General features: G+C 57.9%; 49 protein-coding genes and 6 pseudogenes (1 of these 55 running past the window's edge). 26 read left to right on the top strand and 29 right to left on the bottom strand.

The features are described 5' to 3' along the window. The 3 genes from PMI36_RS03425 to PMI36_RS03435 all read right to left on the bottom strand — a co-directional run. Window positions 1-188 carry the 5' end (the start) of an MFS transporter gene (locus PMI36_RS03425; protein WP_008075538.1) on the bottom strand. The gene continues 1216 nt to the left of window position 1, outside the view, so the window shows 188 of its 1404 coding nt (coding positions 1-188); the start codon lies at window positions 186-188; the stop codon falls past the left edge of the window. A 586-nt stretch (window positions 189-774) separates the two neighbouring features. Then, window positions 775-1959, bottom strand: a complete 1185-nt coding sequence (locus PMI36_RS03430) for an MFS transporter (RefSeq protein WP_008075537.1) — start codon at window positions 1957-1959, stop codon at window positions 775-777. Further along, a complete protein-coding gene (locus PMI36_RS03435; RefSeq protein ID WP_008075535.1) occupies window positions 1956-3170 on the bottom strand; it encodes a serine hydrolase domain-containing protein in 1215 nt (404 codons plus the stop codon). The genes PMI36_RS03430 and PMI36_RS03435 overlap by 4 nt, the downstream gene beginning before the upstream one ends. Before the next feature lie 117 nt (window positions 3171-3287). On the opposite strand from PMI36_RS03435, the gene PMI36_RS03440 reads away from it, so the two are divergent. Further along, complete coding sequence (locus tag PMI36_RS03440; protein WP_008075533.1) at window positions 3288-4202, top strand: LysR family transcriptional regulator; 915 nt, start codon at window positions 3288-3290, stop codon at window positions 4200-4202. Between the two features lie 4 nt (window positions 4203-4206). Here the strand turns inward: PMI36_RS03440 and PMI36_RS03445 are convergent, their stop codons facing one another. The 3 genes from PMI36_RS03445 to PMI36_RS03455 all read right to left on the bottom strand — a co-directional run bounded on the left by PMI36_RS03445 (window position 4207) and on the right by PMI36_RS03455 (window position 7633). Beyond that, window positions 4207-5262, bottom strand: a complete 1056-nt coding sequence (locus PMI36_RS03445; RefSeq protein ID WP_008075532.1) for an alpha/beta hydrolase — start codon at window positions 5260-5262, stop codon at window positions 4207-4209. A gap of 55 nt (window positions 5263-5317) precedes the next feature. Next, entirely contained in the window at window positions 5318-6391 is a 1074-nt protein-coding gene (locus tag PMI36_RS03450) for an alpha/beta hydrolase (RefSeq protein ID WP_008075530.1), read from the bottom strand. Window positions 6392-6616: 225 nt separating this feature from the next. Next, a complete protein-coding gene (locus tag PMI36_RS03455) occupies window positions 6617-7633 on the bottom strand; it encodes an AraC family transcriptional regulator (protein WP_008075521.1) in 1017 nt (338 codons plus the stop codon). 131 nt (window positions 7634-7764) lie between these two features. Between PMI36_RS03455 and PMI36_RS03460 the strand changes: the two genes are divergently transcribed. From PMI36_RS03460 to PMI36_RS03470, 3 genes are read left to right on the top strand one after another with little or no spacing between them, the layout of a single operon-like run. Next, window positions 7765-8949 carry an acetyl-CoA C-acyltransferase family protein gene (locus PMI36_RS03460; RefSeq protein WP_007906981.1) on the top strand — a complete coding sequence of 395 codons (1185 nt, stop codon included), beginning with the start codon at window positions 7765-7767 and terminating at the stop codon, window positions 8947-8949. 13 nt (window positions 8950-8962) lie between these two features. Then, window positions 8963-9814: a 3-hydroxybutyryl-CoA dehydrogenase gene (locus PMI36_RS03465; protein ID WP_008075514.1), complete on the top strand. Its 852-nt coding sequence runs from the start codon at window positions 8963-8965 to the stop codon at window positions 9812-9814. Further along, the gene (locus PMI36_RS03470) at window positions 9801-10454 is read left to right on the top strand and encodes a TetR/AcrR family transcriptional regulator (RefSeq protein ID WP_008075513.1); all 654 of its coding nucleotides are present in this window, start codon (window positions 9801-9803) and stop codon (window positions 10452-10454) included. The genes PMI36_RS03465 and PMI36_RS03470 overlap by 14 nt, the downstream gene beginning before the upstream one ends. Before the next feature lie 124 nt (window positions 10455-10578). Here the strand turns inward: PMI36_RS03470 and PMI36_RS03475 are convergent, their stop codons facing one another. The 4 genes from PMI36_RS03475 to gabP all read right to left on the bottom strand — a co-directional run bounded on the left by PMI36_RS03475 (window position 10579) and on the right by gabP (window position 15788). Next, the gene (locus PMI36_RS03475; RefSeq protein ID WP_032830698.1) at window positions 10579-11814 is read right to left on the bottom strand and encodes a saccharopine dehydrogenase family protein; all 1236 of its coding nucleotides are present in this window, start codon (window positions 11812-11814) and stop codon (window positions 10579-10581) included. A 27-nt stretch (window positions 11815-11841) separates the two neighbouring features. Then, window positions 11842-12939 carry a carboxynorspermidine decarboxylase gene (locus PMI36_RS03480; protein WP_008075509.1) on the bottom strand — a complete coding sequence of 366 codons (1098 nt, stop codon included), beginning with the start codon at window positions 12937-12939 and terminating at the stop codon, window positions 11842-11844. A 237-nt stretch (window positions 12940-13176) separates the two neighbouring features. Next, window positions 13177-14268 carry a GlxA family transcriptional regulator gene (locus tag PMI36_RS03485; RefSeq protein ID WP_008075507.1) on the bottom strand — a complete coding sequence of 364 codons (1092 nt, stop codon included), beginning with the start codon at window positions 14266-14268 and terminating at the stop codon, window positions 13177-13179. Window positions 14269-14381: 113 nt separating this feature from the next. Then, entirely contained in the window at window positions 14382-15788 is a 1407-nt protein-coding gene (gene gabP, locus PMI36_RS03490) for a GABA permease (RefSeq protein ID WP_008075506.1), read from the bottom strand. Window positions 15789-16234: 446 nt separating this feature from the next. On the opposite strand from gabP, the pseudogene PMI36_RS03495 reads away from it, so the two are divergent. Further along, window positions 16235-16507, top strand: a pseudogene (locus PMI36_RS03495) (SOS response-associated peptidase family protein); the annotation flags it as partial. Between the two features lie 110 nt (window positions 16508-16617). Here PMI36_RS03495 and PMI36_RS03500 read toward each other — a convergent pair. Next, window positions 16618-17115: pseudogene (locus PMI36_RS03500) on the bottom strand (Sbal_3080 family lipoprotein); the annotation flags it as partial. A 191-nt stretch (window positions 17116-17306) separates the two neighbouring features. On the opposite strand from PMI36_RS03500, the gene PMI36_RS31065 reads away from it, so the two are divergent. Continuing rightward, entirely contained in the window at window positions 17307-17699 is a 393-nt protein-coding gene (locus PMI36_RS31065) for a GFA family protein (protein ID WP_081499317.1), read from the top strand. A 181-nt stretch (window positions 17700-17880) separates the two neighbouring features. On the opposite strand, the gene PMI36_RS03505 is transcribed toward PMI36_RS31065, so the two are convergent. Further along, complete coding sequence (locus PMI36_RS03505) at window positions 17881-18645, bottom strand: tetratricopeptide repeat protein (protein WP_008075502.1); 765 nt, start codon at window positions 18643-18645, stop codon at window positions 17881-17883. 409 nt (window positions 18646-19054) lie between these two features. On the opposite strand from PMI36_RS03505, the gene PMI36_RS32175 reads away from it, so the two are divergent. Next, window positions 19055-19453 carry a hypothetical protein gene (locus PMI36_RS32175; RefSeq protein WP_081499318.1) on the top strand — a complete coding sequence of 133 codons (399 nt, stop codon included), beginning with the start codon at window positions 19055-19057 and terminating at the stop codon, window positions 19451-19453. A gap of 469 nt (window positions 19454-19922) precedes the next feature. On the opposite strand, the gene PMI36_RS03510 is transcribed toward PMI36_RS32175, so the two are convergent. Next, the gene (locus PMI36_RS03510) at window positions 19923-21449 is read right to left on the bottom strand and encodes an MFS transporter (protein ID WP_008075501.1); all 1527 of its coding nucleotides are present in this window, start codon (window positions 21447-21449) and stop codon (window positions 19923-19925) included. Between the two features lie 192 nt (window positions 21450-21641). On the opposite strand from PMI36_RS03510, the gene PMI36_RS03515 reads away from it, so the two are divergent. Together PMI36_RS03515 and PMI36_RS03520 are read left to right on the top strand one after the other, a co-directional pair. Next, on the top strand, window positions 21642-22502 hold the full coding sequence (locus PMI36_RS03515; RefSeq protein ID WP_008075500.1) for a LysR family transcriptional regulator: 861 nt from the start codon (window positions 21642-21644) through the stop codon (window positions 22500-22502). A 171-nt stretch (window positions 22503-22673) separates the two neighbouring features. Then, a complete protein-coding gene (locus PMI36_RS03520) occupies window positions 22674-23807 on the top strand; it encodes an aminotransferase class V-fold PLP-dependent enzyme (RefSeq protein WP_008075499.1) in 1134 nt (377 codons plus the stop codon). 206 nt (window positions 23808-24013) lie between these two features. On the opposite strand, the gene PMI36_RS03525 is transcribed toward PMI36_RS03520, so the two are convergent. Then, window positions 24014-24589, bottom strand: a complete 576-nt coding sequence (locus PMI36_RS03525) for a carboxymuconolactone decarboxylase family protein (RefSeq protein ID WP_008075498.1) — start codon at window positions 24587-24589, stop codon at window positions 24014-24016. Between the two features lie 73 nt (window positions 24590-24662). On the opposite strand from PMI36_RS03525, the gene PMI36_RS03530 reads away from it, so the two are divergent. Next, window positions 24663-24998, top strand: a complete 336-nt coding sequence (locus tag PMI36_RS03530; protein ID WP_008075497.1) for a winged helix-turn-helix transcriptional regulator — start codon at window positions 24663-24665, stop codon at window positions 24996-24998. A 229-nt stretch (window positions 24999-25227) separates the two neighbouring features. On the opposite strand, the gene PMI36_RS03535 is transcribed toward PMI36_RS03530, so the two are convergent. Next, entirely contained in the window at window positions 25228-25833 is a 606-nt protein-coding gene (locus tag PMI36_RS03535; protein ID WP_008075492.1) for a hypothetical protein, read from the bottom strand. Window positions 25834-26420: 587 nt separating this feature from the next. On the opposite strand from PMI36_RS03535, the gene PMI36_RS03540 reads away from it, so the two are divergent. Together PMI36_RS03540 and PMI36_RS03545 are read left to right on the top strand one after the other, a co-directional pair. After that, complete coding sequence (locus tag PMI36_RS03540) at window positions 26421-27164, top strand: protein-L-isoaspartate(D-aspartate) O-methyltransferase (protein WP_008075489.1); 744 nt, start codon at window positions 26421-26423, stop codon at window positions 27162-27164. 2 nt (window positions 27165-27166) lie between these two features. Further along, window positions 27167-29590: a hypothetical protein gene (locus tag PMI36_RS03545; RefSeq protein WP_008075486.1), complete on the top strand. Its 2424-nt coding sequence runs from the start codon at window positions 27167-27169 to the stop codon at window positions 29588-29590. A gap of 251 nt (window positions 29591-29841) precedes the next feature. On the opposite strand, the gene PMI36_RS03550 is transcribed toward PMI36_RS03545, so the two are convergent. Together PMI36_RS03550 and PMI36_RS03555 are read right to left on the bottom strand one after the other, a co-directional pair. Continuing rightward, window positions 29842-30741 carry a DMT family transporter gene (locus tag PMI36_RS03550; RefSeq protein ID WP_008075485.1) on the bottom strand — a complete coding sequence of 300 codons (900 nt, stop codon included), beginning with the start codon at window positions 30739-30741 and terminating at the stop codon, window positions 29842-29844. Between the two features lie 167 nt (window positions 30742-30908). After that, the gene (locus PMI36_RS03555) at window positions 30909-31988 is read right to left on the bottom strand and encodes an SDR family oxidoreductase (protein ID WP_008075484.1); all 1080 of its coding nucleotides are present in this window, start codon (window positions 31986-31988) and stop codon (window positions 30909-30911) included. 74 nt (window positions 31989-32062) lie between these two features. On the opposite strand from PMI36_RS03555, the gene PMI36_RS03560 reads away from it, so the two are divergent. Beyond that, window positions 32063-32452 (top strand): MerR family transcriptional regulator, encoded by a 390-nt coding sequence (locus tag PMI36_RS03560; protein WP_008075482.1) that lies wholly within the window; start codon window positions 32063-32065, stop codon window positions 32450-32452. A 346-nt stretch (window positions 32453-32798) separates the two neighbouring features. Further along, on the top strand, window positions 32799-33281 hold the full coding sequence (locus PMI36_RS03565; protein WP_032830703.1) for a GNAT family N-acetyltransferase: 483 nt from the start codon (window positions 32799-32801) through the stop codon (window positions 33279-33281). Window positions 33282-33319: 38 nt separating this feature from the next. Here PMI36_RS03565 and PMI36_RS0129950 read toward each other — a convergent pair. Continuing rightward, window positions 33320-33529: pseudogene (locus PMI36_RS0129950) on the bottom strand (IS66 family transposase); the annotation flags it as partial. Between the two features lie 366 nt (window positions 33530-33895). Here PMI36_RS0129950 and PMI36_RS03570 point away from each other — a divergent pair. Then, window positions 33896-34276 carry a hypothetical protein gene (locus PMI36_RS03570; protein WP_008075478.1) on the top strand — a complete coding sequence of 127 codons (381 nt, stop codon included), beginning with the start codon at window positions 33896-33898 and terminating at the stop codon, window positions 34274-34276. A 172-nt stretch (window positions 34277-34448) separates the two neighbouring features. Here PMI36_RS03570 and PMI36_RS03575 read toward each other — a convergent pair. Further along, window positions 34449-35058, bottom strand: a pseudogene (locus PMI36_RS03575) (tyrosine-type recombinase/integrase). 245 nt (window positions 35059-35303) lie between these two features. Here PMI36_RS03575 and PMI36_RS30115 point away from each other — a divergent pair. After that, the gene (locus PMI36_RS30115) at window positions 35304-36353 is read left to right on the top strand and encodes a DUF3592 domain-containing protein (RefSeq protein WP_008075475.1); all 1050 of its coding nucleotides are present in this window, start codon (window positions 35304-35306) and stop codon (window positions 36351-36353) included. A gap of 995 nt (window positions 36354-37348) precedes the next feature. On the opposite strand, the gene PMI36_RS03585 is transcribed toward PMI36_RS30115, so the two are convergent. The 3 genes from PMI36_RS03585 to PMI36_RS03595 all read right to left on the bottom strand — a co-directional run bounded on the left by PMI36_RS03585 (window position 37349) and on the right by PMI36_RS03595 (window position 40388). Then, entirely contained in the window at window positions 37349-37735 is a 387-nt protein-coding gene (locus PMI36_RS03585; RefSeq protein ID WP_008075471.1) for a hypothetical protein, read from the bottom strand. Window positions 37736-38559: 824 nt separating this feature from the next. After that, a complete protein-coding gene (locus PMI36_RS03590) occupies window positions 38560-39339 on the bottom strand; it encodes an SDR family NAD(P)-dependent oxidoreductase (RefSeq protein WP_008075469.1) in 780 nt (259 codons plus the stop codon). 350 nt (window positions 39340-39689) lie between these two features. Continuing rightward, window positions 39690-40388: a hypothetical protein gene (locus PMI36_RS03595; protein ID WP_008075467.1), complete on the bottom strand. Its 699-nt coding sequence runs from the start codon at window positions 40386-40388 to the stop codon at window positions 39690-39692. Between the two features lie 82 nt (window positions 40389-40470). On the opposite strand from PMI36_RS03595, the gene PMI36_RS32170 reads away from it, so the two are divergent. The 5 genes from PMI36_RS32170 to PMI36_RS03605 all read left to right on the top strand — a co-directional run bounded on the left by PMI36_RS32170 (window position 40471) and on the right by PMI36_RS03605 (window position 43167). Next, complete coding sequence (locus PMI36_RS32170) at window positions 40471-40782, top strand: response regulator transcription factor (RefSeq protein WP_008075466.1); 312 nt, start codon at window positions 40471-40473, stop codon at window positions 40780-40782. Next, window positions 40779-40967 carry a LuxR C-terminal-related transcriptional regulator gene (locus PMI36_RS32165; RefSeq protein ID WP_008075465.1) on the top strand — a complete coding sequence of 63 codons (189 nt, stop codon included), beginning with the start codon at window positions 40779-40781 and terminating at the stop codon, window positions 40965-40967. Before PMI36_RS32170 ends, PMI36_RS32165 begins: the two co-directional genes overlap by 4 nt. Beyond that, window positions 40948-41079: a hypothetical protein gene (locus tag PMI36_RS32280; RefSeq protein WP_274517749.1), complete on the top strand. Its 132-nt coding sequence runs from the start codon at window positions 40948-40950 to the stop codon at window positions 41077-41079. Before PMI36_RS32165 ends, PMI36_RS32280 begins: the two co-directional genes overlap by 20 nt. A gap of 358 nt (window positions 41080-41437) precedes the next feature. Continuing rightward, entirely contained in the window at window positions 41438-42091 is a 654-nt protein-coding gene (locus PMI36_RS03600) for a hydrolase (RefSeq protein WP_008075462.1), read from the top strand. Window positions 42092-42162: 71 nt separating this feature from the next. Continuing rightward, on the top strand, window positions 42163-43167 hold the full coding sequence (locus tag PMI36_RS03605) for an MBL fold metallo-hydrolase (protein ID WP_008075452.1): 1005 nt from the start codon (window positions 42163-42165) through the stop codon (window positions 43165-43167). A gap of 115 nt (window positions 43168-43282) precedes the next feature. Here the strand turns inward: PMI36_RS03605 and PMI36_RS31580 are convergent. After that, a pseudogene (locus PMI36_RS31580) lies at window positions 43283-43354 on the bottom strand (serine dehydratase beta chain); the annotation flags it as partial. 335 nt (window positions 43355-43689) lie between these two features. Between PMI36_RS31580 and PMI36_RS03610 the strand changes: the two are divergent. Beyond that, the gene (locus PMI36_RS03610; protein ID WP_008075451.1) at window positions 43690-45066 is read left to right on the top strand and encodes an NfeD family protein; all 1377 of its coding nucleotides are present in this window, start codon (window positions 43690-43692) and stop codon (window positions 45064-45066) included. A gap of 290 nt (window positions 45067-45356) precedes the next feature. Further along, window positions 45357-45650 (top strand): annotated as a pseudogene (locus PMI36_RS03615) (helix-turn-helix domain-containing protein); the annotation flags it as partial. A 127-nt stretch (window positions 45651-45777) separates the two neighbouring features. On the opposite strand, the gene PMI36_RS03620 reads toward PMI36_RS03615, so the two are convergent. Genes PMI36_RS03620 through PMI36_RS03630 form a run of 3 tightly spaced genes read right to left on the bottom strand, consistent with a single transcriptional unit; the run spans window position 45778 to window position 51517 of the window. Further along, window positions 45778-47175 carry an efflux transporter outer membrane subunit gene (locus tag PMI36_RS03620; RefSeq protein ID WP_008075449.1) on the bottom strand — a complete coding sequence of 466 codons (1398 nt, stop codon included), beginning with the start codon at window positions 47173-47175 and terminating at the stop codon, window positions 45778-45780. Beyond that, window positions 47172-50318, bottom strand: coding sequence for an efflux RND transporter permease subunit (locus PMI36_RS03625; protein ID WP_008075448.1), 3147 nt, complete (start codon window positions 50316-50318; stop codon window positions 47172-47174). The genes PMI36_RS03620 and PMI36_RS03625 overlap by 4 nt, the downstream gene beginning before the upstream one ends. Window positions 50319-50320: 2 nt before the next feature. Next, window positions 50321-51517 carry an efflux RND transporter periplasmic adaptor subunit gene (locus PMI36_RS03630; protein ID WP_008075447.1) on the bottom strand — a complete coding sequence of 399 codons (1197 nt, stop codon included), beginning with the start codon at window positions 51515-51517 and terminating at the stop codon, window positions 50321-50323. Between the two features lie 113 nt (window positions 51518-51630). Here PMI36_RS03630 and baeS point away from each other — a divergent pair, with 113 nt between their 5' ends. Beyond that, window positions 51631-53049, top strand: coding sequence for a sensor histidine kinase efflux regulator BaeS (gene baeS / locus PMI36_RS03635; RefSeq protein WP_008075446.1), 1419 nt, complete (start codon window positions 51631-51633; stop codon window positions 53047-53049). A 3-nt stretch (window positions 53050-53052) separates the two neighbouring features. Beyond that, window positions 53053-53736: a response regulator gene (locus tag PMI36_RS03640; protein ID WP_008075445.1), complete on the top strand. Its 684-nt coding sequence runs from the start codon at window positions 53053-53055 to the stop codon at window positions 53734-53736. Between the two features lie 18 nt (window positions 53737-53754). On the opposite strand, the gene PMI36_RS03645 is transcribed toward PMI36_RS03640, so the two are convergent. From PMI36_RS03645 to PMI36_RS03655, 3 genes are all read right to left on the bottom strand, one after another. After that, on the bottom strand, window positions 53755-54204 hold the full coding sequence (locus PMI36_RS03645) for a hypothetical protein (RefSeq protein ID WP_008075444.1): 450 nt from the start codon (window positions 54202-54204) through the stop codon (window positions 53755-53757). Between the two features lie 107 nt (window positions 54205-54311). Beyond that, window positions 54312-55574 (bottom strand): HAMP domain-containing sensor histidine kinase, encoded by a 1263-nt coding sequence (locus PMI36_RS03650; protein WP_008075443.1) that lies wholly within the window; start codon window positions 55572-55574, stop codon window positions 54312-54314. Then, complete coding sequence (locus PMI36_RS03655; RefSeq protein ID WP_008075442.1) at window positions 55571-56254, bottom strand: response regulator transcription factor; 684 nt, start codon at window positions 56252-56254, stop codon at window positions 55571-55573. Before PMI36_RS03655 ends, PMI36_RS03650 begins: the two co-directional genes overlap by 4 nt. A 222-nt stretch (window positions 56255-56476) precedes the next feature. Here PMI36_RS03655 and PMI36_RS03660 point away from each other — a divergent pair. Beyond that, window positions 56477-57143, top strand: a 667-nt coding sequence (locus PMI36_RS03660; protein ID WP_008075441.1) for a POTRA domain-containing protein, incomplete at its 3' end; no start/stop codon positions are given.

Genomic DNA, 57143 nt, shown 5'->3' with positions numbered 1-57143 from the left:
GCGATGTTGGCGTAATCGCTATTGCTCCAGCCAAATTGCGTCGATAGATCCGGCGCCAACAGGCTCAATACCTGGCGGTCGAGGTAATTGACGGTAGTGGCAAAAAACAACAGCGCGCAGATAGTCCAGCGATAGTTGCCGACAGCCTGGCCGATTCGCTGAGCATTGATGGGCTCGTTCAGATTCATGGCATCACTTTATTGTTGGATTAGGGTGATGAAGTCTCGGTTTTAAGCGAGATCAATTGTCGTAGAGCATCGCCACAACGCGATGGGTCCGCGCCAAGGCCATTCAGACTCCTGGGTGTTTGCGATTAACTTGAGTAATCATCAGGTGCAACGACGGGCATGCAATCGGAGTGCTGCGCGCAAATGCCAGCGGCCAGGATTGCATCTTTAGAAGAGGCGTTTAGGGAGGTGAGAAAACAGGCTGAGTTCATGATGGGGGCCGACACTTTTTTTATTGTTAAGGGTTGAGCAGCCGATAAATCGTCTGTCGTCGTACAACTGTGCTTTTTATATCGACACCCCTACCCCGCTGTCAATCTGAAAAATGGCCGTCTGTCTCAAAGGTCACCCGCAAATATTCCGACTTAATCCATACAACTAGGGCTATGTGGGTCAGCAGGCTTCTATCCTCTCGGTATGACGCCAGACATCTGGCTCAACCATAGTCATACGATCACTGATCTCAAGAACCCAAAAATGTAGGGGGGTCTCTACTCGCAGTCCACGCCACAAGCCGGGCAACGAACGGGGGCACGACGAGTTCAACTCAATCCGCGGCGATCTGCGCGCCTCCCTTGCGCGGCTCGGCACTGAAAAACAGGACTTTAACCACGATGACCAACACAGCCAGCGCGGCAAATAACAAACCGCTGTAAAGGGTGCCCTGCAAGCCCATGCGTGCCAGGAACCACCCACCCGTAGTTGACCCCATGGTCACGCCCAGGTTGATGAACGAGATATAAATGCCGGTGGCGAATTCGGGCGCTTCCGGCGCCTCGGAGGTCAGCCATATCTGCGTGACGATCAGCCCGCTGGTATGGGTCGCGCCCCAGATCACTACGATAACCAGCATGGTCATCAGGGACGGGCCGGCGAACAGGTACAACAGCCCATAGGCACTGGCCAGCAGGATCGGGTGCAAGAGGGTTGTCCGAACCATGTTCCGCCCAATCAGCTTGCCGGCATACAAATTGCCCGCGACGCCGCCAATACCGAAAACCACCAGCAGGATGCTGATCATCTGCGCACTCATGCCCGCTTCCTTGGCCAGATACTCGGCTGAGTAGCTGTAGACGGAAAACATCGCGGCAAAAATCAGCGTCGAAGCGGTGATGTTCAGCCAGAGCGGGAACTTGCGCAGAATGGCCAGTTGCTCTTTATAGGAAACCCGCTGTTTGTCGGGCGCGTCCGGCAGCTTGGCAATGATCCCCAGACCGGCAATGCAGTTGACCACGGCGCAGAACAGAAACGCCGCTTCATAGGAAAACTGCGCCGCGATCAGCGTCGTCAACGGCACGCCCAACACCATGCCCATGCTGGTGCCGACAAAGGCCTTGGCGGCGGCGCGGGTCGACTCCTGCGGTGGGTACAGCGAAACGGCCGCGACAAAGGCCAGGGAAAAGTACACGGGGTGAAACAACGCAGGGATGATCCGCAGCACCATCAGCGATTCAAAGTTGGGTGCGTAGGCCGATAGCACGCTGGTGCCGGCAAAAATGAACAATGCAATCGTCAGGATCTTCTTGCGATTGAAGCGCGACAGCAGCAAGACCATAACCGGGCCGAAGACCGCAATGATCAGCGCAAACAGCCCCACCAACAGGCCGGCCTGGGACGCACTGATGGCGAAGCGCTCGATGATCACCGGAAGAATTCCGACCACGCCAAACTCAATGGTGTAAACGCCAAACAGACCTAGAGCGAGAAAGTAGATCGGATGGAGCATTTTCATGAGTCTGACTCCAGCGTGACCACGACTTTGTTGCGGTCACTGTTATTCGCCCCATAAACGGCGTTGCACAGGTCGACGGTAAATTGTCCGAACATGCCTTCGAAGGCGGTATTGGTGAAGGCAACGACCGTCAATTGCGCGGCCGGGTCGACAAACCAGGAGTGTCCATAGGCACCGCCCAATCGCCAGCTACCCACCGACTCGGCCGTCTGGGCGGCGGCCGGGTCCTTGAGCACGGTAAAGCCCAGGCCGAAGCCGCGACCGGGCCAGTTTTCCAGTTCGAGCTCGCCGGTCTGGTTGGTGGCCATTTCTTCCACCAGCGCTTCAGGCAACAACGGCGCCCCGCCTTTGCGCAGGGTTTCGAGCAACTGGAGGAACTCACCGGCACTGCCGATCAATCCCGAACCACCGGAGTTGAAAGCCTGTGGGTCGAGGGCCCGGCTCGGCTCCAGCTTGATGCCGGCGGTGCCTTCGAAAACCGGCACCACTTCCAGCTCTTTCATGCGCCGCGGCTGTGGTTGATCGTTCAGGTACGCCGGGCTCAGGCGGCTGGCGTCGGACACGCTGAAACCGATATCGCGCAAACCCAGTGGCTTGGCGATCAGCGCGTCGATTGCGGCGGCCAGCGAGGTGCCGGTGACCGCTGCAATCACGCCGCCCAAGACATCGGTCGCAATCGAATAGCCCCAGGAACTGCCCGGTTTGTACAACAAGGGCACGTGGCTCAGGCGACGCAGATTTTCTTCTAGCGTCAGGTTGCTGCGCTCCATGCCATCGGACACACCGGCGTCACGATAAGGACCACCCTGATCGCTTTCCAGAAAACCATACGTGAAGCCGGCGGTATGGCTCAGCAATTGACGCACCGTGATCGTCGCTGGCTGGCCGTCGCTCAGGGTCGGCTTGAAGTAAGGCAGCCAGCGGCTGATGTCGTCATCCAGGTTGAGTTTGCCCTGGCCGATCAGCGCCAGTGCCGCCACCGAAACGATTGGCTTGGATACCGAAGACAGCCGAAACAAGGCATCCTCGCGCATCGGTAACTGCGTCTCGCGGTCGGCCAACCCGGTCGCCCGCTTGTAAATGAGCTTGCCGCGGTGAGCCACCAGCACCACTGCGCCTACCAGGCGCTGATCGTGCAAGGTCTGCTCCAGCACCGCGTCGATGCGCGAGCGTAGAGACTGTAATGGGCGCAGCGGTTCGTTGACTGACATTGGCGGGCCTGAATAGTTGAATGAATGACTCGATGGTAGAGAGGGCCGCTTTCAGGAAACAGAGGCTACAATTCCGAGGTCCACGGACCTTTTTGTCCGCAATCAAAGGAGTGAGTGTTGGATAAGCTCAATGGCATCACGGTGTTTGTGCAGGTTGCCGAAAGCCGCAGTTTTGTTGGAGCCGGCCGTTCGTTGGGGATCTCCGCCTCGGCGGTGGGCAAGAGCATCGCGCGTATGGAAGAGAAACTCGGCGCACGCCTGTTCCATCGCAATACCCGCAGCATCAACCTGACCAGCGAAGGCTCGTTGTTTCTGGAGCGCTGCCGCCGGGTGCTCAACGAACTGGAAGCCGCCGAGCAGGAACTCTCCAGCTTCAGCGAGACACCGCGAGGTAAACTGCGCATCAGCCTGCCGCTGCTGGGCAACGTTCTGTTCATGCAGCTCTCACGATTCATGCAGCACTATCCAGAAATCCAGCTGGAACTGGACTTCACCGATCGGCTGGTGGATGTCGTCGAGGAAGGTTTCGACGCCGTGGTGCGCACTGGCCAGTTGCACGACTCCCGGTTAATGGCCAGGAAACTCGACAGCTTCAGCTTCTACCTCGTCGGCGCCCCCAGTTACTTTGCGAGCCACGGCTACCCGCAGAATGTCGAGCAACTGCAGGAGCACCACTGTCTGCATTACAAACTGCCCTCCACGGGCAAACTGGAAAAATGGCCACTGCCGGGGCTTGCCGAAGGTGAGTTGAAAGTACCGGCCACGATGGTCTGCAATAATCTTGAAATGCTGATCCACATGGCCCGCCAAGGCCTGGGCATCGCCTGCGTCCCTGAGTTTGCGGTGCGCGAGGCACTGGCGGGCGCAGAGCTGGTGTCAATACTGGACGACAAAGTGCTGCGCACTCTGAACATCCAGGTGGTATGGCCGTCGAGCCGCTACCTGACGCCAAAGTTACGAGCGTTTATTGACTTTGTTTGTGATGGCGCAACGGCGGGCCTCAGAAGTGGCAACGCAGCGGTAAGCGGTTGAGGAGTTACAGGGTCCGCGCATAAAACGCTGTCAGCTGTGCGATTGCAGCATCCACATACTCAGGAACCCAGTAGGTTTCGATATGCGTTGCCCCATCGATCTTGAACAATTGCTTGTCCTTCGTACCCGTGGCCTTGGCGAACGCATCCTCGGTCATGTACAGGCTGTCGGCCTTGCTCCCCGCGATCATCAGCAACGGCTGTCCGATCAGTTCGATCTGGTCAGTGGCGTCGAAGCGCATAAGGTCCAGTAAGCTGCTCATGGTGTACTTGAAGGTCGAATTGGGGTGCGCGTGCGTCTTCCAGTAGTACTCGTAACCCTGTCGATACAGAGCAAACGGCAGTTTGGCGATCTGCTCATCCGTCAGATTGGCATCCCCTGCATAGAGAATCTCCCCGCCAGCTGCCTCTTGAGCCCGAGCGTCAGATGCCTGCTGCAGGCGTTGCTGGACGGTACCCAACTGCGAGTCGACGTAGCCATTACGACGAACCCGCCCGGAGTTGAACATGCTCACCGTCGCAATCGACATGAATCGCTTGTCGGTTTGGGCAGCGGCCAACGAGTAGCCACCGCCGCCGCAGATGCCGAGCAAGCCCAGGCGTTTTACATCGACTCCCGCATATTGGGTGATGAAGTCCGCCATGCCGTGGATATCCTCAATACGGTACGCAGGCTTGTCCACGCTGCGCGGCTGTCCACCGCTTGCACCCTGATACGCCGCGTCCGCGGTAATCGTGATGTAGCCTTGTTCGGCCAATCGCTGGGCATATAGGCCAGCCACCTGCTCTTTCACACCGCCGTTGGGGTGTGCCACCACTACCGTCGGATAAGCCTTCTTCGCATCGTAGTTGGCAGGGGTGTAGACGTTGGCAGAAATATCCAGGCCGTTGAGCTTGTATGTCACGGGACGGATATTGACCTTGCCTGGCTCATTTTTCGTAAGCGCGCCATCGTAGACCAAGGTAAACGGGTTCTTTTTGTAATCCCCCGCACCGGCCTCGCTTGCAGACATACCGACGAGTGCCGCCATAAAGGCAGCTTTCAAAATGGTGTTTTTCATATGAGCCCTTTCAAGTAAAAAACGACAGGTCCTGCATGACCCCGTTGGCGGTTTTTCAGTCGAGGTTTTTCTCGGTGAGAAACTTCGATACCAGGTCTGCGATCTGGACGTTGTTCAGATCCGACATGGGGAAATGCGTATTGCCCTTGATGCCAATCTGCGGCAAATGCGCCAGCGTCACGTCACCCCCATGCTTGTTGACCGTGTCGCGCCAAAGCCTGGCCATATCAAGGCGGGCACGCCAACTATCCTGGGCGGGCAGATCGATGGCATGGTCGGGAATGTTGTCGCCATAGAGCACCAGGATCGGCAGTTTCGTCAGGGCGGCGAATTGCGACGCAGGCACGGCAGACGCTGTCACGGTGTCAAAGGCGCTCGGGATCGGCGCCGGGACTTCGCCCTCCGGGAAGATAAAACCACTGCCCGGTTCGAAGGCCACAATGGCTTTCACGTTGCCGTTCTTGATCGCCGTCAGCCAGCCCGGCCCACCACCCTGCGAATGCGTAAAGAGGATGCCAGGCCCGATTTTTTCGAACACAGCCGATACGCCATCCGACACCACGTTCATATCGAAGGGGCCGGTGTTCGGCGTCATGGCGCGGAAGAACTGGTCGCGGGTCTGCGCATCGCGAGCAACCTGTACACCCTCGAAGTAGTTGGGCCACAGGCCGATGCGGAACTGATTGAACCAAAGCTGCTCGTCCGGCGTCGGCTTGAGCGTTGCCTCGACCATGCTGCGCCCGGCGTTGCCACGACGCGGCTGATCAATCAGGTACACCCCGAATCCACGGCGCAGGAATAGCGTCTGAAAACCTTCTCGACCATCAGCCGTGGTCTCCCAGGTCTTGGAGAACTGGCCAGCGCCGTGCCACATGACAATCGGAAGTTTTCGGGCATTCACGGGGATCTGATAGAAGGCGTAGGCGTGGTCGCCATGATAGGTCTGCCCCGCAGGCTCCATCGGTTTGCGCGGATCAAAGGTGCCCGGCGCCGTGGCGACCTGGCCGCCAGCGGCGAAGCTGCCCTGCTCCTGGATGACCAATGGAGCCGCCACCGTACAAGCGCCGGTCGCGAGTGCGGCGGCGCCAATCACAACGTCCAGAAATCGCTTCAGTGTTCTTGATTGCATGTTGAAATTCTTATCCCTGGTTTCATTGACATAACGCAGCCCAGACTGCGTGCAGGCGCGATCCTCACGGCCAGTGAATCAATGACAGCAACGGGGTCTGAGCGCCTGATAGACATGCTACAAGCCGCGGGCACATCGATTAAGATCAAAAATCCGCATGGACTGCTGAGCACAATTCATAAATCAAATGGCTGGGTGTTGACCCGTGCGATCCCTGTCAGGAGCTCATTCAGAACCATCCTGAAACCGCGCCCGATACCGCCCCGGGCTCTCCCCCGTCCACTTCTTGAACGCGCGATGAAACGCACTCGGCTCCTGAAACCCCAACTGCTCAGCAATATCGCTGATGCTCGCCTTGCTCTGGCGCAACCGTTCAAACGCCACCGCGCGCCGCACTTCATCCTTGATCTCCTGATACGAACAGCCTTCACGTCCCAGTTTGCGGCGAAAGGTGCTGGGGCTCAGGTGCTGTTCCAGGGCGAAGGCCTGCAAAGTCGGCCATTCGCTGTAATGGCTGTGGCGCAGGCGCTGATGAACCTGCGACGTCAGCCCATGCTGGTTGCGGAAGCGGATCACCAGCCATTGCGGTGCGGTGCGTAAAAACACTTTCAGCGAAGCAAGGTCTTGAATCACCGGCAGGCGCAGGTAGTGACTGGCGAACTCGATTTCGGTGCGTTCAGTGCCAAAGGTCAGGTTGGGCCCCCAGAGCATGGCATCATCACGCAGCGACAAACGCTGATGACGAAAGTCCGCCCGATCGATCGGAATGCGCCGCCCGCCCAGCCAGCACAGCAGGCTGATCATCAACACCAGAAACGTTTCTTCGCCCAACCGGCTGACCTCGTTGTCCTGCGCACGGGTCTGCAAGCTGATGACCGCGCGCTTGCCCCGCACGCTCAACGTGCCGCGAAAATCACTCAGGAACAGGGCGAAATTGGCCAGGCACTGGCGCATGGCTTTTTCCAGCGTCGGCTCCTGAATCAACGCCCGACAGATCAAGGCAAAACTGCCCGGTGGCATACCGTGGGAGTCCAACCGGAAAAATTCGTCGTTCAACTCACGTATCTGCACCAGCCACAACGCGGCGAAAGCCGTGGCCGGTACTCGTGCCGTCGGCTGATCCATCAATGCCGGATCAATTCCCACTTGTTCAAGCACTGACCGCAAACGCTGCGGTTCCTCACGTAACGCATGGATCATGGGGTACATGAAGTAAACCGCCACCGAATCCGTTTCCCGCATTTGAATGCCTCTCTCGTCACATCTGAATATGGCAAAAAACGCCATCACCCTTGAACAGTTTTGGCATAGGCCAGTGGCGCTGCTGATTCTAGACTCGTGCCCAACAAAAAAGACCTATTCAGAGAGCCAACATGAACCATTCCGATATTTTTGTAGTGAGCGCCGTCCGTTCTGCCATCGGCAGCTTTGGCGGTTCACTCAAGGATGTGCCGCCTATTCAGTTGGCAACCGACGTTTGCCGCGCCGCCATCGAACGTTCAGGCCTGGCGCCCGAGCACATCGGTCATGCAGTGATGGGACATGTGATCCCGACCGAGGCACGCGATGCCTACATCTCCCGAGCCGTAGCGATCAATGCCGGCCTGACGAAAGAGACGCCCGCTTTCAACGTCAACCGCCTGTGCGGTTCGGGTTTGCAGGCGATTGTCAGCGCCGCGCAAAGTTTGATGCTGGGGGATGCGGGCGCTGCGCTGGCAGGTGGCGTCGAGTCCATGAGCCGAGGCGCGTACTTGTTGCCGCAGGCGCGCTGGGGCGCACGCATGGGCGACATGCAGGCCATCGACTACATGCTTGGGGTGCTGCAAGACCCGTTTGCCGGTTTCCACATGGGTATCACCGCTGAAAATATCGCCGAGCACTATGGCATCACGCGTCAGGCCCAGGATGAACTGGCGCTGCTCAGCCAGCAGCGTGCTGCCCGGGCGATTGCCGAAGGGCGTTTTGCCGGGCAGATCGTGCCGATCGAAATTGAAACCCGCAAAGGGACGGTTACGTTTGCGACGGATGAGCATGTTCGGGCTGAGGTCAACGCCGAGCAATTGAGCCGTATGAAACCCGCCTTCAAAAAGGACGGTAGCGTCACCGCTGGCAACGCGTCCGGCCTCAATGATGGTGCCGGCGCACTGATCATGGCCACCGGGCAAGTCGTCCAGGAACAAGGCCTCAAACCTATGGCCCGACTGGTGGGTTATGCCCACGCAGGCGTTGAACCGTCGATGATGGGACTGGGACCGATTCCCGCCACCCGCCTTGTGCTCAAGCGCGCCGGTCTGACCGTGGCCGACCTTGATGTGATCGAGTCCAACGAAGCCTTTGCCGCCCAGGCCTGTGCCGTAGCGCAAGAGCTGGGCTTCGATCCGCAGAAGGTCAACCCCAACGGTTCGGGCATCTCGCTGGGCCATCCGGTGGGCGCCACTGGCGCGATCATCGCCACCAAAGCGATTCACGAACTGCATCGCTGTCAGGGTCGTTATGCCCTGGCGACCATGTGCATCGGCGGCGGCCAAGGCATCGCCGTGTTGTTCGAGCGGGTTTGATAAGGACATGCGCATGAATCTTCAGAACATTGGCGTCATCGGCGCCGGCACCATGGGCAATGGCATCGCTCAAGTCTGCGCCCTGGCCGGCTTCCATGTGACCTTGATCGACATTTCCGAAAGTGCCTTGCAAAAGGCAATCGCGACCGTCGATAAAAACCTCGATCGACAAGTCGCCAAAAACACGCTGACGCACGAGCAAAAGCTCGCTGCCCTCGACAAGATTCGTACCAGTACCGATTACAACAGCCTGCAAAACGTGCAAATGGTGATCGAAGCCGCCACCGAAAACCTCGACCTGAAACTGCGCGTGCTGCAACAAATCGCCGCGCAGGTCAGCGCCGACTGTGTGATCGCCTCGAACACGTCATCGCTGTCCATTACCCAACTGGCTGCCAGCGTCAGTGAGCCTGAGCGCTTCATCGGTCTGCACTTTTTCAACCCGGTGCCAGTCATGGGCCTGATCGAAGTGATTCGTGGCCTGCAAACCAGCGATGCCACCCTTGCCCTGGCGCTGGACATGGCGACCACACTCGGTAAAACCGCGATCACCGCCGGCAACCGTCCGGGATTCGTGGTCAACCGGATTCTGGTGCCGATGATCAATGAAGCGATCCTGGTGTTTCAGGAAGGCCTGGCCAGCGTCGACGACATCGACGCCGGCATGCGCCTGGGCTGCAACCAGCCGATCGGCCCGCTGGCATTGGCGGACCTGATCGGCCTGGACACCGTGCTGGCAATTCTTGAAGCCTTCTACGACGGCTTCAACGACAGCAAATACCGCCCCGCTCCACTGCTCAAGGAAATGGTCGCCGCCGGTTACCTGGGACGCAAAACGGGGCGTGGCTTCCATGTCTATGCCTGAGCGTTGCTCACGCTTCGCCGAACACCGGGAGAAGGTGCTGTTGCTCTTTGCCAGCAAGGGTTTCGGTCAGGTCGGCATGCGTGAGCTCGCGACCTCCCTGGGGCTCGCCCCGGGCTCGCTGTATCACCATTACCCCAGCAAGCAGCACATGCTGCTCGACCTGATCGAGGAGTTCTACGAAGAGCTGCTGGCCACCCTGGGGCGCATCGAACACGCTGCCCCGGCAAAACGCGACAGACTCAACCAATTGATCCGCGCGCACCTGAATCTGCATCAGGAAATGCCCTGGCATTTTCGTCTCGTGGAGCGCGACAGCGGCTGCCTGAATGAAGAGCAGCAGCAACGGGTCCGGCAGCTGCGCGAACAGTACGAACGCAAGTTGCTGCTGATACTACGCATCCGCCCCCGGTTCAGTGAACAGGGCGTGTTGGCCGCCGGTCATGCCATTGCCGCCCTGCTCAACAGCGCGCCCAGTTGGCTGACACACTATTCGCTGGATGAACAAGAGCGCGATAATCTGCTGGAAAACATGGTGAGTGGCGCCATCGAGCGGTTACTGGCGCCAGGTGATAAGCCGCGCCTGGCCAGTGTGATCAAAAAACAGGACGTGTATCCACGGTCGCAAGACCCCATGCAATAAAATCCCGCACCGGGATTGGCACAACAAATGACGCACAAACAAAAACGCCGCTCAATGAGCGGCGTTTTTGTGTTTGGAGCGCAATACAAGATTCACCTGTATTTCGCACGCCTCAGCAGGCGTTTCAGCTCCAGGGACGGTCTCCGTTCTCGTCCTTGATGCGGGTCGGCAGACCCATCACATCCAGCGCCTTGAGGAACGGCTCGGCCGGCAGCTCCTCGACGTTGGCCATGCGCTGCACATCCCATTCGCCACGAGCGACCAACAGGGCGGCCGCCACAGGTGGCACGCCAGCGGTATAGGAAATGCCCTGGCTGTCGGTTTCGGCAAAGGCTTCTTCGTGGTCGGCCACGTTGTAGATGAACACTTCGCGCGGCTGGCCATCCTTGGTGCCTTTTACCAGGTCGCCGATGCAGGTCTTGCCGGTGTAGCCAGGCGCCAGCGAGCTCGGATCAGGGAGCACGGCCTTGACCACTTTGAGCGGCACGACTTCCAGGCCTTCAGCGGTTTTGACCGGTTGCTCGGAGAGCAGGCCGAGGTTCTTGAGTACGGTGAACACATTGATGTAGTGCTCGCCAAAGCTCATCCAGAAACGCACGTTGGGCACGCCGAGGTTCTTCGACAGGGAGTGCACTTCATCGTGCCCGGTCAGGTACAGGTTCTGGGCCCCTACGACCGGCAGGTCGTCGGTGCGTTTGACTTCGAACATTGTGTTGCTGGTCCACTGACTGTTCTGCCAGCTCCACACTTGTCCGGTGAATTCGCGGAAGTTGATTTCCGGATCGAAATTGGTGGCGAAATACTTGCCATGGGAACCGGCATTGACGTCGAGAATGTCGATCGAATCAATACGGTCGAAATACTGTTGTTGTGCCAACGCTGCATAGGCGTTGACCACACCCGGGTCGAAGCCCACACCGAGGATCGCGGTGATGTTCTTCTCTTTGCATTCCTCGAGGTGCTTCCACTCGTAGTTGCCGTACCAGGGCGGCGTCTCGCAGATTTTGCCCGGTTCTTCGTGAATGGCGGTGTCCAGGTAGGCCACGCCGGTATCGATGCAGGCACGCAGCACCGACATGTTGAGGAAGGCAGAACCGACGTTGATGACGATCTGCGATTCGGTTTCGCGGATCAGCGCCTTGGTCGCCTCGACGTCCATAGCGTTCAGCGAGAAGGCCTTTATGTCGGCGGGCTCTTTGAGGCTGCCCTTGGCCTTGACGCTGTCGATGATGGCCTGGCATTTGGAGATGTTGCGCGACGCGATAGCAATACGACCGAGTTCATCGTTGTGCTGCGCGCACTTGTGGGCCACCACCTTGGCGACACCTCCTGCACCAATGATAAGCACGTTCTTCTTCAATTTTTCTCTCTCTCCTTCTCTGCCAGCTTACGAAAGGCTGGACATGTAGTCGTTGTAACCGAACTCACGAACCACCTCGACTGTACCGTCGAGTTGTTTCACTACGATGGACGGCATTTTCAGGCCGTTGAACCAGTTCTTCTTGACCATGGTGTAACCCGCTGCATTGATGAACGACAGCCGATCGCCGATGGCCAAGGGACGATCAAATTGATACTCACCGAAAATGTCGCCGGCCAGGCAGGATTTGCCGCACACCATGTAGGTGTGTTCACCCTCGCTGGGCGCCAGCTTGGCATTCAGGCGATAGATCAGCAGATCGAGCATGTGCGCCTCGATGGAGCTGTCCACTACGGCCAGGTGCTTGCCGTTGTAGAGGGTGTCGAGCACGGTGACTTCCAGCGACGCGCTCTGGGTGATGGCGGCTTCGCCCGGCTCCAGGTAGACCTGCACGCCGTATTTTTGCGAAAAGGCCTTGAGCCGCGCGCAGAACTCGTCGATCGCATAGCCTTCACCGGTGAAGTGAATGCCGCCGCCCAGGCTGACCCACTCAACCTTGTGCAGCAGATGGCCGAACCGCTCTTCGATGGTGCACAGCATCTGGTCGAACAGGCCGAAGTCGGCGTTCTCGCAGTTGTTGTGGAACATGAAGCCCGAGATCTGCTCGATGACCTGCTCGATTTTTACCGGATCCCACTCGCCCAGACGGCTGAATGGCCGCGCCGGATCGGCTAGCAGGTAATCCGAGCTGCTCACCTGCGGATTGACCCGCAGACCGCGCACCTTGCCTGCTGAAGCTTCAGTGTAGCGTTGCAACTGACCGATGGAGTTGAAGATGATCTTGTCGCAGTTGTCGAGCATCTCCTCGATCTCGTCGTCGGCCCAGGCCACGCTGTAGGCGTGGGTCTCGCCAGCGAATTTCTGTCGACCGAGCTTGAGCTCGTAGAGCGACGACGACGTGGTGCCGTCCATGTATTGCTGCATCAGGTCAAACACCGACCAGGTGGCGAAGCACTTGAGTGCCAGCAGGGCTTTGGCCCCGGACTTTTCGCGCACATAAGCGATCTTCTGCATGTTCGCCAGCAGCTTTTGTTTGTCGATGAGGTAGTACGGCGTCTTGATCATTTCGAGGCCTCCGGCAAGGCCAGCCAAAAAAAGGATGCGCATTGTGCCTTCACTGGCAACTTATCGAAAGAGCAGAGAGCGCAGTTTGCCGAGCCGTCCTTGATTGGATCCAGAAGCCTGTGTCAGCGGCAGCTCAAACGGCTGCTGCTTTCTCGAACACAATGCAATACTTCATCGCTTGGGAGATGTCGACGCAATTTCGGCTTCAGATGCTGGCTTTATCGCGTACCGGGTCGTTCAGGGTTTCAGAATTTTGATACTGGCGAACGTTGATTCATCACGAGCCTGCTCCAGCAAACTCATCGGCCTTGCCAGTGGCAATGCCTGTACAATCGGCCTTGATGTCACTTGCGGTTGCGTTTGCGCCGCCAAGCGCTCGTCGCTGGGTGGGATGCCGAAACACTCGCGATAGCACTTTGAAAAATGGGGGGTGGACACAAAGCCACACACCACCGCCAACTCTACGATCGAAATCGGCGTTTGCTTGAGCAACTGACGTGCGCGGATCAGGCGCAGTTTGAGGTAGTAGCGTGAGGGTGAGGAATGCAGGTATTTCTGGAATAACCGCTCCAGCTGTCGACGGGACAAACTGACATAATTCGCCAGTTCGTCGAGGTCGATCGGCTCTTCCAGATTGGCCTCCATCAAGGCGACGATTTCCTGCAACTTCGGTTGGTGGGTACCGAGCATGTGTTTAAGGGGTACACGTTGATGATCCTGTTCGTTGCGGATTCGCTCGTAGACGAACATGTCGGAGATGGCCGCTGACAGTTCATGACCATGATCGCGACTGATCAGGTGCAGCATCATGTCCAATGGCGCGGTCCCACCGGAGCTGGTGAAGCGGTCTCGGTCAAGGGTGAATAGACTGGAGCTGAGGTTCACTCGCGGAAAAGCTTCCTGCATGGCCGCCAGAAACTCCCAGTGCACGCTGCAATCGAAGCCATCGAGCAAGCCTGCCTGGGCCAAGGCCCAACTCCCTGTGCACACGCCCCCTATCCGCTTCGCGCGCCGCGCCTGGGCTCGCAACCAGGTAATGTGCTCACGGGTCACCGCGCTTTGAATGCCAATGCCACCGCAAACGATCACGGTGTCCAGTATCGGTGCGTTATTGATCGCCGCATCCGGAGTGATCGGCATGCCATCGCTCGCCCACACCCGCTCGCCCCCCAAGCTGAAAGTGTGCCAGCGGTAAAGCTCTTGACCGGTCAACTGATTGGCCATTCGCAGAGGTTCTATGGCTGATGCCAAGGAAATCAGCGTGAACTGGTCCAGCAGCAAAAAACCGATGGTTTGCAGAGGAGCGGCCTTGGAGGTGTCGTATGCCATCGAAGTTTTTTCTCGCAGTGAGCGGTAATGGCCCGTGGCGCTGGCGGCGTTAACCGCCCCGCCACTGCTGGCGCACTGAAAAGATCGCAAGCAGGTTTATGCTGATATAGCTGCTATGCACTTTCCGCCGACACTGCACTGCGCGGCTGCCCATGCTGACGCGCGGTCACAAGGCCGATAAAGGAAATCACCAGCGCCAGACCGATGGTCGAAGAAACTTCCATACGGTGCTCGGGCGTCACCATCATCACCGCCAACGCTGCGCTGATGAAGGCGATGACCAACCAGGTAAGCCAGGGGAACAACCACATTTTGAAGGTCAGCGTGACATTCTGCCGAAGCAGAATCTTGCGCATGCGCAGTTGCGACACTGCGATAACCAGGTACACCAGCAAGGCAATGGCGCCGGAGCTGGCGAGCAGAAACTGAAACAGTCCGGCGGGCATGAAGTAGCTGAACAAAGTCACGCCGGCACCCAGTACGGTGCTGGCGATCACCGCTGCCCTCGGCACGCCATCCGACGACGTCACCTTCAGCGGCTTCGGTGCATCACCGCGCTTGCCCAGCGAAAACAGCATGCGCGAGGCAATATAGATCGACGAGTTCATGCAGCTGGCCACGGCAATCAACACCACCACATCTACCATTAACTTGGCGTGGGGAATGTTCATCAGCTCCAACGCTCGCTGGTAAGAGCCCACCGACGCCAGCAACGGATCATTCCAGGGCACCACGGAAATGACCACGAAAATGGACAGCAGGTAGAACACCCCGATCCGCCAGATCACCGAGCGTTTGGCTTTGGCGATGTTCTGCGCAGGGTTGCTGGATTCGGCAGCTGCAATGGTCACCGCTTCTGTACCGATGAAGCTGAACATGATGGTGATGAATGCCCCGACAACCGCGGACAAACCGTTGGGCGCGAAACCGCCATGTTCCTCCATGAGTCGACTCAACCCGCTGGCTTCGCGCTCGGGAATCCAACCCATCAACACCGCAAAACCAAGGCCGATAAAGCCGATGATCGCCACGACCTTGGCCATCGCAAACCAGAATTCGAACTCCCCGTATTTGGACACGCTGAACAGGTTAGTGACGACCAACAGGATGATCGACGTCAAGGCAAACAACCAGGTATCGATCTGCGGGAACCATTGGTTCAATACATGCCCGGCCGCGAGCGCCTCGATGGGTATCACCAGCACCCAGAACCACCAGTAGAGCCAGCCGATGGTGAAGCCTGCCCAACGTCCGATTGCCTGGTCGGCGTAGGTAGAGAAAGATCCGGTGTCCGGGTTGGCAACCGCCATTTCGCCCAGCATGCGCATGACCAGAACGACCAAAAGACCGGAAAACAGATAAGCCAGTAATACCGCCGGCCCCGCCGCAGCGATGGCATGTCCGGAGCCAACAAACAAACCTGCGCCGATAATCCCCGCGATAGAAAGCATTGTGACGTGACGCGGCTTGAAACCCTGCGCCAACTGACCGTTCGAATCTCTGGAGTTCAGGTTATTCATTGTTTTTTTTGTTCTCTGGTGATCGACGTTAGGGCGTACTGACTGAGGGTCAGGCGATCATCATTTTTCCCTGTTGCCGCGTCTCGAACGCGGCGCACCTCAACGCTCCGGAGTTTCTAAATCAGGCATCACAGCCGCACACGGCCATGAAGTGACGCGTCACCTTACGCGTCTTGCCTTGGAAGCCAGTAGCCCGAGTGCGCCACTTATGAGTCTGATTTCGACACGTGTTGCGCGTATCGCGTGAGGTGCATTAACCGAAAAAAAATAGAGACCGAAGTCTCTTGTTTTTAGCTGGCCATTAGCACACAGCAATATGGGAATCGGCCTGTGGCTCAGTACCGCCACACCGCAAATCGATGTTCGGGTGGACACTGAGACAAGGTTTCCTCATCAAGCCGCCAGGTACTGGACTACGCTGAAAACACAACCGGAGGCTTCCAACTATGTGCGGACGTCTTTCCCAGTACCGAGGCATTTATGACTTTGTCGCGGCGCTGAACATTCCAAACGCATTGATCAACTATGCAGGAGACCAGCCTTTAGAGCTCTACGACGTCGCGCCGTCCGCTCAGCTCGCCCTCCTTCACCAGGAAGGTCAGTTTCTGCGAGCCGACAGGGTGCGCTGGGGATGGCGGCCGCGCTGGGCAATGGAGCGTGCCGCGCCGATCAAGGCCCGAGTAGACAGAGTTGCCCATAGTCCATTCTTCAGAGCGATATGACCGCATCGGGAAATCATCGCGATCGACAAATGGTTTGAATGGCCGATTGCTGCCTGTGCGATGGGCAGCAATCGACCCTCAACTGCCTGTCAGGACCGGTACGGAGCCTACTCGGCCATGATCAGCTTGTAACGCTTCTGGTACTCATCATATGAGAGGCCCTGTTGTTCAAGCTGTTTGATCTGTCGCTGTTGGTACGCGTCTTTTGTCATGAATGCGGCACCAATCCCGGAATTTGACTCCTTAACTCCCTTCAAGCCTGCGGCACCGTTTGGAAACAGCTGATTGGTCAGCTCTGTGATTTTTTTCTCAGCATTAATGAATTTATCAATGACCCGACCGCCCCCCCAACGCGAGTCATATTCAGCTTGGCCTACCTGCTGGCCGTACTGATAAACGCGGATATCTGCATGGCTCATGTAAATAGCTAAGTCCCACGACCAGGTACCGATATAAGTCGTTGAAAGGGGACAACTGGACGGGCTACTGCCTGGCGGAAGCTGACGCGTATGGAATCCTTTGTTTTTGAGCAGGTTTTCATAGGCAGTGTTGAATCCTTCTCGCAGTCCTTCGGCGGGGATCAGACAGATCTCTGGCGTCATCTCGGAAGACAGCTCAATGAAGTCGCAAGGCAGCTAAATAGCCGCCCTCGGAAAACACTAGACTACGAAACACCCGCTGAACGATTTAGCCAATCTGTTGCGTCGACCGGTTGAATCCACAGCCAGAAGTAGTCAGTCGACTGTCTTGATAGAGATGGTTAAGCTGGTGTGTTTTCACTTTCAGTGGTGGGCGCATGACAGAGGTACACCAAGGAAGCTGCCTATGCGCAGCAGTCAGTTACGAGCTACTCAAGCCCCCAAAAGCAGTGAGTCATTGTCATTGCAGCCAGTGTCGCAAAGGTCACGGAGCGGCATTCGCTTCGTACGGCAGCGTTCCCCGCAACGCGCTACGGATACTTGGCGGCGCCACCAGCATCAAAACCTATGCTTCCTCAGAGGCGGTGTTACGCGAGTTCTGCGCGCATTGTGGTTCGACATTGTTCTGGTCACGATCTCAAGGCGAATTTGCCGACTGGGTTTCGATAGCACTGGGCACGCTCGACACGGCCTTCATGCCTCAAAAACAAAAACATGTTTATGTCGACGCCGCCGTCCACTGGTACAGGCCATGTCCCCGGGTCGATTGACTGTTTCGGCTCGTTTTTCAGCCGGTCGCGACAGGCAACAAACGGCCGATTCTGTTGAAAAAGTCCGGTTTGGTTTCCACGGCAGAAACGTACGCGCCTTAGATTGAAAACCTTGCTTTTAGCAGAGGCTTCAGGTCTCGGATTTCACGTAGCAGCGCGTGCAAAAGAGGACGCCAGCAACTCAGCCGCGCACCAGGTAGGCCCCTGACGGAACCCGATATCGCAACTTCTTGCATTTTCCCGGTGCAGGCTGATGCCCCGGCGGACGATCAGGAAACCAGATTCGGCATTTACCCGGAGGTGGCATATGGCCGCGGGGAATTTCAACCTCACCGTACGCAGGCTCTGGCTCGACATTAACCATTTGCGGTTGTCCTTCGGACCCGGCTCTGCCAGCCGTCGGTGCATCCGAAACCCGATTTGCCTCTACGCGAGTGAAGTTGTCAGCGTCGCGCCCAGTGTTCTGAGTGGATTGCTCAACAACCGCCATTTCCGCTTCGCGGCGCCTTTGGGCCTCCTCTGTTAACCCCTTCTGTACTGCGACCAGATTGTTTTGGGCATTGGGTGAGGTATCCGAAGACTGCGCCTGCTGCGCCGCCTGGATCAATTGGAAGTTACGGTTGCGCAACTCGACGTTTCGACCCACCCGCATGTTCGAGCGCACCGCCAAGGTTTCAGCCTGCTGGTACTGCCCCTGCTGAAGACGCAACACACCGAGGTAATGCAGCGTCGCGGGATTGTTCGGCTGGATATGCAGGGCACGCTCCAGCGTGGCGGCGGCCTGATCCAGTTGGCCATTTTCATACTGCCGCGAGGCGGTTTCGATCAGGGTCGTTGATGCGCTGTTGCTTTGAGCGGGCACTCTTCGCTCGGCAGCAAACGAACAAAACGACGCGACGGCGCAGAACACCAGAATGAGACCCGGCAGAAAACTCTTGGTTGGCATCAGGGGGGCGGACTCGAGTGAATTCGGACGGCACTGCCGTAAAACAGACCACAGCGCTGCTCGGCAATTCCAATACCGGGCCGCTATTGACCTGGCCAATACCCTGAAGTTCCTGCGGCAACGGCCGTCGCAACCAGCATCATTTTTTACCATTCCAACATCTAAGCATGAGCTATTGCTGCACTTCGCGCAGAGCAGAAAACGGCCAGAAGCGGGCATCGAGAAAGCAAACTTCAAAAATGGTCGAACACTGAGAGCGTTGGCTATTTAAGCAACGGTCTCCTAGAACTTTTCCCTATTTATCGGTCTATGTGGATAGGTACATTCGCCAGGTAAGCACGCCTCCCCGCAGGCTTCCCACTGCCAGATGGCCACACGCCCTATTGCCAATCAGAGGTTGTCTTCGCTCATGAAATTCCATGTCCCACGGATAGTGCTCTTCGGCCTTTTCGCGTTCGCGGCAGTGGGCTCGGCATCAGCCACACAGATGAAGACCTCAACCCCTGTTTTCGCAACTGAAGCCCCAGCCGTACAGGCTCCTGTCCAGGCTGCCGGCAACCCTTGGCCGACCTTGGCGAGTATGGCCGGCAAGCAGCCAGGGCCGTTGCTTGCCCATGACGACCGATACTGGCATGACGGCCGTTGGCATGATCGTAGGGACAATTGGCGCCGAGACGACTGGCGTAGAGATCAGTGGCGTAGAGAGCAAGCCCGCCGAGAAGCTGAACGCCATCGTGATTGGGAGCGCCACCAGGACCGGGCCATGCGGCACCGTTACAAGGACGCTCACGGTTACTATCGTCGCTAGTGCGAAGCCCCGGAACAATTCACCTGCAACACGGGGCGATACTGCCAGCCTGCAAAACCAAGACTCAAATCGGTCCGAAATAGCAGTGCTCGCCCACGTCGACGAGCTACGAATCAGATGTTTGTTCAGCGCTTCCCAAGTGAAGTCAGACCATCCGCAATGGACCGAGGGTGTGTAAAAACGTTTTTGAGCGCAGGTACTTAAAACTGGTCTCGGAATCGCGCTTCTACGCTAAATCCATATCTGCTGACGTGTCGATAAATTTCAGATTTAACGTAGACGCGCACACTTCAATTTTGGCGAAGCTTTTTTTACACACTTCGGGTCGGTTGCTGCCCTTCGTGACAGGCTGCAATCCATACCCAAAAGCGGACGTCAAGATGGTTTTCGAAGGCTTTTTCGCTGAAGAAATGCCAACAACCGCTTACTTTGCCGAAGAATCGGCCAAAAGCGGTCCTTCGAATTACAGTCACTGCTGAGAATGAACGGCTTTGCTCGAACGAAAGACCAGGCAACTCGCCGCCACTAGCACCCACGCTGCAATACCGCCATACAGCATCACCCAGCCAAACCCGTGCGCCAAAGCTGCGTTGGCTACATCGACCGAAATCGTATTCCCCTGGCCAGTCTGCGCCAACACAGCAGTGTTGCCGGCCGAAATATTCTCCGCCAGCAACCGTAGTTGCACCTCATCGGGCGAGCCATTTAACTGATTGCGCAGGGAAGACAGGATGCCTTCCACCAAGATGAATCCCATAAGCGCGATGTTGATGGCAAGACTAATCATACGAGCGCTGATATCGACGCCCGATGCCATGCCAGCACGCTCACTGGGCACCGATCCAGTGGTGGTATTGGTAACCGGCGTATTGGTCAGCCCCAGTCCGATCCCGGCAATCAGGCAGCCTGGAAGCATTGTCAACCAGCTGGCATGCGTGACACTGCTGCCCCATTTCATCAGCAGGAACCCCAGACCTATGGTGAACAAGCCTGCGGGAATCACCACGTCAGGTCGATAGCGCAGCGCCAGCCGTTCGCCTAACGGGGGGACAACCAGCGTCGGCAGCGTATAGGCCAGCAGTGCCAGGCCGGTGCCGACACTGGCGTAGCCCAGGCTATTTTGAAAGTACAGAGGCAGGTAAATCATGAATGGCCAGAAGCTGAAGTTCATGCCTGCCGACCCTAGCAAGGCACCTGAGAAGCGACGGATCCGGAATACAGAGAAGTCGAACATCGGATCGACATAGCGTTGCTGCGCGATGACAAAGACGATGAAGCTGACCATCGCCACAATTAGGCTGGCAATGGCCGAACCGCTGGAGAAACCCACCCCCGCTCCCTGAGTGATGAACCAGGAAAGACCTAACACTGCCAGCGATAACGAAATAATGCCCAACACATCCAGCCTGCGACGCTGCGGATCGCGTGATTCGTCGACACCGGCGATTACCAGCACCAGCGCAAGCACCGCAATGGGTGCATGCACCAGGAACACCCATTCCCAACTCGACAACGCCACGATAACGGCGCCGATAATCGGACCGAACCCCAAACCGATGCCGAACACGATCCCCCAGGCACTGAAAGCTTTTCCGCGCGCAGCTCCCGACTGGAATCGGTGAGACAGCACTGCCACCTGACAGATCAGCATGGCACCACCGGACATACCTTGCAGGAATCGGCCTGCGATCAACACGCTAGCGCTTTGCGCCCATCCACAGCCCAGTGAGGTAATGCCGAAAAGCACCAGACTGATGACAAACACCCGCTTGCGCCCATACCGATCCGCCAGTGTGCCGGTGGCCATCAGCACCGTGGTGCAGGCGATAGTGTAGGCATTCATGATCCACTGCATATCTTTGAAATCGCTGCGCAGAACCGATTCAAGAGTGGGCAGGATTGCCGGTACGCTCGAGATTTCCAGGCCGAACATCAGCGAGGCCAGGCAAACAGCGGCTATTGTGAAAGCATCTTTTTGCGAAGAAGAGAACTGCATCGTGATCTTCCAGATCAAGTTGATGGGCACTGGCAAGACCGCTCTGAACATCGTCAGGGGGGAGACCCGATAGCCTCGCCAGCGTCACCAGACATAACTCCAAGTGACCGGCCGCATTCTGGAAGTAATTAAAAAATGACAGAAATGATTTAATTTCGTAAGTTTTATTAATATTCGTCATGAGTTGACTTAATGGACTTCGACCCAGCTCTATTGCGTGCTTTTGTCGCGATCAAGGAGACCGGTAGTTTCACTCGTGCCGCAGAGCGGCTGCACTTGAGCCAGTCAGCGATCAGTCATCAGATCCGGCGTTTGGAAGAACAGGCCGGTACCGCGCTGCTGATACGCACCACTCGACGTTTGACGCTGACAGAAGATGGCGAAGATTTTCTGCGCCATGCCGAACAAATCCTCAGAGCACAAGACGCCCTCTCCCGGCGTTTCGAAGCGTCGCCGGTATCCGGGGCCGTGCGTTTCGGTGTGCCAGAAAACTTTATCGGCGACGGCCTGCCACCGTTACTGACTCGGTTCGCCAGACAATTTCCCGCCGTACGTCTGGATGTAACCGTCGGCACCTACCTCGATCTGCGCGCGCAGGTCGATGCCGATGGGCTCGATCTGGCCGTGGTCATGGCATTGCCGGGCAGCCAGGCCGGCGGTACCGTGCTGCGCGAAACCCGGTTTGTCTGGGCCGCTGCGCATAGTTTCGACTTTACCGGCGATGCCCCTTTGCCGCTGGCGTTTGCACCAGCGCCCTGCTTGCACCGCCAGGTGGCCGTAGAAGCGTTGGAGAGTTCCACCGTGGATTGGCGGGTCGCCTTTACCTCTCCAAGTCAACAAGGACTGCGGGCGGCGGTACTGGCGGGGCTTGCCGTCACCGCTCTACCGCTGGGCGATCTAGAGCCCGGTATGGTGGTGATTGACGGTCAATATGGCCTGCCACCGCTGCTGGATGCTGATTTCAGACTTATATGGAGTGTCACGGGAAAGACGCCCGCGGCCAATGCATTTGGACAACTGCTGGTGGAGCTGTCTGAGTCGCCATTGATCTAGAACAAGCGGACTGCCATTGCAGCCACCTGCGAGCATTGCTACGTCCAGTAATCGACCTGATGATGCCAGCCGCTCGACAGAAGTCGCAATTCAATCCCGAGCAATCTTGTCATTTGCCAAGGCTTAGGGCAGGGTCGATACCACTGAGATCTCTGCCAAAGGAGTCACTCCATGTCAAAGCTATATCCCAGTATCGATCCCGAGGGGCTGCTCGAGTACTCAGTGGTCTACACCGACCGCTCGCTCAACCACATGTCGCAGTCATTTCAAGGCGTGATGAAGAACATTTCCAGGACCCTGAAACAGGTCTACAACGCCCAGGCTGTTGCGGTGGTGCCGGGCAGCGGCACATTCGGCATGGAAGCGGTGGCGCGACAGTTTGCCACCGACCAGCAATGCCTGGTGATACGCAACGGCTGGTTCAGTTATCGCTGGAGCCAGATCCTTGAGATTGGCAACATCCCGGCGGCCACCACGGTGCTGAAAGCCCGACCGGTCGACACTGGTCGCCAGGCTGCCTACGCCCCACCCCCTCTGGACGAAGTGCTGGCAGCCATTCACGCGCAGAAGCCGCAGATTGTCTTCGCCCCCCACGTTGAAACCTCATCAGGGATTATCCTGCCCGACGAGTACCTGCGGGCCGTCGGCGACGCCGTGCATGCGGCGGGTGGCCTGTTCGTGCTGGACTGCATCGCCTCAGGCACGCTTTGGGTTGATATGCAGAAATGCGCAGTCGACCTGCTGATCAGCGCACCGCAGAAAGGCTGGAGCGCCTCCCCTTGCTGCGCCCTGGTGATGCTCAGTTCTTTGGCCTTCGAGCGCATCGAACAGACGCAGAGCAGCAGCTTCGCCTGCGACCTGAAAAAGTGGCTTCAGATCATGCAGGCCTACGAACAGGGCGGACATGCCTACCATGCGACCATGCCCAGCGATTCCCTCGCACGATTTAACGACGTGATGAAAGAGACGCAAGCCTACGGTTTCGACAAGGTCCGCGGCGAACAACAGGCTCTGGGCGATCGGGTGCGCGCAATGTTGACCGGCAAAGGCATCAAAAGCGTGGCCGCAGCCGGCTTTCAGGCCCCTGGCGTAGTGGTGAGCTACACCGATGATGCCGACATCAAGAGCGGTAAGAAATTTGCCAACCACGGCCTACAGATCGCCGCCGGAGTGCCGTTGCAATGCGACGAGCCGGCCGACTTCCAGACCTTCCGCATCGGTCTGTTCGGACTTGAAAAGCTGCACAATATCGAGCGCACGGTCAGCACCCTCGAGCAGGCACTGGACGAGGTGATGGTTAACTAAGCCCTCATCTTGCCCGCAGCACCGAACTTGTGAATTCTGGGAAGGCATCCAGCCCTGGGCACTGCCGGCCGATGGCGCTGATCTTCGACGAATATGACGCTGGTCGCCCGGACGTCATGTTAAAACCATAAGGGAAAGCCCGTGCACGCGTCTTACTGACACGTGCGTCCTTAAGCGCTATCAGAAAAGGTTTCCAACGAAGCCTTTCACGTGGCAGATGATTGCGCTGCTTCATGCCGAAAATCACGGAATCTCGCCGCGTTTGGTTCAAGGGCAAGGGTCAGGCTATTGGCGATATACGATACCGTTCGATAGAAGCCCGCCAGCATCAGCAGTTCAAGGATTTGATCGTCATCGAGGTATCGTCGAGTGGCCTGAAATTCCGCTTCAGTCAAGGTAGCGCGATTGTGCAGGGCATCAATAGTAGCCAGCAGCACCGCCTCTTCCTCCGTCCAGTGCTCCGCCCGGAGCGGATAATCCAAGGTGTGCCCGATATCGTCTCTCGTCAATCCGGCCCGCTCTGCGAAAGCCATAACGTGCACACCCCACTCATATTCGCATCCGGTAAGTGCGCAGACCCTATTGATGATTAGCTCCCGCTGACGAAGCGTCAGCAGGTTTCCATCCAGCAGTGAACCAGCCGTGAACTTCCGCCATGCCCTTTCGCTGGTGGCGATGGTGGTGAACAACAACAGTGGTGGGACGCCCTCTCCCATTATTTTGTCGAACGTCGCCTGGAGGCCTTCCGTGTAGGGTTTTTCGAGTGTTTTGATTCGAGCCATGATGTACCCTTCGCTATCAAATGTGTAGCGCTAGTATTTGCTACATTATCTGTAGCGAGCAAGGGCCATATGCATGAATGATGATCAAAGCTTGGGATTGCAAATGATGAGTGGGCGTCGCCCAATCATGGCGCTTTTGGATGTGCTCGGACAGAAATGGGCGTTGAGGATCCTTTGGGAGCTTCAGCACGGTTCACTCAGTTCCCGTGCACTGCGAAGCGCGTGTGGCGATATCTCGCCCACTGTCTTGCAAAGTAGGGTCAACGAACTTCGTGGGGCAGGTTTCATCGAGTCAAACGAGGGCGGTTACGGGCTCACTCCACTGGGTATGGAGCTTTCGGAGTCGTTCTTCCCTCTGTATAGATTCGCCAATAAATGGGCCGATTCATTGGGCAAAAATAAGGTTTGATTCCTGGTGGAATGTCCCCCTTTCGGGGTGTAAGGAGCCAACGGCGAACGTCTGCATTTGGCCGATTTCAGCCTGTCGCGACCGGCTGAAAACGACCCAATGCAGCCCTTCTTTTTCATTGTCTCTGTAACTGTCGGCTCTCGACAGGCCCGGCGCATCGGGCTTGCATTGAACTACTTGCGCTTCAATTGCTGCTGGGACTGTTTCACTCGAAAGGTCAGGTCAGGACTCAGGATGCGGCTGAGCGATTCTTTCCCTGCGTACACGGATTAAAAATCTGGCGAATACTCTCGCTGGTTCCTACATAGGTTTTGGTACCTGGTACCGCCACAGCCGAGTAATTCTTGCGATCGGTGACCTGAATAAAATTTCCTTGCGCAGCCGTAAAGCTCTCAGTGTTTGGCGGCACTAGCACGCTCAGGAACTGGGCTTTCTTGTCGAGGGCCAAGGCACCTCCCACGGTAATTGGCGCCAGCATGGCGGCCCAACGTTCACTGAATAGGTAGAAGGTATCGGCTGCGGCTCTGCCACTTTGCAGGTGGGCACACTGCACATCGCTGGCGTTGATGACTTCAGCTTGCTGGTAGATGCCGCCCTTATAGAAGGCCAGCACTAGCTTGCTCTTGGTCAGCACACCCAGGCCTTGCTTGGGTCTGCACACTTGCAAATCACCATAGGGAGATAAGCACCAGTTGGTTTCGGTGATAGTGACGATTTCGTCTGCGCTGAGCTTCAGATCGCGTTCAATATTGGCGCGGGCTTCCGGGGTTTCGTAAGGGATTGCGCATGCGCTCAATAGAGCTGCGAGGGTAAGGGCGAGTAGCGGGGTTCTCATAAAGCGTCCTTTGCTGCTGGAAGGTACATGTAAATGACGAATATTTTTTGCAAATCTCTTCCTTCAACACTCTACGAGTCAAGCAATCGCGAGAGGCAGGAATCCACAACCCGAAGCGGACTTTCAAGCTTAGTCATCGTGAATTGGTTTTACGAGCAACAGTTCGTAGGTCAAATCTGCTTCATAAAATGTGGTGCACCATTCTTGAAAGCCCGACCGGGGCTCGCACAATAGACGGACGATGAGTCAGGACTCCGTACTAAAAGTTTCTTTGACGACTGCGATATCTGACCACTTCTGGCCGATTCTGTTGAAAAAGTCGGCCCTGGTTTCCACGTCAGAAAAGTACACGCTTGAGATTGAAATCTTTACTTTGAGTAGAGGGTTTCGGGCTCGGATTTCGCGTAGCTGCGCCCAAAAAGGCTTTTTTCAGCAGTCTGTATGCGGGCAGTCTGGAAGGACCGACTTTTTCAACAGAATCGGCCACTAGCTGACAATCGCATTCACTTTTGTATCAGCGCCCCCGTGCTTGCCGAGCCAGCCCGCCGGCCATACGATTCGACTATTCCTCAGGCGGAGGAGTCATTGTGAAGCCGGTGATGCTCCTGACGCGCATCCTGGCGCCTGCCATCGCTCTGGCGCTGGCATCCGCCGGCCTGCATGCCGACGATCCGTTCGCGCCGTTGCGCGACGCCATGGTGCGGGAGATCACCAACATGTCGTCCGTCACCCGCGACGAAACCGACAGGGTCGAGTTTGCCGCGCCGGTGATGGCCGCGATGGCCAAGGTGCCACGACATAAGTTCGTCCCGCCCGACGAGGTGCCCTACGCCTACGAGAATCGCCCGCTGCCGATCGGCTACGGCCAGACCATCTCCCAGCCTTACATCGTCGCCCTGATGACCGACCTGACGCAGGTCGGGCCCGGCGACGTGGTACTCGAGATCGGCACTGGCTCGGGCTACCAGGCGGCGATCCTCGCCGAGCTGGCGCAGGCGGTCTACACGATGGAGATCATCGAGCCGCTGGCAGTACAGGCCGGTGAGCGCCTGGGCCGGCTGGGATATGCGAAGGTGCAGACCCGGCTGGGTGATGGGTACCACGGCTGGCCCGAGCACGGACCTTATGACGCCATCCTCGTCACTGCCGCCGCCAGTCATGTGCCGCCGCCACTGATCGCCCAGCTCAAGGCCGGCGGACGGATGGTAATCCCGGTCGGCGCGCCGTTCATGATCCAGTACCTGCTGCTGATCGAGAAGGCCGGCGATGGCAGCGTGTCCACCCGGCAGGTGCTGCCTGTGCGCTTCGTGCCTCTGGCCGGAGGCGATTGAGCATGCATTCGCCGCCGCTGCTCGCCCTGGCGCTGCTGTCTGCCTCCGCGCTCGGCTATGAGGTGCTGCTGCTGCGGATGCTTTCGATCATCCAGTGGCACCATTTCGCCTACATGATGATCAGCGTCGCGCTGCTCGGCTACGGCGCCGCCGGCACCGCCGTGGCGCTGGCGCGGCCTGTCCTGGCGCCGCGCTTCCACGGAGTGTTCATTGGTGGCGCGGTGCTGTTCGGGCTGAGCGCCATCGCCTGCTTCAGCCTGGCCCAGCAGGTTCCGTTCAATCCCCTCGAGATCCTCTGGGACGCGCGACAGTCGGCGCGCCTGCTGATGATCTACCTGCTGCTGTTCGTGCCGTTCTTCTGCGCGGCGGTGTGCATCTGCCTGACCTTCACCTGCTTTCAAGAACAGATTCATCGGATCTACGCCTTCGATATTCTCGGCGCCGGCGTGGGCAGCCTGGCAATCGTCGCCGCGCTGTTCGCCTTGACGCCCGTCGATGCGCTGCGGCTGCTGGGCGGGACCGGCATCGCCGCCGGGGCGCTGGCCGGCATGGCTTGCACGGGGCATAGGCACTGGCTCGCGCCGTTGCTGCTGGCGGCGGCAGTCGCGGTGCCTGCCGGCGTGCCAGAGCGCTGGATCGCCCTGTCGCCCTCCGAGTACAAGGAACTGAGCCAGACGCTGCGTATCAAGGATGCGTACGCAATCGCCCAGACCTGGAGTCCGCTGGGCCTGCTCACGGTCGTCGACAGCCCGACCATTCCCCTGCACCACGCGCCGGGTCTGAGTCTCAACGCGACGCAAGAACCGCCCGCGCAACTGGCCATCTTCACCGACGGCGACGGCCTTTCCGTGCTGAACCGCTATGACGGGCGCCGCGAACCGCTCGCCTACTTGGACTACCTGACCTCGGCTCTGCCCTATCACCTGCTGCGGCAACCCCGCGTGCTGGTGCTGGGCAGCGGCGCCGGTGCCGATGTGCTGCAGGCGATCTACCACGGCGCCAGCGCGGTGGATGCCATCGAACTGAACCCGCAGGTGATCGATCTGGTCCAGCGCCGCTTCGCCGACTTCTCCGGCAAGCCGTACAGCGCGCCCAACGTCCGTGTGCTGATCGGCGAGGCGCGCGGCCTGGTTGCTTCGCGCAGCGAACCCTACGAGCTGATCCAGATCGCCCTGCTGGACTCCTTCGGCACCGCCTCGGGCGGCCTGCATGCGCTGTCCGAGAACTACCTGTACACGGTGGACGCCTTCGCCGAGTACCTGCGCCATCTCGCGCCCGGTGGCCTGTTGGCCATCACCCGCTGGGTCACCCTGCCGCCCCGCGATGTTCCCAGGCTGCTGGCCACCGCGGCCGCAGCCATCGAGCGCGACGGGCAGGCCAGCGCGGCGCGCCGCATCGTCATGATCCGCGGCTGGAAGACCGCGACGCTGCTGGTCAGCAACAGGGATTTCGACGACGCTGGCATCGCCGTGCTGCGGGAGTTCTGCCGAGCGCGCTCCTTCGACCTGGCCTACTACCCCGGGATGACCGTGGCCGAGGCGAACCGCTACAACCTGCTCGACCGGCCCTGGTTCTTCGAAGCGGCGCAGGCCCTGCTGTCCGGCGAGCGCGCGGAGTTCCTGGCACGCTACAAGTTCGACGTGCGTCCGACCATGGATGACCGGCCGTATTTCTTCCATTTCTTCAAGTGGCGCTCGCTGCAGGAACTGCTGGCGCTGAAGGAACAGGGCGGCCTGTCAATGCTGGAGTGGGGCTATCCGGTGCTGATCGCCACGCTGCTGCAATCCAGCGTGGCCGCCGTGCTGCTGATCCTGGCGCCGCTATGGGTGGCGCAGCGGCGCTCTCAGAATGCGGCTTTGGCCAGGTTCGAACTCAGGGTCGTGTCCTACTTCGCCGCCATCGGCTTCGCCTTCATGTTCGTGGAAATCGCCTTCATCCAGAAGTTCACCCTTTTCCTCAGCCACCCGTTGTATTCGGTGGCGGTAACGCTCAGCGCGTTCCTGATCTTCGCTGGCCTCGGCAGCCGTTACTCCGGCCGTCGGCGGGGGGACATTGGAACGGGTGTGGGGCCCCGTCATCCGCTCGCGCGGCCAGTCCTGGCGATCTGCGTGATCGCCCTGCTCTACCTGATCGCCCTGCCCCCGTTGTTCCAGCTGCTGGCGCCGGTGCGGACCCTCGCCAGGTTCGGCATCTGCGCCGCGCTGGTAGCGCCGCTGGCGTTCGCCATGGGCATGCCGTTTCCGCTCGGACTCGCGCGCATCTCCGCGCGCGCCGAAGCACTGGTGCCGATCGCCTGGGGCGTCAACGCCAGCGTATCGGTGGTAGCGGCCGTGCTGGCGACCCTGCTGGCGATCCACCTGGGCTTCACCGTGGTGTTGCTGCTGGCGTTACTGCTGTATCTCGCGGCGGCGGTCGCATTTCCCTGATCGCGGCGGTTCGCAGCGAAACGTCAACAGACCCTGGTGAGACGAATGGCCTATTGGAACGTCGCTTGCCGCAGTTCACACGTCTCGCCGTGTCGAGACGCGAGAGTGACGCCTTTCCTGCTTCGAAGCTAAACATTTGAAAAATGGACATGCCAAAGATGAGAGGTTCCGTGCCGCAAGCAATTTTGGCCGACGCAGTCGAGTCGTCAGAGGTGACTTTCATCCCATAGCTGCCGGTGGTGGAAAATAGCTCACTCGGTCGAAGGGACGGATGCTTTGCTGCCCAAGCGGATTAGTTCATTGGAGAAACACAGGCCGACGATGATCAGTGCCGCTCCCGCGTACAGGCTTTCGCGCGGTACTTCGTTGAGCGCCACAAACGCCAGCAGCGCGGCGAACAGTGGCTCGGTCAGCTCCAGCGCTTGCACTTGGGATGGCTTGAGATACTCGATGGCCTTGGTGGTGCAGAAGAAGCCCAGGATTGTCGGCAGCGTGGCCAGCGCCAGCAGCGCGGCGATCGCCAGCGGCGACAGCTCGCCCATCGCGAAACCATCGGCCGCAGCCGGCATCAGCAAGTACAGGCTGCCAAAGAACAACAATTGTCGGGTGAAGTGCAGCCCCCCCGACACCCCCATACGCTTCATGGCAACCGAAAAGGCCCCATAGCCGGAGCCGGCCATGGAGGCGAGCGCAGCACCTTGCAGGGTAAAGCCCTGCTGCAGGTCGCCGCCGAAGATCACCGAGATCCCAGCGATAGCCAGTGCGGCGCCAACGGTAGCGTTCGCGGTGATGGCATCCTTGAGGAAAATGCGCCCCAGAATGATCGAGGAAATTGAGGCACTGGCCATCAGCACCACCACCACACCTGCCGCAGCGTAGTGTCGATAGGCGGACGTTTCGAAATGGAACAGCACAAAGATGCCAAGGAATGCGCAGATGGCCGCCTGAGTCCATTTGGTCGACGCCGCCGGGCGCTTGAGGAAAAACAATAAGATCGAGAGCAGCACGCAACCCAGTACGGTCTTGATGACAGCGACACTGCTAGCGGTGAAACCATTACTCATGAGTATTTTGCTGAGTACACCGATCGTTGCGTTCAGTGCCGCAGCGGAGAGTGCAAATATGACGCCTTTGCTGAAAGTAGATTGCATTGATGACGATCCCTGTCGCTGAATTGTCGTTCGATAGAATGCCGCCCTATATCGACGGCGCAAAGTTTGAGGATCCGAAGATCCCACCAACCCCAGTATTTATTGTGGCATAAGCTGGATCGCCCAGTAGGATGCTATTCGCCTTCTTGTCGCCGCCAAGGGAGAAGTCAGAGGGCCTGGCCCTTGGCTATGCAATATGAGTTGACGAACGTTGCAGTGTGCTGCAAAGACTGACGTATATCTGGTTTAGCTATTCCGTGCCTGTTGGCAAATTGCTCGACCGCCGCTGTATCAAAACGAGTGGTCTGGATAAAGTCCAAGGCTTCGGGTTTTGTATTCAAAAACCACGCGACGGGAGGAATACTCAGTAGCAACTTCAGCAATCGGAGTGAAATGTGATGCTTGGGAGACTTTAAGCCCAAAGGTTGTGCCACCTGTATCAGGAGTTCTCGCAAGTTGGGAGTTTGGTCATCAAGCGCCAGCAGTTCCTGGCCCACCATGGCAGGATCAAAAGCACAAACTGCCACCAGCTCAACCAGGTAATCCACGGTGACCAGTGGCAGCCAGTGCTCGGCGCTACCAGGCACTGCAGTCAGCTTTCCCTGCACAAGGTTGCGTATCAGCTCCACCAGCGGCTGACCGTCAAGGATATGCCCCGTGCGGCTGTGGCCACAGACAGTCGCAGGGTGGACAACGGTAATCTCCCCGCCCTTGGCGGACATGACCTCCAGGGTCGCGAAATGCGCCTCCAGCTTGCTTCCCTCGTAACCACCGACCTGTCGGTAGACGGCAGGCCAATTCGTCAACTCCGGATGACGAGGATCAATTCCGATGCGTTGCAGATGGTCATGATTTTTCAGCATGTAGCCGCCGATCATCACTAAACGGCTTTTTTGCTCAGCCGCCAACAGCGCCACGCGCTTTGCCCCTTCCACATTCACCGCACGAGAATGCTCCACTGAAAGCCCCCATGCGAAGTGGGCGCCCAGGTGGAATATGACTCTGGCGTGCCTTAGCACTTCTCGGTCAGCAAGACTCAGCCCGAGGTTGTCCCGTTCCAGATCGCCAGCTACGGCAAATACCCGGGTTGCGCACCCTCCCAAATTATCGACTTGCTCCCGCAGTGCAGCTAGTCGCTCTGGGCGACGCATCAACACCCGAATGGTGTGACCTTTTGCACTCAGGTACGCCACCAAATATTGACCGATGAAGCCGGTACCCCCCGTGACAAAACACTCCACGCTCATTTCCCTGCTCCTTGTTTAAGGTGAGAAATCAAGCGTAAACTATCGACCCAACTCTATAGTCAAGCGGTGTTTTTATGAAAATCGGCGAACTCGAGGCCCGCAGCGGCGCCAGCCGCCATACGCTGCGTTACTACGAGCAAATCGGCCTGATCTCACCGCTGCGGCAAACTAACAAATATCGCGTTTACACAACGCAAACTCTGCAGGATCTGGACTTTATCCAGCGTGCGCAAAGCATGGGGTTTTCCCTGGGGGAAATAGGCGAGATTCTGGATGCGCAGCGGAACAAGCTGATCGAATGTGCTGACGGCGCTAAGCTAATTGAAAAGAAGATGGCAGAGATCAAACAGAAAATTGCCAACCTCCAAAGCATTTATCGGTATCTGGATGAAGAGCGTGCAAACCTCGAAGCCAGTGCTGCCAAGCAACTTGAGCTTCAACAGCTGAACAACTCTTCAAACTGAACTGTCAGCATCTAGAAAACGGAAGCCGCAGCCTGCTTCCAGTTTCACCCCCCCCCTTGCGCATTTTCTAAAACCTTCTGGCCTGGGCCTTGGACAGTAAGCGTCCGCCCAACAGACCTTGCGTGGTTAAACGGGCGCCCGTCTACGCGGCAGCTACTCGATAATCTCGCTCGGCCGCCGCATCGGCAGTCGCGTGAACACGCCCCTTAAATACGCAGTAAGCGCTCCGACGAACACATCCCCTGAAGCTGATATGGAGCCATCGCCTCCATTGAACCGAAGCAGTAGTGGTTATGCGGATTCTGTTTTCTATAATGACTGACCGGCCATGTTTAGGGTGCTTGTTATGCCAGCCTCCGCTGATCAAAACTCCGCTGTCGTTTTATGCGCAGCTTCCAATAACGACCTGGAAGATCTGGTAGCCATCAGGATTGAGGCCATGCGCGAGAGCCTTGAGCGGCTTGGACGATTTAACCCAGATCGTGCGCGCGAACGATTTCTTGGTGGGTTCGACGCTAACAGCACACGCCGCATAGAAGTATCAGGTGATCTGGTCGGTTTTGTCGTTATCAAAGACCATCAGAGCGAGCTTCTGCTTGACCACTTGTATGTGATACCCAGTGCTCAAGGAGCAGGAATCGGTTCTGAAGTTCTTACTCAGATTTTCAGAGAGGCTGATGAGATCGGGCGTCCCATCAAGGTTGGTGCTCTCAAGGAAAGCGCTTCAAATCGTTTTTACACTCGCCATGGCTTTGTGTTCGTCGAAAGCGGTGAATTCGATAATTATTATGTCCGGATTAACGGTAATGCCGTTAATTTGGGCGACTAAGCAAATCTTGATACGGTGCCCCGTCAGAGGTTGCACCGTTAGATGGGCATACACCTGTGCGGCAGTAGGTCGGTAATCTCATTCGCCCGCTGCGTCGGCAGGCGCGTGAGAACATCCTTCAGATCATGACCATTCAGCCGCTCAGACTGGATCAAGCTCATGATCGCCGCCGCTCGTTTGCCGCTGCGTAAGGAGCCGGCGAATAGTCAGTTTGAACGCCCGAAAGCCCATGGTCGGATTTGATTTTCACATCAACGAATTGCTCCAGATTTGCTAGACACATGATGTCTGCTTTGGGTCGATTGTGTTGAAAAAGTCGGCCATGGGAAATGTCCGTGGTGCACTGTAGACCATGGGTGAAAACGCCGGTCATATCAAACAAGGCCTGGCTCGATTGAAGAAATTGGACATCGGCTAGGTGCAACACCTTTGCCGAGGCTGCCTGAATCCGACTCCAAAGTGCCTATGGGCGCATCGTTCGAGGGTTCTGACGACGATCAGACGCTTGATGCCAAAAAGAGGCGGAGAGTTGATTCTGGCAAGCGATGAGCAGACATTTTTTTGCGATTTACTCTGATACGCTGCTGAAACACTCGTTTACAGGAGTTGTTCGCATGATTGGCAAGTTAATTTCGACGGGTTTCAGTTTGGCCACCTTGCCCGCCCGCCTGACTTTTCGCAGCGTCCGCGCCTTGGCCATGACGCCTGCCGAAGCCAGCCGCCTGCTGGCGGACATGCGTCAGGCATCGGATCAGGCGGTGCAGGAACTCCAGGGGCTGTTGGCCAACGTCGATGCGGACATGACCCACAAAACGGCGCACCTCAGTGCTGCCGACAAGCGCCTGGCAGCCGAACTGGCCCTGCACGCCGCCGAACAACACCTGAACATGGCCGCGATCAACATTCTGCGGGCCGTCTGGCTTACGCTTCACTCGACGCCGAACTTGCCGCCAAGCGAGCTTGATAAGCGGCTTGAACAGAGACGTAACGACTAACAGACCGTCCGGCGGATCGGTCGATCCGAGCGAGAAATGGGAGCTCAGCATCCTTGAATCGGCGCTTCATGTGCAGGAGGGGTTTATGGAGCGCTTACAATTCGGTTAGTCAGTCCGGTTCACCTCACTGGCAGCTATTGGCGACAGTTTAGTTGCGACCATCGCAGAGGAATTACACCTCCGTCTGTTCAGCCATTTCCAGGGCATCATCGACCTCGATACCCAGGTATCTGACAGTGCTTTCAAGCTTCGTATGACCAAGCAGGAGTTGCGCAGCTCTCAGGTTCTTCGTCCTGCGATGCCTTGGTTCGCCGGAGCGTGTGAATACCGTACATGGTTGGGTCAAGGCCAATGGTTGTCACCCACGCTTTGACTATTCGAGCGTATTGCCTGGTGGATAGATGGTCTGAGCCGTGCAACCGGGTCGGAAACAAGAAGTCCTCGCTGCGGAGGCGGGCCTGATGCATCCAAGCCTCCAGAACCGTTCGGGTTTGCTCTGTGATTTCAAATTGCACTGGGTGCTGGGTTTTCTGCTGCATCACGATGGCCCGTGACGACACATGTTCCCCATGGGCTATGTCTCGTACTCGCAGTTTGGTTAAGTCACAGGCACGCAGCTTGCTGTCGATGGCCAAGTTGAAGAGAGCCAGATCCCGTGTTTTCTCCGCGAGCTGGAGTCTTACCCGAATGGCCCAGATATCTCTGACTCGGAGCGGGGCTTTCTGTCCGACAAGCTTTCCCTTGTTCCAAGGCTGATGGCTATATGTAGCAATGATCTTCATGGTTTGTCCTCCACGTTGAGGGAGGACAAGGGTGGATCAGTCACGGTGCGTGGTGGTCGCTAACCGACCCGAAGCTGCCGCTGGGAACCGGCAGAAACCGGCCAGGAGCGGAAGCGCGGGAAGTTGCATTGCATTTGAGTATCTACGGACTAACCTCAGTGCATCATTACACCGCGCGCAGGGGGACTTGCCGCCAAGGTGTCATATCCCAACTGACCTCCATTTCACGTTGGCCAAGGAGCCTTATGAAGACCTTCTTGCTCTTGCTAAGGACGGCCCTGTTCGTTGTTTTATTTTCCTTTGGCTTGCTCTGTCTTCTCGTGTCTCTTTCCTCGTACAAGGAGGTGGACGAGACGAAGACTTGGCAGAAGTTGAATGCCACTGTCGCCACTGTCTCCATTTCTGAGGAGATGCGCAGTAAGGGTATGACCTATTGCTCTCTGGTTAACGTGACCTTTGAGTTGAGCGGACAGCAATACACTTATCCGCTCGAAATATCGCAGCGGCCCTGCAGAACCAGCCTGGAGTCGGTTGAAAGATCAGTTGCAACATTCAGGGAAGGAAAAGTGATCGAAATTCTTGTCGACCCAGCAAAGCCGGGTAGAGTGAAGCCAGGTACTTACTCACTAGGTGGGGGTTTTTACCTCGGCGTTTTCTTGGGCACGCTAGCCTTTATCGGGGTCGTAGCTGTCCTGGTGTTTCCTGCTAAGAAATCTGTCAAGTTGACGCAAGGAGAAAGCATTTCACATTCAACTTTGAGTAAGAAAGAAGTTCAGCAAAAAGTTCGCGAGCTACTCACCGCCGGCACTGCAAAGTCGGAAGTGTTTTCACAACTCTCCGGGCGGGGTGTAAAAGACAGTCATCTTGCCTACTTTATAGCTTCGTATGCAGATCCAATTCGTTGTGACGAGCACGATCGCAAGGTCAATATTCTCATCACGATAATGCTCGTCCAGGCTTTGATTGCATTCTTCCTGGGATTGGATATCGGCGCCAGGATGGGGCCAACGGCCAAATGGGTTATGGGTGTTTCAATGATCTTGATTCCCTTATTTTTGGTATGGGGCTTCTACAACCATCGCGTCGGCGCCTACAACGCGTACATACTCCTTGCGCTTCTCCAATTCCCAAGATCGCTTGAGGGGTTTACATCGAGTCCGGCAACAACCGCTATCGCATTAGCTATAAGTATCGCTATCCTGGCTTTTGTTTGGTACGTCCGAGGAAAAATCTTTCCAGACTTCGTCTTCGTCAACCCCAGGAAAATCAAAGGCAAGTACATATTTTCGGGCTGACCATCATGCCGCCGGACCTGCCCGAACGGCTGTTCAGGCCTGTGAGTTCAATCGTTAGCGAAGACTGCTTCGGGTCGATTTCAGCCGGTTCCAGCAGGCAGCTTTTGGGCCAGAAGCGGCCAGTCGCATTTTTCTTGATGATAAGCAGCGATCCAGAGTTTCACTTAATGCTTACAGGGGTTGAATGCCTCCAACTCACCACGGGGAAGAGGAACTCCAATGTCCCATGGGGCATAGTTGTTCTGCAAAGGAACATTAGAAGACCAGTTTCCGGTTTCACGCACGAACAAGCCGTCTCGCACAGTAAGCAGCGATATGTTTTGGGACTGTAGGTACCGAACCACTTGCGCCCTTAGCTTCACATTTATTGCCCCTATAGTTTCGCCTGGGCTCAACGCGTAGTAACGCTCCGCCTCGAACAAGTGCACGGGCATTGTGTCCTGCTCCCCCCTCCAGATGTAACTGCATTGCACCTCGGGAGAGAGAAGTTCGCCAGCTTGCCGGTAGCGCTTATTGTCGAAAACTACCAAACGCAAACCACCACGCTCCGAAACAAGCAGCCCTTGTTTCGGCTCGGCTGGTTTCGCAACCCCATACGGTACGGACATCCAGCTTGCCGGCACAACGAGTTCAGGCGCCCCTTCAAGTGAAAGGTCTCTCACCAGTTGTGATGTAGCCTCTGGAGTCCCATAGGGCGCTTGGTATGCGCATCCAACAATCAGCGTCGTGGCAATGGCCAGACCAATTAAATTCTTCCTCATATAACCCCTCGCTGAAAAGGCTCGTATTCAACACCAATTGCCCGCCTCGGACCACTAGCCTAATGTGCACGACGAGGTGACTGCATCCGCACTGAGGTCTTAATTAAGCCCACTATCGGCCAGAAGCGGTCAGTCCTAAGGGAGGAGATAGAACTAACCGCACCACTAAATCATTCAGTGGCTAGCACCATCTCCGACCGAGGGCATCCAACCGTAGATGCCGTTATAGACAACTTATTTGACTATCATCCAGCCTTTGCCGTTTTCAGCATTCGCTTCCTTTCCGGTCATACAGCTCAACACCTGCATACGTTTCATGCTTTGCAGCGTTTGAGGTGTAACGCTTTGCCCGTAAATTTTCCCAAGTTTCGCACTGTTCGCCAGCGCTTCTTCATAGCGCTTTTGAGCTAGCATTTCGCAGCCATCGATATCCGTTTTAAAGCTGATGGTTTGTGCCGGCAGGGAAATTCCCGGTTTATCGAAGCGAGTGTCTTCGTAACGCCGCTGTGAATAATCGATGTTGGCAGATACGGAAGTGGTCGGAGTTGTCGGGGTGGAGCAACCTGTAAGGGTCGTGATCAGAACAGCTGCCAGACAGGTGAGCGATAGATAACGTGGCACAGAGCTTCCTTGGAAAATTTTCCATCACTAAGAACGGTGATAGTTGAATCATTACGTCGGCAACTCTGGCGCGTTCTTGAGCGTGACCATGGTGAGAGGTAGCAACCTACGCGACCATCTCGGCCGACGAAACCTGCCCGCCCACTGGCGGATGATCTGACCTCACTTTGTTCAGCTGGCTCGCCCAATAAGGGAAGCGGTTGAGAGCATAGGCTCCGATGGCAACCCACTGGAGGTCTCCAACTTTATGCGCTAGAGGCTTCTTTGATGATCGTCCGCTATGGGTCGACTACTGCCCTTCGCAACAGGCAGCAATCGGCCGATTCTGTTGAAAAAGTCGATCATGGTTTCCACGGCTGAAGAGTATGTGCTTGAGCTTGAAATCTTTGCCTTGAGCACAGGACTCCGGGCTCAGATTTCGCGTAGCTGCGCGCAATAAAGGCGTTTTCAGCAGTCCGTATGCAGGCAGTCTTGAGGGATCGACTTTTTCAACAGAATCGGCCAGGAGTGGTCAGTCGAAGCCAATATGATGGCGTTCCCCCTATATCGGTGTTTGGATAAGCTCGAAGCCTTCAAACGCAGCGAGCTTTGAAACCGTAATGGCTGCTCGTGGCGATAAAGGCGGAAAATTTTCATTTTCAAAGCGTAGAGGCGCGTCAGCACCTTCCTTGTTCTCGAAGAAAAACGTGGAAACCCATTCTTCGAGGTGTCGTCGCGCCATTGAATGCCCAGGGGGGACACTAGCCTTTCACGTCTCTTTACTTGGCGGCGCCGGTATTCAAATATCGCTTCCTCAAACTGCAAAGACTTAAGCTCCCCTGCCCTCAACGGGGGCTTTTGTTCTCAGAGAGGCAGTTGCCCCCGTCGACCACGAGAAGCTCGCCCGTAATGTAGCTGGACTCTGGAGAAGCAAGAAAAGCTACCGCCGCAGCGACCTCCTCTGGTCTACCGGCACGCCCCACGGGAACATACTGCGCTGCGATCACTTCCTCAGGTGTGCTGGACTGCGTCGCGATCCACCCAGGGGCAACAGAGTTCACGGTGATGCCGTATGGTGCGACTTCCAGCGCCAAGCTCATGTTCATCCCCACAATCCCCGCTTTCGCCGCCGCATACGCGGCCTCGCCAGGGTTGCTGACGCGGGTGCCGGTCGTAGAACTGATATGGACGATGCGTCCGTAACGACGATTCTGCATCCCCGGCAACACTGCGCGGGTCAGCAAAAATACAGTGGTCAGATTACGGGCAATCGAAGTGTTCCACATATCGACGCTCATATTGGCCACTTCAGAAAACGTTTCGGCTTCCCCCTGAATCGCCATACCGGCGTTGTTCACGAGTACATCGATTCGCCCCCATAGCGATTCCGCCCAAGTCACCAGTTCGACGACCTGAGCCGGCTGAGTGAGATCTGCAGCGCGTCCTTGCACCTCATAACCTGCCGCGATCAGTTCCGCGACGCGATCATGGATACGGGCACTGCTGCCGGTGATGATCAGCTTTGCGCCCGAGTCCCCAAGCCGTCGCGCGATAGCTAGACCAATCCCATGTTCGCTGCCAGCTCCACTGACCAATGCGACCTGACCACTCCAGTTTTTGAACATTGCAATGCTCCACAGGGTTACACAGGAAGTACTGTCTGACAGTCCAGAGTAGATGCTAGCTGCCCGCATCGATGCATTAAAGATTGTGAGCGGCAGCATTCGGCCAGACTGTGATGCATTGATAGCCTGTATGCGCGCTCAGTCGAGTAGGCCTTTACCTCATGAACTACTCAGGCTCCACACGCAACAATGAACGCATGACACAAGGATATCCCGATGACACTGGCTAACCTGCAACGGCTATCCGTATCTCAGAGCGAACTGGTTCTCCCCTATCTCCACGCGATTAAAGCTGCCGATTATCCGTCAGGCGATAAAACACTTGAACATGGATGCAATCAGACCGGCGATCACTCGTTCAAGTTTTTGACCAGATAGCTATCTACGATTTGCGAAACGCCCGTCAACGCAGTACGCAGCAACTCCGGTTCAGTGCGATAGCGCAACGGCGTATAGCCATAGGTATTGGCGCCGTTGAATGCGGTGATCGGTTCATTGCGCTGCCAGATTAGTTCCTCGCCGCGTTTCATGACAGCGCTCACGGCAATCGTCGGGTAGACCACACTGCTGAAGCCTTGAGTCAGTGCGAAACCCCAGTTCAGGACGGTCAATTCGATCTGCGCATCGGCCGGTTCGTTTTCACCCACGATCTTGAAACGGCCGGTGGCGGTCAATTGCTCCTCGAAACTCTTTTTGACCAACTCGCCCAGATTGATATCCGCTGTTTCCATGTTGTACAGAATCGCATCAACCGTCGACATCGAAGCCAGGTCACCTGCCTTCAGACCTGCGGCAAATCCAGCCCCTCCCAAAGCAGCCTTGGTCAGGTTCGATGCACCAGCTGCCATCCCTACGCCAGCACCGACACCTGCGCCCAATGCAGCGCCCCATGCCTGTTCACGTCCCATGTAACTCATTTCCTTGGGCTTCCATGCAACCGGGAGAATCTTTACCGTGTGGATCTGGGTACGGTATTCAGGCTTGAATTTCTGGTTGGCACATCCGGCAAGGAAAAGAACGGCAAACATCAGGACAGCAATCTTCTTCATGAACAACTCACGACCCAAAGGAATGTGCGGAGTTTGTCGTCACCGGCAGGAAATTCTGAAGGGGTGAGCGCCGAGATAGGAGTTGCTTGACGCTGATCTCAACATCGGCCCCGCTTGCCTGTTGCTGGACATAAGCCTGCCCGAGGCGACAGGGCTGGAACTGCAATCGACGCTCGGACAACGCGGGCATCCGTGGCCGGTCATTTTCATGACCGGTTTCGGCACCATCCCAATGTCGGTGCAAGCCATGAAAGCGGGAGCGGTGGAATTCCTGACCAAACCGTTTAATGACGACCAGTTGCTGGACATCCTGCGCCCCCCCGTCAGCGTGCAGCGACGGCGTTCGAGCAATGGCAACGCATTCAGAGCGCCCGTCAAAGAGCCGTCCTGTTGACACCCCGTGAGCGCGAAGTACTGCCGCTGATTGTCGCAGGGCTGTCCAACAAGCACATCGCCAACCGGCGAGGCACCAGTGAAGTCACCGCCAAGGTCCACCGCAAACACATCATGGAGAAGATGCAGACGCGTTCGCTGGTCAGACTAGTTTCCGGTGATATGCATGTCGGCATACTGGGATGAAGCGACACTGACTGAATCCAGCCGCTACGGCGCCAGTGAATGTCTACGCAAACCCTTCAGCGGCGACGCGTTGCTGACTGCTGTCGAGATTGCGCTTCAACCCCGGCACTAGGGTCATCAGGATAAACACCGCCAGTGCTCGCGCCCTCACCTGTGCCGGAACAATTCGACAGCACCACAATTCATGCCGCTACAGGTCCACATCACTGGGCGTGAATCATTTCCCCTCACCTGCAGTCGTCAAGTGACGCCCATCGCTGCCGTCACCCGATAAGCGTTCCGCTGTCTTCTCGAGAAAACCGCACGCTACCGCACAAACATCCCAAACAACAGCACACCTGTTCAATCCCGGCCTTGTGGAATGCGTGACCATCTCCCCACGAAAGACCCGATGAATTTTTCATCAGCTCAACGGCACTTGTCGTCGAGCAACCCAAATAACCCTCGCCCAATACATAAGGAAAAACATCATGGCCCTCGCAAAAGCAGCTCCAGGCAAAACCCTTCTTACCCCAACTGACCATACCTTGATCATGATCGACCATCAGTCGCAAATGTCTTTCGCGACCAAGTCGATTGATGCCGTGACCCTGCGTAACAACGCCGCGCTGGTAGCCAAGGCCGCCCGGGGCTTCGAAGTGTCGACCATCCTCACCACCGTTGCCGAAAAAAGCTTTTCCGGCCCGATCTTCGACGAAATCAAGTCAGTGTTTCCGGACCATAAAGTGATCGACCGCACCAGCATGAACACCTGGGAAGACGAACGCATCGCCGTTGAAGTCAACGCCTTCGGCAAACAGAAAATCGTCCTCGCCGGTCTGTGGACCTCCGTGTGCATCGTCGGCCCGGCGCTGTCAGCTATCGATCAAGGCTTTGAGGTGTACTTCATCGCCGATGCCTGTGGCGATGTCTCAATTGAAGCCCATGAAATGGCCGTGCAACGCATGATCCAAATCGGCGCCCGCCCAATGACAGCACTGCAATATCTGCTGGAGCTGCAACGTGACTGGGCTCGCAGCGAAACCTACGAGGAAACTGTCAAGACCTCAATCGCCAATGGCGGCGCCTACGGCCTGGGGCTGATCTACGCCAAAACCATGTTCCAGGCCTCTGAAGGCCATTAAGCAATGACAGCGGCTGCGCACAGGCGTAGCCGCTTTTTCACGCCTTTCTTATTGCAACCAGGACGCAAGCCATGAGCCTTCTCAAGCACCTCCCCTCCTACTTCAAGGGCTCACTGATGGCCCTGAGTCTCACGCTTACAGGCAATCAAGCCCAAGCCGCGGCGCCGCCGCCAGTGCAAACCCAGGCCCCCGGCTATCAGCGCCTGTCGGTGGGTGAATACGAAGTTACCGCGTTGTTCGATGGCTACAGCGACCTCGGGCCGACGCTGCTCAAAGGCCTTTCGCAGAAAGACATTCGCGCCATGCTCGAACGCAAGTTCATTTTTACCCCAGGCATGCCGACCGCGTTCAACGCATTCCTGATCAACACCGGTAAAAACCTGGTGCTGGTGGATGCCGGTGCGGGTGCCTGTTTCGGCGAAACCGCGGGCTGGCTGCCCGATAACATCCGCGCTGCCGGTTACCAACCTGAGCAAGTGGATACCGTGTTGCTCACCCACATGCATGTCGATCATGTCTGCGGCCTGATCAATGCCAAGGACGAGCCGGTGTTCGCGAACGCCACCGTGTATGCAGCGAAACCAGAGGCCGATTACTGGCTCAGCCAGGAAAACCTGGACAAGGCCCCAAAAGACGCCCGTGGCTACTTCGAGGTCGCCCGTAAATCCGTGGCCCCCTATGTCGCCGTCCACCGGTTCAAAACCTTCACCCCCGAGCAGTCGCTGGTGCCCGGCGTGACCGCGGTCAGCCTGCCCGGCCATACACCCGGCAGCAGTGGTTACACGTTCAGCTCCAACGGCCAGAGCATTCTGTTCATGGGTGACCTGGTCCACAGCTTCGCCGTGCAGTTCCAGCATCCAGAAGTGAGCATCGGCTTTGATGTGCAGGGTAAACAGGCCGTCGTGACGCGTGAAAAACTGTTCAAACAGGTCGCTCATGACCGTACCTGGGTTGCTGGTGCTCACTTGCCATTTCCTGGTATCGGGCATATCAGCAGTCGCGAAAAAGCCTTCGCCTGGGTGCCCGTCGAATACGGCCCTTACCAGCGACCGAAAAATGTTCCGCTGATCCAGTGATCCCCCCGGACATAACCCGACTTCACTGCGGGAGTTCCCACTCCCGCCTGCATATAAAGGTTCGTGTGCAGTGCTGATATATGCATCCAAAAATCTCAACGCGACCGGACCCTGGCATCGGGCCAACGGTGTGGGAACTGGAGGGGCCGATTCCAATCTTGCACAAGTCAAAAACACTGATAGCCATCGTTGATCTCCACGCGCCGCTTTCAGGTTGTCGGGAACCAACCGGATTGTCGGCGTCCGGGATCACCCAGAGGTGTCAGAATTCGACTCTAAAGTGTTCGTCACTACCAATTGCGGGTTGAAGGTCACGTAGCGCCCGCCAATTCGACGCGCGACCTTCCTGCTTATGGTTGTCGGATGTACGTCACAGCGTTCCGTGCAAGTATTGGGCTTTGACGATATGGCCGTCTTACCCCGCTGCGTCGCACCAGCAGCGTGACTCCGTCGCCCATCACTGACTCAACTACGCTTTGAGTGAGGGTTGCAGAGGCTGTCATACCCGCAACTGGAGGTCCCGTGAACAGTCACTGGTGGTGCCGCCTGCTCTTGCTAATAATACTGATCGGGTTACCGGCGGGCTCGACGACGGCTGCAGGCAGTGTCGTGGTACTGACCGTCAACGATGCTATTGGTCCGGCCAGTGCCGACTACGTGGAGCGCGGCTTGGCGCGTGCGGTGACCGAGGGCGCGCAGTTGGTGGTCATCAGCCTCGACACCCCCGGCGGGCTGGACACCTCGATGCGCTTGATTATTAAGGCGATTCTGGCCAGCCCCTTGCCAGTGGCAAGTTTCGTCGCCCCCAGTGGCGCACGTGCGGCCAGCGCCGGCACCTACATTTTGTATGCCAGCCACATTGCCGCGATGACCCCCGGCACCAACCTGGGCGCTGCTACACCGGTGCAGATCGGCGGCCTGCCCGGGACCGCGCCCGAATCGCCGGGCTCACCCACCACCGACAAGGATTCTGCGCGTGAACCGCAAGATGCCTTGACTCGAAAACAGATCAACGATGCGGCGGCTTACATCCGTGGCCTTGCGCAACTACGCGGACGCAATGCCGACTGGGCCGAACAAGCGGTACGTGAAGCGCTCAGCCTGTCGGCCCACGAAGCGCTCAAACTCAAGGTGGTCGATTATGTGGCCAATGACGTGGCAGACCTGCTCAAGCAACTGGACGGCAAGAGCCTGAATGTCTCTGGTCAAATGTTGAAGCTGAACACCGCCGGGGCTGCACTCATCGACCATGCGCCTGATTGGCGCACACAACTGCTGGCGGTGATCACTAACCCCAGCGTAGCGTTGCTGCTGATCATGTTCGGGGTCTATGGCTTGATCTTCGAATTCATGAACCCAGGGTCGGGTGTTGGTGGGGTGCTCGGTGGCATCTGCCTGTTGCTGGGGCTGTATGCCCTGCAATTGTTGCCCGTGAATTACGCCGGGGTCGGACTGATTCTGCTAGGGATCGCCTTCATGATCGCCGAGGCGTTTCTACCGAGTTTCGGTGTAATCGGCTTCGGTGGGGTGGTTGCTTTTGTAGTGGGCGCAGTGATTTTGATGGACACCGATGTACCGGGCTTCGGCATTCCGTTGACGCTGATCATCGGCACGGCACTGATCAGCGCCCTGTTGCTGATGACGCTGGTCGGCATGGCGCTCAAGGCCAGACGCCGTGCCTTGGTCAGCGGCGATGCGGGCTTGGTCGGCAGCCAGGCCACGGTGACGGGACTGCTGCCGGGTCTGCCGATGAGCGGCTGGGTGCAACTGCAGGGCGAAAAATGGCAAGTTCAGAGCCCCTCGCCCCTGCACCTGGGCCAACAGGTCCGGGTGGTGGCGCGCAAGGGCGTGATGCTGGACGTCATTGCGCTGGATGAAACGCCATCGCGAGGAGGTTGATCGGTGTTCGTCGAATTGGGTTTTGGCGCGCGGCTGGCTCCGGACTGCATGCGCACAAAGTCCAAAAGGCTGTTGCAGGCTGAACGTCGGAGCCGGTGGTGAAAAGAACTCCGGCCTCGGATGCTTCAATGGTCACTATGCCCTGGATGAGTTCACCCGTGCCCATTGGGTCACCTGGCAGCCCGGGGGCCATAACTACCCCTTCTGATTATTTGCCGATACTGACTCGGCCAGGATTGGGCAAGCCCTTTGCCCAATTGACAAAAAACAATAAAAAATAGAGGCGAAAAATGAGCGATTTAGTCTGTGTGTCCACCGATCAAATCGTTCACTCCGACCGGCTGATGAAGTGGAAAGAGTTCATGAGTGATCACCTGGGCCGCACTCCGGACTATATCAAGCGCCTGGAATCTACATTCGTCGACCCGTTGCATAACAACAACTTTCAGGGACGGCTGGAATATGGAGATCTTGGGCAGCTGCGTTTCTGTCGAGTGACCGCCAGTGCCCATCGATTTTCACGCCATCTGAGCAAAGCGGTCGACCCGAGATTGCCTTTGCTTGGGGGTATCGACGTTCGGCATGTCGCCTCGGCTGTTCCGTGATACCGCGAGCGACATCAGAGTGGAATCGACCGCTGCATAAGTCTGTTTGCAAATTGGGTGCATGCTGGTGAAATGGACAAAACGACTGGCCCTCGACCCTCCACCATCAATTCCAACCGCCGCCCAACACCTTGTACAACGTCACCCGGTTGCTCTGTTCGGTCAGGCGCAGGGTGATCAGGTCCTGCTGTGCGCTGTACAGCGAGCGTTGGGCGTCCAGGGCTTCGAGATAGCTTTGCGAACCGCCACGGTATAAGGCGTCGGACAGTTCGAAGCTTTTGCGGCTGGCGTCGGTCAACGCTTGCTGAGCCGTGATGCGGCGATCCAGCGTGCTGCGTACCGCCAGGGCATCGGCCACTTCCTTGAACGCGCTCTGCACCGTCTGCTGATAGGTCTGCACCTGTATTTCGCGTTCGACCTTGGCCGAATCCAGCGTCGCGCGGTTACTACCGGCATCGAAGATCGGCAGGCTGATGCTCGGGGCAAACGTCCAGGCGCCGCTGCCGGACTTGAACAGTCCGGACAAGGCCGAGCTTGAAGACCCCGCACTGGCCGTCAGGCTGATACTCGGAAAGAACGCCGCACGGGCCGCGCCGATGTCGATATTGGCCGACTTGAGCGTGTGTTCGGCGGCCAACACATCCGGGCGTCGTTGCAACAGGCTGGACGGAAGCTCCGCCGGCACTTGAACCAGCGCCGCAGCCGATTCCAGGTTCGCGCCCGGCAACAGCTCCTCGGGAATATCGCTGCCAACCAGCAGACGCAAGGCATTGCGGTCCTGGAGAATCTGGCTTTCATAGACCGCCGCGTCACCTCGGGCCGACTCCACAGTGGTTTGCGCCTGCGCCACAGACAGACCGGAAGAACCACCCATTGCGTGGCTGCGTTGGGTCAATTCGTAGGTCGCTTGCTGACTGCGCAAGGTCTCCTGGGCCAGGTGCAGGCGTTCATGGTCAGCCGCCAAGGTCAACCACGCCGTGGCCACTTCGGCCACCAGGCTGATCTGCGTGCTGCGCCGGGTTTCGGTCAGCGCCAGATAGTCTTCCAGCGCTTCGTCCTGAAGGTTCTGTACCCGCCCGAACACGTCCACTTCATAACTGCTCAGGCCCAGTTGCGCACTGTAGTCATGAGTGGTGGCCGCCGAGCCACTGCTGGACAACGAACCTGGCGTGCGACTGTGAGTGCCACTGACGCCGGCATCGATCGAAGGCAACGCCTCGGCTCGCTGGATGCGGTACTGAGCCTGCGCCTTTTCGATGTTCAGGCTGGCCAGACGCAGGTCGCGATTGTTGACCAGGGCCAGGGACTGCAAGCGCGCCAGACGGCTGTCAGTGAAGAACTGCTGCCACTCGATATCGGCGCCTGCCTCCCCCTTGGGCGTGCTGGCGGACGGCAGCCATTGTTCGGAGACAGGCGCTTCAGGGCGCTCGTACTGCGGCGCCAGATTGATACAGCCACCGAGCAGCGCGAGGACGGCCAGCAGTGGCCAGCGAAACTTGATCATGCGTCACCTGACTGGACGGATTGGACGGAGGTCGAAGCCGTGGAAACGCGGCCAAAGCGACGGCGAATCTGCACGAAGAACAGCGGTACGAAGAAGATCCCCAGCACCGTGGCAGTGAACATACCGCCCAGCACGCCAGTGCCGATGGCCTGGCGCCCGGCGGAACCGGCGCCGGAACTCAGGGCCAGAGGCAGCACGCCGAACATGAACGCCAGGGACGTCATGAGAATGGGCCGCAGGCGTTGCCGCACGGCGATCAGCGTCGCCTCTCGCAAGCTGTTGCCCTGCTCTTGCAGGTGCTTGGCGAATTCGACGATCAGAATCGCGTTCTTGGCCGCCAACCCCACGGTGGTCAATAGCCCAACCTGGAAGTACACGTCGTTGCTCAACCCACTGAAACGGGTGGCCAGCACCGCACCCACCACACCCAACGGCACCACCAGCATCACCGAGAATGGCACCGACCAACTCTCATAAAGCGCAGCCAGGCAGAGGAACACAAACAGCACTGATATCCCGTAAAGCAACGGTGCTTGCGAACCGGAAAGGCGCAGCTGATAGGACTGCCCGGTCCACTCGTAACCGATGCCTTCCGGCAATTGCTTGATAATCGCTTCCACAGCATCCATGGCGACCCCGGAACTGACCCCCGGCGCAGGATCGCCGACCACCTCCAGCGAAGCGTTGCCGTTGTAGCGTTCCAGCAACGGAGAGCCATAGCTCCACGAACTGCTGGCGAACGAGGAAAAGGGCACCATCTCATTGTTGCTGTTGCGCACGAACCAATGCTCCAGGTCGACCGCCTGCATCCGCGACGACGCCTCGCCCTGAACGTAGACCTTCTTCACACGGCCCTGGTTGAGGAAGTCATTGACGTAAGTTCCGCCCAACGCCGTGGATAAGGTGGTATTGATGTCACTGGTGCTCAGGTTCAAGGCCCCGGCCTTGCGATCGTCGATGCTGACCTTGAGCTGCGGTGAGTCATCCAGGCCATTGCTGCGTACCCCCAGCAGTCGAGGGTCTTTGCTGGCCAGTTCGATAAACTTCTCCCGCGCCGCCACCAGCGCATCATGCCCCAGGCCACCAAGATCCTTGAGTTGCACATCAAAACCCGAACTCTGCCCCAGGCCCCGTACAGCCGGGGGTTGCATGACGAACACATTGGCATCACCAATGCTCGACAGGGCTATGGTCGCCCGCTGGGCGATGGACGCCGAATCCTGCCCTGCCCCCGACCGCTCGCTCCAGTCCTTGAGCCGGATAAAGGCGCGGGCGGCGTTCTGGCTGTTGCCGTTCATGCCCAAGCCAGAGATGCTGATCAGCGCCTCGACTTCCGGTTGTTCGAGGATGTAGCTTTCGAACTGCTTCACCACGGCTTGAGTACGGCTGTCCGTGGCTCCCACCGGCAGCTGCACCTGAGCCATGAGAATGCCCTGGTCTTCATCCGGCAGGAACGAAGTCGGCAAGCTGAAATAACCAGCCGCCATCGCCAGCACCACCAGCCCATACACCAGCAGACTTGCACGTCCACGCTGAAAAATTGCCCCCACCCATCCTTTATAGGCCTCGGCGCCGCGTTCGAAGGTGCGGTTGAACCAGCCGAAGAACCCGCGTTGAGTACTATGGCCCTGGGCATCGGACGGTTTGAGCAGGGTCGCGCACAACGCCGGCGTCAGCGTCATGGCCACCAGCACCGAGAGCACCATGGCCGAAACGATGGTCACCGAAAACTGCCGGTAGATGATCCCCGTAGAGCCTCCAAAAAACGCCATGGGAATGAACACAGCGCTGAGGACCAGGGCAATGCCGACCAGGGCGCTGGTGATTTCATCCATCGACTGGCGCGTGGCGGCCAGGGCCGACAGCCCCTGTTCGCCCATCACCCGTTCAACGTTCTCCACCACCACAATCGCGTCGTCCACCAACAGGCCGATAGCCAGGACCATGGCGAACATGGTCAGGGTGTTGATCGAATAGCCGAACAGCGCCAGTACGCCGAACGTGCCGAGCAGTACCACCGGCACGGTGATCGCCGGGATCAGCGTGGCCCGCAGGTTCTGCAAGAAGAGGAACATGATCAGCACCACCAGGACGATGGCTTCGCCCAAGGACTTGACCACCTCCTCGATGGACAGGCTGACAAAGGGCGTGGTGTCGTAGGCAATCACATTTCTCAACTGCATTTCCGTCGGATAGAACGGCTCCAACGCCTTGAGCTTGGCCTTCACCGCTTTGCCGACTTCAAGGGCATTGGCGCCAGCGGCCAACTGCACGCCCATGGCGGCGGCGGGCTTGCCATTGAGGGCTGAACTGATGTCGTAGCTTTCACTGCCCAGCTCGACTCGCGCCACATCCCCCAGCAGCACCACGGCTCCATCGCTAGTGGACTTGACCACGACATTGCGAAACTCTTCGGCGGTTTGCAGTTTGCTGCGGGCACTGATGGTGGCATTCAGTTGCTGCCCGGCCACCGCTGGCAATGCACCGAGCTGGCCGGCGGAGACTTCGGTGTTCTGCGCCTCCAGGGCGCTGCTGATGTCCGAGGGCATTAACGCGTACTTTTCCAGCAGGGCCGGGTCCAGCCAGATGCGCATGGCGTAGCCCGAACCGAGAGTCTGCACATCGCCGACGCCATCGATACGGCTGATCTGGTCCAGCAAGGTGCTGGAAATGTAATCGCCGATCTGGGTGCCGGTCACGTTTTCGTTGTCGGAAGCCAGGGCAGCAATCATCAGGAAGTCCGACCCGCCCTTGGTCACGGTCAGGCCTTCGCTCTGTACCGACTGCGGCAATCTCGACTCAGCCTGTTGCAGCTTGTTCTGCACCTGCATCTGCGCCACATCCGGGTTCGTGCCCGCAGTGAACGTCAGGTTGATACTGGCACTGCCCGCCGAGCTGCTGGAGGCCGACATGTAAGTCAGGTTATCCAGGCCTTTCATCTGCTGCTCGATGACCTGGGTCACCGAGTCTTCCACGGTCTTGGCCGAGGCCCCGGTGTAGGTGGCGGAAATACGAACCGTTGGCGGCGCGATGTCCGGGTACTGTTCCAGGGGCAACTGACTGATCGACAAGGCCCCGGCAAGCATGATGACGATGGCGATGACCCAGGCAAAAATCGGTCGATCAATAAAGAAACGCGCCATGCTCAGCCCTCCTGCGCAATGGCAACAGGCGCCGATTTCAACGTGCGGCTGCGAGTACCGGGGTTCTGTGCCACCACTGATTCACCGACTCGGACTTTCTGCCCACCCTCGACAATCACCTGGTCACCCGCGTTCAGACCAGCCGTGACCCACCACTGATTGCCCACGGCGCGGTCGATGGTCAGCACGCGCTGTTCGACCTTGCCATTGACCACCACCAGCACCGAGGTCACGCCACTGGCACTGCGGTTCACCGCCTGTTGCGGAATCAATATCGCCTGGTCGTCCCGAGCCTGTTCCAGCACCGCCCGCACGTACATGCCCGGCAGCAATAGCCGGTCAGGATTGGCGATTTCTGCCCGCAAGGTCACCGTGCCAGTGCCCTCATTGACACTGACCCCGCTGAACTTCAAGCGTCCTTCATGGGCGTAGGTGCTGCCGTCATCAAGCTTGAGGCTGATCCGCGCCTCGTCCTCGCCGTTGCTTTGCAGCACGCCGCTGGCCAGGTCGCGCTTGAGGCGCAACAACTCGGTGGTCGATTGGGTGACATCAACGTAGATCGGGTCCAACTGCTGCACCGTGGTCAGCGCACTGTCCTGATTGGCCACCACCAGCGCCCCGGGAGTAACCGTCGAGGTTTCGACGCGCCCGCTGACGGGCGAACTGATGCGGGTATACGCCAGGTTGATGCGCGCGGTATCCACGCCGGCCTGCGCCACTTGCAGCTCAGCCTCGGCGGTCAGCAGACTGGCCTGGGCATCCTCGTTGTCCTGCTGGCTGATGGCATCGATCTTCGCCAACTGTGCGTCACGCCTGGCCGTGGCCTGGGCCGACTTCAATGTGGCGCGAGCCTTGGCCAGGTTCGCCTGTGCTTCAGCCAACGCAGCCTTGTAAGAGGACGCGTCCAGCTGATACAACGCCTGCCCGGCCTTGACCTCGGCACCTTCGACAAACAACCGCTGCTGAACGATACCGCCAACCTGCGGCCGAATCTCGGCGACCATGAACGCTTGGGTGCGCCCGGCCAGTTCCGTGGTCAACGCCTGGCTTTTGGGCTGCACAGTGATCACTGAAACCTTGGGCGGTTCGATAACCGGCGCGGATTCGCCGGGGGAGCATCCGCTCAACACGAGCAGGACGATCAAGGAAAGTAGAATGGCGGCGGTCACCAAGGATTTGGCGAAAAGTTTGGTCGACATAAATGCCTCTGCAAGACGGGATGGCTGAAGCCAGGCGCCATACTGCGAGGCAAATGTGCAGGAAAATTGAAGATTGCCCCGCGAGCTTGAAACTTCGTCGCGCCGGGGCCTAAATGGGCGGGCCATTCACCGACCTGCCCGAGCCCATGAAACTGAGTATCTCCACCAAGCTGTTTATTGCGGTACTGGCCAGCGTGCTGTTTGTCATCCTGAGCATGGGGCTGGCCAACGGCTGGAGCTTTGGCAAAGGCTTTCTCGACTACCTCAACGAACAGGCCCTGTTGCGCATGACCCCGGTGCTGCCACGCTTGGCTGGCGCCTATGAGCGCGAAGGCAGTTGGGAATTTCTGCGCGACCAGCCGGATCGCTGGTTCGAACTCATGCGGCCGGAGCCGGGTGTAGATTTCACCGACCCGAAGCGGCCGAACCTGCCCACGTCCGACCTGACCGGCGCGGTGTTTCGCATCGCCTTGCTGGACCAGCAAAAACAGCTGGTCATGGGCTACTCAGCGATTGCCGACGACGCCCTGATGCGCCCTATCGAGGTTGCCGGTAAAACCGTCGGCTGGCTGGCGGTAACACCGTTTCAGAACGTGACCGAAGCCGGTGGCGAACGCTTTCGTCTGTACCTGTTGCGCACCAGCCTGGGCATGGGCGTAATCTCGTTGCTGCTGGCGATGCTGATCGCCTGGTGGATTGCCCGCACCCTGCTTGACCCGGTCAAGCGAGTGGCCGCCGCCACGCACCGACTGGCCGCCGGGGAATACAGCAACCGGGTGGCGGTGTCTTCCAATGACGAAGTCGGTCAACTGGCCCGTGACTTCAATCAGCTGGCGTATACGCTGGAACGCAACGAAAAAATGCGCCGGGAGTTCATGGCCGATGTTTCCCATGAATTGCGCACCCCGCTGTCGGTGTTGCGTGGTGAACTGGAAGCCATCGAGGACGGTGTGCGCACCCTCGATCAATCCTCGATGAATTCGCTGCAAGGCGAAGTCAGCATGCTCAGCAAACTGGTGGATGATCTGTATGAACTGTCCCTGGCCGATGTGGGCGCACTGACTTACCGCAAGAGCGAATGCGATCTCAACGAGCTGTTGGACGGTTGCGTGGCGATGTTCCAGGAACGCTGCAATGCGCGGCATTTGCGCCTGGAGCTGGAACTACCGACCTCGCCGCTGCGGTTGGAGGCCGACCCCAAGCGCTTGCAGCAACTGTTCGGCAATCTGCTGGAAAACGCCGTGCGCTATACCGATGAAGGCGGCGTGCTGCGCATTCGCGCGGCCAGCGATGGCGACGTCGTACGCATTGATTTCCTTGATTCCGGCCCCGGGGTCGACGCGGATCAGTTGCCGCGGCTGTTCGAGCGTTTTTACCGCGGCGAAACCTCACGCAATCGCGCCAGTGGTGGCGCCGGTCTGGGGCTCGCTATTTGTCACAGCATCGCCCTGGCCCATGGCGGCAGTATCAGTGCCGATCACTCTCCTTTGGGTGGCCTTTGGCTGACCCTGCGCCTGCCACGGAACGCCTGAACAATGGTCAACGACAGCCCGATCCTCATCGTCGAAGACGAACCCAAACTGGCCGCGTTGATGCGCGACTATTTGATCGCCGCTGGCTATGCGACCCAGTGCCTGGACAACGGGCTGGCGGTGGTGCCGGCAGTACGGACCAGTGAGCCGCGACTGATCCTTCTCGACCTGATGCTGCCTGGACGTGACGGTCTGCAAGTATGCAAGGAACTGCGCAGCTTCAGTGCCGTGCCTATCATTATGATCACCGCCCGCGTCGAGGAAGTGGATCGCCTGCTCGGGCTGGACCTGGGCGCCGACGACTACATCTGCAAACCCTTCAGTCCTCGCGAAGTGGTCGCCAGGGTCAAAGCCATCCTGCGACGCAGCCCGCATCTTTTGACCTCGGCAGCACCGCGTCTACAGATTGACGAAGCACAGTACCAAGCCTCCCTCGACGGTGTGGCACTGGACCTGACGCCTCTGGAACTGCGCTTGCTCAATACCCTCGCCCGCTCTCCGGGACGCGTCTTTTCCCGGGATCAGTTGCTCGACAGGATCTACTCCGATCACCGGGTGGTCACCGACCGCACGGTCGACAGCCATATCCGTAATCTGCGACGCAAGCTCGAACAGGCCTGCCCGGGAGAGCATCCGATCGAGTCGTTGTATGGGGTTGGCTATCGGTTTCAGCTCGCCGACGCCTGAGCGTCGTCGAAATGGCCGTTATTGATCCGCCGCATAGATAATGGTTTGCGCGCTGTCGGATGTAGCAAGGCGGCGGGTGAAGTAGGTATCGCCTTCATCTGTCTGGATCTCGTAGTCGACCTTGCTGGCGAGACGGCCCGATGCACCGCAATGCTTGATGATTTTCAGCACCCGCTGAAACTTCACGCTCTGAGTACCGTTCTGGGCAGGGCCAGTGAGTACATTGACCGTTTGAAACCAGCCTTCATTCTTCTTGTTCGACACGAGGGTGCCGGTGAGTGCCTCAAAGCGTTCCAGACGGGTAAAGCCCCAGAGTGTCTGTTCCTCAACCGCTTTGCCTTGGGCTGTGGAGCCAGTGAATACAAACAGATTGATGGCCGGATTGTCTTCGCAAAAGAAGTCATAGGGCACAAGCCCGTCGACCATTTTCTTGCCGGGAACGAAACCCTTTTTATGAACCAGAAACATGACCACCTCCACTCTAAAACATCAGCAAACGCTGAGTAAGTTTGAGCGGGAAGTCTACTGAGGCGGGGCGTACAGAGCCGTCAAGCCAATGTAATATCGTGTAAAGATCACGCCCGATGGGGCAAGCTGATTTCCACCATCAACCCACCGGATGGCTCGTTGCGCGCCATGATCGTGCCGCCGTGTATTTCCACAGCCCTTGAAGCGATCGCCAAGCCCAGCCCGAAACCGGCACTGGCCTCGTTCAGGCCGCGCTCGAACGGGTGGAAAATGTCCTGCAGTCGCTCGTTTTCAACACCCGGCCCCCGATCGGTAATCTGCACCGTCAGGTAGTCTGCATCGAGATTGATCTGAGCCACTACAACAACAGCCGTGTTCGGTTTGGTATAGCGCACCGCGTTTCGAATGACGTTCTCGAAACACCGATACAGCAGTTCGCCGCTGACACGACTGACAAAGGCCGGACACGCTTGCAGGCTTACCCGGCAACCGTTCATTTGCGCCTCGAATTGAGCGTCCTCGACGATCACCGACAGCATCTCGACGATATCAATTGGCTCGCGCTCGATACTCTCGGGCCGACCCTGCATGCGCGCCAGGGTCAACAACGCCTCGATCAGCGTATCCATACGCACCGATTCGCGCTCGATGCGCTGCACCATTTCCAGGCGTGCAGGATCTTGCTGCAGCAGCCCGATAGCCGCTTGCATGCGTGTCAACGGTGAGCGCAGTTCGTGAGAGATGTCGTGCAATAGATGTTGCTGAGCCTCCACCAGCAGTTTCAGCTGATTGGCCATTCGGTCGCAGTCCTCGGCCAGATCGACGATTTCATCGCGACGCCCACCCATCATCGGCTTGACCCGTGTTTCGAAGCGCCCCTGGGCCACGTCGCTCATTGCCCGCCGAAGATAGGCCAACGGCCATGCCAGGTAGTACGCCAGATACCCGCTGAACAGCGCGCTCATCACCGTGCCGATGATCAACGGAGTCCAGTGACTAGGCCCTCTGTCACCTTTTTTACCAGGGGAATGTGTAGACCTGAGCGACAGCGCAACACCCTCCTTGCTGATGATTGACTGCTCATAGGCTGGTTGCGGAACCGGCGCCCCGGCCAGCAGTTGGCCGGCACTGTTATACACGCCAATGGCCTGGTCATCGGGATGACCCCACACTGTCAGTAGCTGACGACCCGACTCGACACCAAACTGTCGCAGCAGCTGTTCTTCGCTGGCAAGGATCGTTTCCAGATGAGGATCTCCGGGTCTGGAACTGCCCAGCACCAGAAGGCCCAACCCGACCAAAAACGTCAGGCTAGTAGCCAGCAAAAACGCCAGGAACAGCTTCCAAAACAGCCGGCTGGGCTTCATCATTCGGCGATCAACAGGTAACCGAGGCCACGCACGCTCTGAATCCAGGCTTTGGTGTCGGGCCGCGGCCCCAGCTTCTGGCGAATGCTGCTGATATGCACGTCGATACGCCGGTCGTAGCGAGTCAAGGGACACCCCAAGGCATTGAGCGACAGATCCTGCTTGCTCACCACCTGCCCGGCACAACGGGCCAGTTCTTCGAGCAAGCTGAACTCGGTACTGGTCACCCCCAGCTCGCGTCCCTGCCAGAGGGCCTGGCGCTTGCCGGGCCACAAGACCAGAGGGCCAGTCCTGATCACTTCGGTGGTTGGCTGATCCACCGGCTGCACCCTGCGCATGATTGCCCGTAAACGTGCCACCAATTCCCCCGGAGAACTGGGCTTGGGCACATAATCATCGGCGCCCAGTTCCAGGCCGGTGATCTTGTCTATGTTGTCGCCTCGGGCGGTGAGCAACACTACCGGCACCTGGCTTGCAGCCCGAATGCGCCTGAGCACCTCGATACCCGACAGCCGCGGCAGCATCACGTCCAGCACCACGATGCTGTAGCGGCCAGACAGCGCTTGGACCTCACCCTCCTCGCCCGTGTGCACTGCTGTCACCTCAAAGCCTTCATGCTCCAGGTATTGGCTGAGCATTCCAGTCAGTTCCTGGTCATCGTCGACTAGCAATACGGAGATCATGGGGAGCTCTTGAGTGTGTGTCCGTGCATTATCGCCCTTGCACTGAACACCGTCATCGTCCCGGGCCAACCTTTACCTAACTTGACACTTGGTTAACCGCACCAAACGCACCGAGCTTTTATGCTTCACCTCCACCAGCCTGCTCGCTCCGCGGACTCATCTTGCTGTGAGATATCCGCGCCCGCCTACGCTGCTTGTCGATGTGTTCTGGATAAGATCTTGATGAATTTTTCGCGCCTGCTCTGCTCGGCTGCACTGCTACTCAACGCCACACTTGTGCATGCTCAAGGCTTCAAAATTTCCGATATTCGCATCAACGGCCTTCAGCGGGTTTCCGCAGGGAGCGTGTTCGGTGCCTTGCCGTTGAACGTCGGTGATGACGCGGATGAGCGCCGCTTGGTGGAGTCCACCCGTGCGCTGTTCAAGACCGGTTTCTTTCAGGACATCCAACTGGGGCACGAGGGCAATGTCCTGATCATCACGGTGGTCGAGCGCCCCTCGGTCGCCAGTATCGAGATCGAAGGCAACAAGGCGATCTCCACTGAAGACCTGATGAAGGGCCTCAAGCAATCCGGTCTGGCCGAAGGCGAGATCTTCCAGCGCGCCACCCTTGAAGGTGTGCGTAACGAGCTGCAGCGTCAATACGTCGCTCAGGGTCGCTATTCGGCGTCAGTTGATGCCGAGGTGATCGCGCAACCGCGTAACCGTGTGGGCCTGAAAATCAAGATAGACGAAGGCACCGTTGCGGCCATCCAGCACATCAACGTGGTGGGCAATACCGTCTTCACCGAAGAGCAGTTGACCGATCAATTCACCCTCAAGACCAGCAACTGGCTGTCGTTCTTCAAGAACGATGACAAGTACGCCCGTGAAAAACTCTCCGGTGACC

Origin of the sequence: Pseudomonas sp. GM79, assembly GCF_000282495.1 — a bacterium.
Classification (GTDB): domain Bacteria; phylum Pseudomonadota; class Gammaproteobacteria; order Pseudomonadales; family Pseudomonadaceae; genus Aquipseudomonas.
The sequence above is the reverse complement of the archived record's forward strand: the minus strand, read 5'-3'. Positions and strand labels throughout refer to the sequence as shown.

Bases quoted from the DNA above. Each gene is read 5' to 3' on its own strand.
- PMI36_RS03430 (WP_008075537.1), bottom strand. From the start codon at position 1,959: ATGAAAATGCTCCATCCGATCTACTTTCTCGCTCTAGGTCTGTTTGGC.
- PMI36_RS03435 (WP_008075535.1), bottom strand. From the start codon at position 3,170: ATGTCAGTCAACGAACCGCTGCGCCCATTACAGTCTCTACGCTCGCGC.
- PMI36_RS03445 (WP_008075532.1), bottom strand. From the start codon at position 5,262: ATGAAAAACACCATTTTGAAAGCTGCCTTTATGGCGGCACTCGTCGGT.
- PMI36_RS03450 (WP_008075530.1), bottom strand. From the start codon at position 6,391: ATGCAATCAAGAACACTGAAGCGATTTCTGGACGTTGTGATTGGCGCC.
- PMI36_RS03455 (WP_008075521.1), bottom strand. From the start codon at position 7,633: ATGCGGGAAACGGATTCGGTGGCGGTTTACTTCATGTACCCCATGATC.
- PMI36_RS03460 (WP_007906981.1), top strand. From the start codon at position 7,765: ATGAACCATTCCGATATTTTTGTAGTGAGCGCCGTCCGTTCTGCCATC.
- PMI36_RS03465 (WP_008075514.1), top strand. From the start codon at position 8,963: ATGAATCTTCAGAACATTGGCGTCATCGGCGCCGGCACCATGGGCAAT.
- PMI36_RS03470 (WP_008075513.1), top strand. From the start codon at position 9,801: ATGTCTATGCCTGAGCGTTGCTCACGCTTCGCCGAACACCGGGAGAAG.
- PMI36_RS03480 (WP_008075509.1), bottom strand. From the start codon at position 12,939: ATGATCAAGACGCCGTACTACCTCATCGACAAACAAAAGCTGCTGGCG.
- PMI36_RS03485 (WP_008075507.1), bottom strand. From the start codon at position 14,268: ATGGCATACGACACCTCCAAGGCCGCTCCTCTGCAAACCATCGGTTTT.
- gabP (WP_008075506.1), bottom strand. From the start codon at position 15,788: ATGAATAACCTGAACTCCAGAGATTCGAACGGTCAGTTGGCGCAGGGT.
- PMI36_RS31065 (WP_081499317.1), top strand. From the start codon at position 17,307: ATGACAGAGGTACACCAAGGAAGCTGCCTATGCGCAGCAGTCAGTTAC.
- PMI36_RS03505 (WP_008075502.1), bottom strand. From the start codon at position 18,645: ATGCCAACCAAGAGTTTTCTGCCGGGTCTCATTCTGGTGTTCTGCGCC.
- PMI36_RS32175 (WP_081499318.1), top strand. From the start codon at position 19,055: ATGAAATTCCATGTCCCACGGATAGTGCTCTTCGGCCTTTTCGCGTTC.
- PMI36_RS03510 (WP_008075501.1), bottom strand. From the start codon at position 21,449: ATGCAGTTCTCTTCTTCGCAAAAAGATGCTTTCACAATAGCCGCTGTT.
- PMI36_RS03515 (WP_008075500.1), top strand. From the start codon at position 21,642: ATGGACTTCGACCCAGCTCTATTGCGTGCTTTTGTCGCGATCAAGGAG.
- PMI36_RS03520 (WP_008075499.1), top strand. From the start codon at position 22,674: ATGTCAAAGCTATATCCCAGTATCGATCCCGAGGGGCTGCTCGAGTAC.
- PMI36_RS03525 (WP_008075498.1), bottom strand. From the start codon at position 24,589: ATGGCTCGAATCAAAACACTCGAAAAACCCTACACGGAAGGCCTCCAG.
- PMI36_RS03530 (WP_008075497.1), top strand. From the start codon at position 24,663: ATGAATGATGATCAAAGCTTGGGATTGCAAATGATGAGTGGGCGTCGC.
- PMI36_RS03535 (WP_008075492.1), bottom strand. From the start codon at position 25,833: ATGAGAACCCCGCTACTCGCCCTTACCCTCGCAGCTCTATTGAGCGCA.
- PMI36_RS03545 (WP_008075486.1), top strand. From the start codon at position 27,167: ATGCATTCGCCGCCGCTGCTCGCCCTGGCGCTGCTGTCTGCCTCCGCG.
- PMI36_RS03550 (WP_008075485.1), bottom strand. From the start codon at position 30,741: ATGCAATCTACTTTCAGCAAAGGCGTCATATTTGCACTCTCCGCTGCG.
- PMI36_RS03555 (WP_008075484.1), bottom strand. From the start codon at position 31,988: ATGAGCGTGGAGTGTTTTGTCACGGGGGGTACCGGCTTCATCGGTCAA.
- PMI36_RS03560 (WP_008075482.1), top strand. From the start codon at position 32,063: ATGAAAATCGGCGAACTCGAGGCCCGCAGCGGCGCCAGCCGCCATACG.
- PMI36_RS03565 (WP_032830703.1), top strand. From the start codon at position 32,799: ATGCCAGCCTCCGCTGATCAAAACTCCGCTGTCGTTTTATGCGCAGCT.
- PMI36_RS03570 (WP_008075478.1), top strand. From the start codon at position 33,896: ATGATTGGCAAGTTAATTTCGACGGGTTTCAGTTTGGCCACCTTGCCC.
- PMI36_RS30115 (WP_008075475.1), top strand. From the start codon at position 35,304: ATGAAGACCTTCTTGCTCTTGCTAAGGACGGCCCTGTTCGTTGTTTTA.
- PMI36_RS03590 (WP_008075469.1), bottom strand. From the start codon at position 39,339: ATGTTCAAAAACTGGAGTGGTCAGGTCGCATTGGTCAGTGGAGCTGGC.
- PMI36_RS03595 (WP_008075467.1), bottom strand. From the start codon at position 40,388: ATGAAGAAGATTGCTGTCCTGATGTTTGCCGTTCTTTTCCTTGCCGGA.
- PMI36_RS32280 (WP_274517749.1), top strand. From the start codon at position 40,948: ATGTCGGCATACTGGGATGAAGCGACACTGACTGAATCCAGCCGCTAC.
- PMI36_RS03600 (WP_008075462.1), top strand. From the start codon at position 41,438: ATGGCCCTCGCAAAAGCAGCTCCAGGCAAAACCCTTCTTACCCCAACT.
- PMI36_RS03605 (WP_008075452.1), top strand. From the start codon at position 42,163: ATGAGCCTTCTCAAGCACCTCCCCTCCTACTTCAAGGGCTCACTGATG.
- PMI36_RS03620 (WP_008075449.1), bottom strand. From the start codon at position 47,175: ATGATCAAGTTTCGCTGGCCACTGCTGGCCGTCCTCGCGCTGCTCGGT.
- PMI36_RS03625 (WP_008075448.1), bottom strand. From the start codon at position 50,318: ATGGCGCGTTTCTTTATTGATCGACCGATTTTTGCCTGGGTCATCGCC.
- PMI36_RS03630 (WP_008075447.1), bottom strand. From the start codon at position 51,517: ATGTCGACCAAACTTTTCGCCAAATCCTTGGTGACCGCCGCCATTCTA.
- baeS (WP_008075446.1), top strand. From the start codon at position 51,631: ATGGGCGGGCCATTCACCGACCTGCCCGAGCCCATGAAACTGAGTATC.
- PMI36_RS03640 (WP_008075445.1), top strand. From the start codon at position 53,053: ATGGTCAACGACAGCCCGATCCTCATCGTCGAAGACGAACCCAAACTG.
- PMI36_RS03645 (WP_008075444.1), bottom strand. From the start codon at position 54,204: ATGTTTCTGGTTCATAAAAAGGGTTTCGTTCCCGGCAAGAAAATGGTC.
- PMI36_RS03650 (WP_008075443.1), bottom strand. From the start codon at position 55,574: ATGATGAAGCCCAGCCGGCTGTTTTGGAAGCTGTTCCTGGCGTTTTTG.
- PMI36_RS03655 (WP_008075442.1), bottom strand. From the start codon at position 56,254: ATGATCTCCGTATTGCTAGTCGACGATGACCAGGAACTGACTGGAATG.